Source organism: Austwickia sp. (assembly GCA_016699675.1).
In the GTDB taxonomy this organism is placed as follows: Bacteria; Actinomycetota; Actinomycetes; order Actinomycetales; family Dermatophilaceae; genus Austwickia.
Genome location: CP064985.1, coordinates 2,360,673 through 2,418,343, shown reverse-complemented (window position 1 = coordinate 2,418,343; position 57,671 = coordinate 2,360,673). Strand labels below are relative to the sequence as shown.

48 protein-coding genes, 4 tRNA genes and 6 pseudogenes (2 of these 58 cut by a window edge) are annotated in these 57,671 nt (G+C 69.9%); 29 read left to right on the top strand and 29 right to left on the bottom strand.

The genetic code is table 11. The annotated features are described in order from the left end of the window. Positions 1-925: the 5' portion of a DUF3516 domain-containing protein gene (locus IPK37_11090; protein ID QQR99568.1), read on the bottom strand. It extends 1,682 nt beyond the left edge of the window; only the first 925 of its 2,607 coding nucleotides appear in the window; its start codon is at positions 923-925; its stop codon lies off the left edge, out of view. A gap of 325 nt (positions 926-1,250) precedes the next feature. On the opposite strand from IPK37_11090, the gene IPK37_11085 reads away from it, so the two are divergent. Further along, entirely contained in the window at positions 1,251-2,354 is a 1,104-nt protein-coding gene (locus tag IPK37_11085; GenBank protein ID QQR99567.1) for an LPXTG cell wall anchor domain-containing protein, read from the top strand. A 136-nt stretch (positions 2,355-2,490) separates the two neighbouring features. Here IPK37_11085 and purU read toward each other — a convergent pair whose 3' ends face one another. The 3 genes from purU to IPK37_11070 all read right to left on the bottom strand — a co-directional run bounded on the left by purU (position 2,491) and on the right by IPK37_11070 (position 5,458). Beyond that, positions 2,491-3,423, bottom strand: coding sequence for a formyltetrahydrofolate deformylase (gene purU, locus IPK37_11080; protein ID QQR99566.1), 933 nt, complete (start codon positions 3,421-3,423; stop codon positions 2,491-2,493). A 13-nt stretch (positions 3,424-3,436) separates the two neighbouring features. Continuing rightward, entirely contained in the window at positions 3,437-4,705 is a 1,269-nt protein-coding gene (gene ilvA, locus IPK37_11075) for a threonine ammonia-lyase IlvA (protein QQR99565.1), read from the bottom strand. 99 nt (positions 4,706-4,804) lie between these two features. Further along, positions 4,805-5,458: a M15 family metallopeptidase gene (locus IPK37_11070; protein ID QQR99564.1), complete on the bottom strand. Its 654-nt coding sequence runs from the start codon at positions 5,456-5,458 to the stop codon at positions 4,805-4,807. 343 nt (positions 5,459-5,801) lie between these two features. On the opposite strand from IPK37_11070, the gene IPK37_11065 reads away from it, so the two are divergent. From IPK37_11065 to IPK37_11055, 3 genes are all read left to right on the top strand, one after another. Then, a tRNA-Lys gene (locus tag IPK37_11065) sits at positions 5,802-5,874 on the top strand. Between the two features lie 310 nt (positions 5,875-6,184). Continuing rightward, on the top strand, positions 6,185-7,018 hold the full coding sequence (locus IPK37_11060) for a VOC family protein (GenBank protein ID QQR99563.1): 834 nt from the start codon (positions 6,185-6,187) through the stop codon (positions 7,016-7,018). Positions 7,019-7,138: 120 nt separating this feature from the next. Further along, entirely contained in the window at positions 7,139-7,879 is a 741-nt protein-coding gene (locus IPK37_11055) for a carbon-nitrogen hydrolase family protein (protein ID QQR99562.1), read from the top strand. A 3-nt stretch (positions 7,880-7,882) separates the two neighbouring features. Here IPK37_11055 and IPK37_11050 read toward each other — a convergent pair whose 3' ends face one another. The 10 genes and pseudogenes from IPK37_11050 to IPK37_11005 all read right to left on the bottom strand — a co-directional run bounded on the left by IPK37_11050 (position 7,883) and on the right by IPK37_11005 (position 20,068). Beyond that, positions 7,883-9,046 (bottom strand): aminotransferase class I/II-fold pyridoxal phosphate-dependent enzyme, encoded by a 1,164-nt coding sequence (locus tag IPK37_11050; protein QQR99561.1) that lies wholly within the window; start codon positions 9,044-9,046, stop codon positions 7,883-7,885. A gap of 12 nt (positions 9,047-9,058) precedes the next feature. Further along, positions 9,059-10,662, bottom strand: a pseudogene (locus IPK37_11045) (sodium:solute symporter). Between the two features lie 141 nt (positions 10,663-10,803). Further along, positions 10,804-12,126 (bottom strand): citrate transporter, encoded by a 1,323-nt coding sequence (locus IPK37_11040; GenBank protein QQR99560.1) that lies wholly within the window; start codon positions 12,124-12,126, stop codon positions 10,804-10,806. 147 nt (positions 12,127-12,273) lie between these two features. Beyond that, complete coding sequence (locus IPK37_11035) at positions 12,274-12,942, bottom strand: histidine phosphatase family protein (GenBank protein ID QQR99559.1); 669 nt, start codon at positions 12,940-12,942, stop codon at positions 12,274-12,276. Positions 12,943-13,055: 113 nt separating this feature from the next. Further along, the gene (locus IPK37_11030; GenBank protein QQS02822.1) at positions 13,056-13,697 is read right to left on the bottom strand and encodes a TrkA family potassium uptake protein; all 642 of its coding nucleotides are present in this window, start codon (positions 13,695-13,697) and stop codon (positions 13,056-13,058) included. A 25-nt stretch (positions 13,698-13,722) separates the two neighbouring features. Continuing rightward, on the bottom strand, positions 13,723-14,982 hold the full coding sequence (locus IPK37_11025; protein ID QQS02821.1) for a TrkH family potassium uptake protein: 1,260 nt from the start codon (positions 14,980-14,982) through the stop codon (positions 13,723-13,725). Positions 14,983-15,168: 186 nt separating this feature from the next. Further along, a complete protein-coding gene (locus IPK37_11020; GenBank protein QQR99558.1) occupies positions 15,169-16,761 on the bottom strand; it encodes a phospholipase in 1,593 nt (530 codons plus the stop codon). A 3-nt stretch (positions 16,762-16,764) separates the two neighbouring features. Further along, positions 16,765-17,799, bottom strand: a complete 1,035-nt coding sequence (gene mgrA / locus IPK37_11015) for an L-glyceraldehyde 3-phosphate reductase (GenBank protein QQR99557.1) — start codon at positions 17,797-17,799, stop codon at positions 16,765-16,767. Positions 17,800-17,861: 62 nt separating this feature from the next. Beyond that, positions 17,862-18,677, bottom strand: coding sequence for a hypothetical protein (locus tag IPK37_11010; protein ID QQR99556.1), 816 nt, complete (start codon positions 18,675-18,677; stop codon positions 17,862-17,864). 116 nt (positions 18,678-18,793) lie between these two features. After that, the gene (locus tag IPK37_11005) at positions 18,794-20,068 is read right to left on the bottom strand and encodes a serine hydroxymethyltransferase (protein QQR99555.1); all 1,275 of its coding nucleotides are present in this window, start codon (positions 20,066-20,068) and stop codon (positions 18,794-18,796) included. Between the two features lie 47 nt (positions 20,069-20,115). On the opposite strand from IPK37_11005, the gene IPK37_11000 reads away from it, so the two are divergent. The 4 genes from IPK37_11000 to IPK37_10985 all read left to right on the top strand — a co-directional run bounded on the left by IPK37_11000 (position 20,116) and on the right by IPK37_10985 (position 21,584). After that, on the top strand, positions 20,116-21,168 hold the full coding sequence (locus tag IPK37_11000) for a PHP domain-containing protein (GenBank protein ID QQR99554.1): 1,053 nt from the start codon (positions 20,116-20,118) through the stop codon (positions 21,166-21,168). 161 nt (positions 21,169-21,329) lie between these two features. Continuing rightward, positions 21,330-21,402: transfer RNA gene (locus IPK37_10995), tRNA-Glu, on the top strand. 18 nt (positions 21,403-21,420) lie between these two features. Beyond that, positions 21,421-21,494: transfer RNA gene (locus IPK37_10990), tRNA-Asp, on the top strand. 13 nt (positions 21,495-21,507) lie between these two features. Beyond that, positions 21,508-21,584, top strand: a tRNA-Phe gene (locus IPK37_10985). Between the two features lie 508 nt (positions 21,585-22,092). On the opposite strand, the pseudogene IPK37_10980 reads toward IPK37_10985, so the two are convergent. From IPK37_10980 to IPK37_10970, 3 genes and pseudogenes are all read right to left on the bottom strand, one after another. Continuing rightward, positions 22,093-22,985 (bottom strand): annotated as a pseudogene (locus tag IPK37_10980) (dihydrodipicolinate synthase family protein). After that, entirely contained in the window at positions 22,985-23,998 is a 1,014-nt protein-coding gene (gene pdxA / locus IPK37_10975) for a 4-hydroxythreonine-4-phosphate dehydrogenase PdxA (protein ID QQR99553.1), read from the bottom strand. Before pdxA ends, IPK37_10980 begins: the two are co-directional and overlap by 1 nt. Beyond that, complete coding sequence (locus IPK37_10970) at positions 23,995-25,275, bottom strand: 4-hydroxythreonine-4-phosphate dehydrogenase (GenBank protein QQR99552.1); 1,281 nt, start codon at positions 25,273-25,275, stop codon at positions 23,995-23,997. The genes pdxA and IPK37_10970 overlap by 4 nt, the downstream gene beginning before the upstream one ends. A 155-nt stretch (positions 25,276-25,430) precedes the next feature. Here IPK37_10970 and IPK37_10965 point away from each other — a divergent pair, with 155 nt between their 5' ends. The 6 genes and pseudogenes from IPK37_10965 (at position 25,431) to IPK37_10940 (ending at position 32,769) form a co-directional block, all read left to right on the top strand. Further along, on the top strand, positions 25,431-26,450 hold the full coding sequence (locus IPK37_10965; GenBank protein ID QQR99551.1) for an aldo/keto reductase: 1,020 nt from the start codon (positions 25,431-25,433) through the stop codon (positions 26,448-26,450). Between the two features lie 15 nt (positions 26,451-26,465). Then, positions 26,466-27,724, top strand: a pseudogene (locus IPK37_10960) (exo-alpha-sialidase). Then, the gene (locus IPK37_10955) at positions 27,721-29,001 is read left to right on the top strand and encodes an anion permease (GenBank protein QQR99550.1); all 1,281 of its coding nucleotides are present in this window, start codon (positions 27,721-27,723) and stop codon (positions 28,999-29,001) included. The pseudogene IPK37_10960 and the gene IPK37_10955 overlap by 4 nt, the downstream one beginning before the upstream one ends. A 93-nt stretch (positions 29,002-29,094) precedes the next feature. After that, entirely contained in the window at positions 29,095-30,954 is a 1,860-nt protein-coding gene (locus tag IPK37_10950; protein ID QQR99549.1) for a hypothetical protein, read from the top strand. Between the two features lie 55 nt (positions 30,955-31,009). Beyond that, positions 31,010-31,780: a DeoR/GlpR transcriptional regulator gene (locus IPK37_10945; protein QQR99548.1), complete on the top strand. Its 771-nt coding sequence runs from the start codon at positions 31,010-31,012 to the stop codon at positions 31,778-31,780. A gap of 209 nt (positions 31,781-31,989) precedes the next feature. Further along, a complete protein-coding gene (locus tag IPK37_10940; protein ID QQR99547.1) occupies positions 31,990-32,769 on the top strand; it encodes an alpha/beta fold hydrolase in 780 nt (259 codons plus the stop codon). Between the two features lie 118 nt (positions 32,770-32,887). On the opposite strand, the gene IPK37_10935 is transcribed toward IPK37_10940, so the two are convergent. Continuing rightward, the gene (locus IPK37_10935) at positions 32,888-33,667 is read right to left on the bottom strand and encodes an alpha/beta hydrolase (GenBank protein ID QQR99546.1); all 780 of its coding nucleotides are present in this window, start codon (positions 33,665-33,667) and stop codon (positions 32,888-32,890) included. Here IPK37_10935 and IPK37_10930 point away from each other — a divergent pair. Next, entirely contained in the window at positions 33,666-35,189 is a 1,524-nt protein-coding gene (locus IPK37_10930; protein ID QQR99545.1) for a bifunctional enoyl-CoA hydratase/phosphate acetyltransferase, read from the top strand. The genes IPK37_10935 and IPK37_10930 overlap by 2 nt on opposite strands. 218 nt (positions 35,190-35,407) lie before the next feature. Further along, positions 35,408-36,061: a GntR family transcriptional regulator gene (locus IPK37_10925; protein QQR99544.1), complete on the top strand. Its 654-nt coding sequence runs from the start codon at positions 35,408-35,410 to the stop codon at positions 36,059-36,061. A gap of 98 nt (positions 36,062-36,159) precedes the next feature. Here the strand turns inward: IPK37_10925 and IPK37_10920 are convergent, their stop codons facing one another. From IPK37_10920 to IPK37_10870, 11 genes and pseudogenes are all read right to left on the bottom strand, one after another. After that, positions 36,160-36,672: a hypothetical protein gene (locus tag IPK37_10920; protein QQR99543.1), complete on the bottom strand. Its 513-nt coding sequence runs from the start codon at positions 36,670-36,672 to the stop codon at positions 36,160-36,162. Beyond that, the gene (flhA, locus tag IPK37_10915) at positions 36,647-38,695 is read right to left on the bottom strand and encodes a flagellar biosynthesis protein FlhA (GenBank protein ID QQR99542.1); all 2,049 of its coding nucleotides are present in this window, start codon (positions 38,693-38,695) and stop codon (positions 36,647-36,649) included. The genes IPK37_10920 and flhA overlap by 26 nt, the downstream gene beginning before the upstream one ends. Positions 38,696-38,986: 291 nt before the next feature. Beyond that, positions 38,987-40,123, bottom strand: a pseudogene (locus IPK37_10910) (EscU/YscU/HrcU family type III secretion system export apparatus switch protein). Between the two features lie 6 nt (positions 40,124-40,129). Then, positions 40,130-40,933 carry a flagellar biosynthetic protein FliR gene (locus tag IPK37_10905; protein QQR99541.1) on the bottom strand — a complete coding sequence of 268 codons (804 nt, stop codon included), beginning with the start codon at positions 40,931-40,933 and terminating at the stop codon, positions 40,130-40,132. Continuing rightward, positions 40,930-41,202, bottom strand: a complete 273-nt coding sequence (gene fliQ, locus IPK37_10900) for a flagellar biosynthesis protein FliQ (protein ID QQR99540.1) — start codon at positions 41,200-41,202, stop codon at positions 40,930-40,932. The genes IPK37_10905 and fliQ overlap by 4 nt, the downstream gene beginning before the upstream one ends. Before the next feature lie 15 nt (positions 41,203-41,217). Then, on the bottom strand, positions 41,218-41,976 hold the full coding sequence (fliP, locus tag IPK37_10895) for a flagellar type III secretion system pore protein FliP (protein QQS02820.1): 759 nt from the start codon (positions 41,974-41,976) through the stop codon (positions 41,218-41,220). Positions 41,977-42,358: 382 nt separating this feature from the next. Further along, positions 42,359-42,856: a flagellar biosynthetic protein FliO gene (gene fliO, locus IPK37_10890; GenBank protein QQR99539.1), complete on the bottom strand. Its 498-nt coding sequence runs from the start codon at positions 42,854-42,856 to the stop codon at positions 42,359-42,361. Further along, positions 42,853-43,947 carry a flagellar motor switch protein FliN gene (gene fliN / locus IPK37_10885; GenBank protein ID QQR99538.1) on the bottom strand — a complete coding sequence of 365 codons (1,095 nt, stop codon included), beginning with the start codon at positions 43,945-43,947 and terminating at the stop codon, positions 42,853-42,855. Before fliN ends, fliO begins: the two co-directional genes overlap by 4 nt. A 34-nt stretch (positions 43,948-43,981) precedes the next feature. Next, positions 43,982-44,848, bottom strand: coding sequence for a flagellar motor switch protein FliM (gene fliM, locus IPK37_10880; protein QQR99537.1), 867 nt, complete (start codon positions 44,846-44,848; stop codon positions 43,982-43,984). 72 nt (positions 44,849-44,920) lie between these two features. Further along, entirely contained in the window at positions 44,921-45,409 is a 489-nt protein-coding gene (locus IPK37_10875) for a flagellar basal body-associated FliL family protein (protein QQR99536.1), read from the bottom strand. A 189-nt stretch (positions 45,410-45,598) separates the two neighbouring features. Further along, positions 45,599-47,000, bottom strand: a pseudogene (locus IPK37_10870) (IS1380 family transposase). Between the two features lie 142 nt (positions 47,001-47,142). On the opposite strand from IPK37_10870, the pseudogene IPK37_10865 reads away from it, so the two are divergent. The 13 genes and pseudogenes from IPK37_10865 to IPK37_10805 form a co-directional block, all read left to right on the top strand. Further along, a pseudogene (locus IPK37_10865) lies at positions 47,143-47,469 on the top strand (Hpt domain-containing protein). Positions 47,470-49,418: 1,949 nt separating this feature from the next. Then, positions 49,419-49,760, top strand: coding sequence for a chemotaxis protein CheW (locus IPK37_10860; GenBank protein QQR99535.1), 342 nt, complete (start codon positions 49,419-49,421; stop codon positions 49,758-49,760). After that, complete coding sequence (locus IPK37_10855) at positions 49,757-50,200, top strand: chemotaxis protein CheW (protein QQR99534.1); 444 nt, start codon at positions 49,757-49,759, stop codon at positions 50,198-50,200. Before IPK37_10860 ends, IPK37_10855 begins: the two co-directional genes overlap by 4 nt. Positions 50,201-50,478: 278 nt before the next feature. Beyond that, positions 50,479-50,919, top strand: coding sequence for a purine-binding chemotaxis protein CheW (locus tag IPK37_10850; GenBank protein ID QQR99533.1), 441 nt, complete (start codon positions 50,479-50,481; stop codon positions 50,917-50,919). 107 nt (positions 50,920-51,026) lie between these two features. Beyond that, the gene (locus IPK37_10845) at positions 51,027-51,392 is read left to right on the top strand and encodes a response regulator (GenBank protein ID QQR99532.1); all 366 of its coding nucleotides are present in this window, start codon (positions 51,027-51,029) and stop codon (positions 51,390-51,392) included. After that, on the top strand, positions 51,392-52,567 hold the full coding sequence (locus tag IPK37_10840; GenBank protein QQR99531.1) for a chemotaxis response regulator protein-glutamate methylesterase: 1,176 nt from the start codon (positions 51,392-51,394) through the stop codon (positions 52,565-52,567). The genes IPK37_10845 and IPK37_10840 overlap by 1 nt, the downstream gene beginning before the upstream one ends. Then, entirely contained in the window at positions 52,564-53,385 is an 822-nt protein-coding gene (locus tag IPK37_10835; protein QQR99530.1) for a protein-glutamate O-methyltransferase CheR, read from the top strand. The genes IPK37_10840 and IPK37_10835 overlap by 4 nt, the downstream gene beginning before the upstream one ends. Positions 53,386-53,768: 383 nt before the next feature. Then, complete coding sequence (locus IPK37_10830; GenBank protein ID QQR99529.1) at positions 53,769-54,125, top strand: flagellar biosynthesis protein FlgB; 357 nt, start codon at positions 53,769-53,771, stop codon at positions 54,123-54,125. A 66-nt stretch (positions 54,126-54,191) separates the two neighbouring features. Beyond that, entirely contained in the window at positions 54,192-54,590 is a 399-nt protein-coding gene (locus IPK37_10825; protein ID QQR99528.1) for a flagellar basal-body rod protein FlgC, read from the top strand. 83 nt (positions 54,591-54,673) lie between these two features. Further along, on the top strand, positions 54,674-54,922 hold the full coding sequence (locus tag IPK37_10820; protein QQS02819.1) for a flagellar hook-basal body complex protein FliE: 249 nt from the start codon (positions 54,674-54,676) through the stop codon (positions 54,920-54,922). Then, positions 54,919-56,526 carry a flagellar M-ring protein FliF gene (gene fliF, locus IPK37_10815; GenBank protein ID QQR99527.1) on the top strand — a complete coding sequence of 536 codons (1,608 nt, stop codon included), beginning with the start codon at positions 54,919-54,921 and terminating at the stop codon, positions 56,524-56,526. Before IPK37_10820 ends, fliF begins: the two co-directional genes overlap by 4 nt. Positions 56,527-56,529: 3 nt before the next feature. Beyond that, the gene (gene fliG / locus IPK37_10810) at positions 56,530-57,543 is read left to right on the top strand and encodes a flagellar motor switch protein FliG (GenBank protein QQR99526.1); all 1,014 of its coding nucleotides are present in this window, start codon (positions 56,530-56,532) and stop codon (positions 57,541-57,543) included. A gap of 70 nt (positions 57,544-57,613) precedes the next feature. Next, positions 57,614-57,671, top strand: partial view of a flagellar assembly protein FliH gene (locus tag IPK37_10805; protein QQR99525.1) — the start only. It continues 590 nt past the right edge of the window; 58 of the gene's 648 nt are visible here — the first part of the coding sequence; it begins with the start codon at positions 57,614-57,616; its stop codon lies beyond the right edge, outside the window.

The following is a 57,671-nucleotide window of genomic DNA, read 5'->3' as shown; positions in this document are numbered from 1 at the left end:
GCATCCCCGCGTGGTGCACCCCGATGCCGTGGCGCACCAGCCGCGCGAGCACCTGCCCGAAGCCCTTGCCGAACCGGAAGCCGCCGATCGTGGCCGCGATGGCGTCCTTCTCCGCGCGGGTGGTGACGTTGAGGGACATCAACGCCTGCGCGCGCTCGAGCGCGGCGGCCTGGGTGAAATGCACGACGTACGCCGGGGTCTCGCGCGCGGTCACGAGGTCCTCGATGGTCTCGTGCAGCGGGGTCATGGCCCAGCGGAAGTGCAGCGGCACGGGTCGCGGGGCATCCGCGACCACGGCGGTGGGGCGGCCCGTGCGTCGGGTGAGATCGTCGCGGAACATCGTGACGTCGCCGAGGGTCGCGCTCATCAGCAGGAACTGGGCGTGCGGCAGCTCCAGCAGCGGCACCTGCCAGGCCCAGCCGCGGTCGGGTTCGGCGTAGAAGTGGAACTCGTCCATGACCACCGAGTCGACGGCCAGGTCGCGACCCTCGCGCAGCGCGAGGTTCGCGAGGATCTCCGCGGTGCAGCAGATGATGGGCGCGTCGGCGTTGACGGAGGCGTCGCCGGTGACCATGCCGACCTGCTCGGCTCCGAAGGTCTCGCACAGGTCGAAGAACTTCTCGCTGACCAGAGCCTTGATCGGCGCCGTATAGAAGGTGCGGCGCCCCGTCGCGGCGTACCGGCTCAGGCTGAAGAAGGCCAACCCCGCGGCGACGAGCGACTTCCCGGACCCGGTCGGCGTCGCGAGGATGACGTTGCTGCCCGTGACGAGCTCCAGGAGCGCCTCCTCCTGATGCGGGTACGGCGTCAGTCCCGCTCCGCTCACCCACTCGGCGTACGTCGCGAAGAGCTCGTCGGGATCGTCGGCGAGCCGCTGGGGCTGGCCGGTGAGGGTGCTGGTGAGGCGGTCGCTGAGGGTGGGCATGGTGGCTCCATCCTCGCAGGTACGCCGTGCGTGGGCGCCGAGGCGTCTTGACAGCCAGTCAGTTGGCTTTCCTGACAAGCGAATTACAGGATTTCGATTTGCTGTGATCTATATCACCATAGATACAACTCAGTAGACGGTTAACAACAAGTACGCAGCTCGCGATGATCGAGACGTGCGTTCAGTACGGATGTCCGTGCTGAGGGTGGGCGCCATGGGAGGCGCAATTCACCGGTGACTGGGGAGTCATCCGCACTTGGGGAATTCGAATACTGGGGGAAGTTCTTTCATGTCGCTTCGTCGTTTCACCATGCCCAAATCCGCCATGTCCACGACCGCCGGGCTCGCCATGGCCGTCGTGGGCCTTGCCGGGGCTTCCGCACCCGCCTTCGCGGGAGAGGTCGCCCCGATCGCCGTGCCGCCCGCCAGCGCCGCGACGAACCACGCACCGATCACCCGGTCCACCACCAGCTTCGCGCCGGTGGCCGACGCTGCCGCGAAGGGGGCGGCGGCCAAGGCCACCGTCGCCGTCAAGGCCAACGACACCAAGCCGGCCGACACCAAGGCCGTCGTCACGAAGGCTGCCGACACCAAGCCCGTCGAGACCCCGAAGAACGTCCCGGGGAACGGCCAGCCGACCACCCAGACCGCGCCGAGCAACGAGCAGTCGGACGGCTGCGACCACGGCAACACCGGCAAGCCCTGCAAGGACGACCCGCAGGCTGACAAGGGCAAGGACTGCGACCTGCACGGCAACAGCGGTGGCGTCAACGAGGACCACTGCAAGGGCACCACGCCGGCGCCGGTACCGACCACGGAGGCACCGAAGCCCACCACCGAGACGCCCAAGCCCGGCACGGAGACGCCGAAGTCCGGCACGGAGACGCCGAAGCCCGGCACCGAGACACCCAAGCCCACGACCGGCCACGGCGAGGAGTCCGACGGCTGCGACCACGGCAACAGCGGCAAGCCCTGCAAGGACGACCCGCAGCCCGACAAGGGCAAGGACTGCGACGTGCACGGCAACCACGGTGGCGTCAACGAGGACCACTGCACGCCGGTGACCTCGCCCGCTCCGCCCGTGGAGACCCCGTGCCCCGAGGACGAGGCGACGGACCCGGAGTGCGAGGAGCCCACGGACCCGGAGTGCGAGGAGCCGACCGAGCCCAGCACGCCGCCCACCAAGCCCACCACTCCGGTCAAGCCGACCACTCCGGTCAAGCCGGTCAAGCCGGCTCCGGTCGCCCCGGTCAAGCCCGTGGTGACCCCTGCCGCGCCGGCTCCCGTCGCGGCCCACACCCCCGCGCAGTCGCCCAACCAGCTGCCGTACACCGGCGCGAACGCCGAGGCGACCGTCCTCCTCGGCGGCGCGCTGCTCGCCGGTGGCGCGACCCTGCTCCTGGTGGCCCGCCGCCGCGAGCAGAACTGAGCCGAGCCGGCCACCCGCCGGCCTGACTCGGGTGTATGACTCCCGCGCCGCCGTTTGCACGCCTCGCGCGTGCGGGCGGCGGCGCAGGTGCTCGAGCGGCGTCCCCGGAGCGCCCCGCAGAGACCGACGCAGCGGCTCAGGCCGGGAAGACGATCGTGGTCGCGCCGCGCATCATGACCCGGTCCTCGATGTGGGCCCGCACCGCGGAGGCGAGCACGCGGCGTTCGATGTCGCGGCCCTTGCGGACCAGGGTCTCCGGGCCGTCGCGGTGCGTGACCGGCTCGACGTCCTGGGCGATGATCGGTCCCTCGTCGAGGTCCGCGGTGACGTAATGGGCGGTGGCGCCGATGAGCTTGACGCCGCGCTCGTACGCCTGGTGGTAGGGCTTGGCCCCCTTGAACCCCGGCAGGAAGCTGTGGTGGATGTTGATGCAACGCCCGGCGAGCGCGGCGGTCATCTCCGGGGACAGGATCTGCATGTACCGCGCCAGCACCACCAGATCGACCCGCTCCTCCTCGACGAGCCGCAGGATCGCCTGCTCCTGGTCGGGCTTGGTCTGCGGGGTCACCGGCAGGTGATGGAAGGGGACGTCACCCAGGTCGCCGTACGTTTCCCGCGGGTGGTTGCTCACGATCGCCACCACGTCCATGGCGATCTCGCCGATGCGCACGCGGTAGAGCAGGTCCGCGAGGCAGTGGTCCTCCTTCGAGGACAGCAGGAGGGCGCGGGCGCGAGTCCCCGCCTCGCGCACCTTCCAATCGGCGCCGAGAGAGGTCATGACAGGATCCAGCGCCGTACGGAATCCCTTGTCCCCCAAGTCCGCCCGCACCGGACTGAACGTCATCCGCGCGAAGAACCGCCCCGAGCGGCGGTCGTCGAACTGCTGGCCGTCGGTGATGTCGCAGCCGAGTTGGGTGAGCGTGGTGGTCACCGCGGCGACGATGCCCGGGTGGTTCTCGCAGGAAAAGGCAAGGATGTACGTCGAGTGCACGGCAGGCCCTTGGGACGCGGGGACGGGTGAGAGGACGGGTGACGCGGGGACGGGTGACGACGGGACCGATGCGGGCATTCGCTGCTGCCGATCAGACGAGGAAGCGGTAGAAGGGACTGTCGGCGGGGATCCGCTCGACGACCATCCGTGAGGAGGCCATCCGCTCCAGGAGTCCGTCGAGGTCGCGCGGGTCGCCGAGCTCGATCCCGACGAGCGCCGGGCCGGTCTCCCGGTTGGAGCGCTTGACGTATTCGAACAAGGCGATGTCGTCGTCCGGGCCGAGGACGTCCTCGACGAAGCGGCGTAACGCGCCCGGTTCCTGCGGGAAGTTGACGAGGAAGTAGTGCTTGCGGCCCTCGCTGATGAGGGAGCGTTCCAGGACCTCGGCGTACCGGCTCACGTCGTTGTTCCCGCCGGAGAGGACCACGACCACGTCACTGCCGGGCGCGAGATTGAGCTCGCCGACCCGGTCGAGGAGCGCGGCCGAGGCGAGCGCGCCGGCGGGTTCGGCGATGACCCCGTCGGTCTGGTAGAGCTCCAGCATCTCGGTGCAGACCCGGCCCTCGTCGACGGCCACCAGATCTAGACCGAGGTCGCGGACGACGGCGTACGGCAGCTCCCCCACCCGGCGTACCGCCGCGCCGTCGACGAACGTCTCCAGCTCGGCGAGGGTGATGGGGCCGCCCGCGACCATGGCCGCCGCCATCGAGGCCGCACCCGCCGGCTCGGCCCCGACCACGCGGGTGTGCGGGTGACGGGCGGCGAGCCAGGTGGCGCAGCCGGCGATCATGCCGCCGCCGCCCACCGGGATCACCAGCAGATCAGGGTCGCGGCCGAGCTGCTGGAAGACCTCGATGGCCAGGGTGCCCTGCCCGGCGATCGTGTCGACGTGGTCGAACGCCGGCACGATGACCGCGCCCGTCGTGTCGGCATCGGAGCGCGCGGCGGCGTACGCGTCGTCGTACGTATCCCCCGTCACGATGAGGTCGGCGCGCCCCTGCCCCAGGGCCGCGATGCGGTCGCGCTTCTGGCGCGGCGTCGTGCGCGGCACGTAGATCCGGCCGCGCAGGCCGAGCCGGGCGCAGGCGAAGGCGACGCCCTGGGCGTGGTTGCCCGCACTGGCGCAGACCACGCCCCGGGCGGCGGCCTCCGGGCCGAGCTGAGCGATGAGGTTGTAGGCGCCGCGGAGCTTGTAGCTGCGCACCGGCTGCAGGTCCTCGCGCTTGACCCACACGTTGACCCCGGTGCGCTGGCTGAGGCGGTCGCTGCGCATCAGCGGCGTCTCGGCCACGATGCCCCGCAGCCGCACGTACGCCGCCTCGACATCGAGGGCGGTCGGTACGGCGGGGGAGGGCGTCACGCAGGCATTATCGCGCGTTCTGCTCAGCCTGCGGGACGGCGGTCTCGTGGGCCGAACCGGCCCGATGGCCTGCTCGTCGGCTCGGCGGCGAGCCTAGGCTCAGCCGCGATAGGTCTTGAGCCGGTTGAGGAAGAACGGGACCGACTCGATGGGCGCGACGTACTCGAAGTGCATCGTGTCCTTCTTGTTCGTGTAGTGCCCGCCCCAGTAGAAGCCGTGGTCGATCCACAGCTTGACGACGGCGGGCGGGATGTCGGACTGGAAGTAGGACGCCATCGGGTTCTCGTCCCAGTTCATGTCGATGGCGCGGCCGTAGGCGTGGTTGGAGACGTTGGCCGACCCGTCGATCATGCGGCAGCTGAACGCGCCGGTGAGGCCGCGGCGCAGGTCGTAGCCGTAGCGCTGCTCGGTGGCCCGCATCAGCGCCTGGAACAGCGGCGCCAGCTCCGTGCGGACCAGGATGCGGACGTCGCCGGAGGTGGCGGCCGCCAGCGGCACGTTCTCGCAGTGCGGGATGAGCTGGCCGTTGCGCTTGGTGACGTAGACGGTCGCCGCGTCATCGAAGCCGCCGGGATGCCAGACGTAGGGGCGGACGGGGCGCGGGTACGCCGACTGGGGGGCGGCCTGCGCGGCGGTCGAGGCCCCGATCGCCCCGGTTACGGCGAGGCCGGCGGTGAGGACGGTCGCGCCGAGGCGGGCGCCGATGCGCCGGGCGGGACGCGTGCGGGCATGACGAGATGAACTCTTGAACACAGCGGTGACTCCACTTCGGTGGGGTTGGCCAGGGATGACGCGCTCATGGTAAGCACCTGAATTCGCGTGCCTGACATCGACATTCGCTGTGCGTTCGTTCACCAGGTCTGGATTGGGCGGGTTCGGTACGGCGCCGTGTGTGGCTCCTGGTCGGTCCGCTGCGGTGCCCGGCCGGTCCCGGAACGTGCCCACGGGCGCGGTACGCCGGGCCGGGCGCCGCGTGGCCTAGGCTGGTCCGTGCTGCCGCGACGGGCGTCGCTCGGCGTCGGGGCAGCGGTACGTCGAGTGCACGCGCTGGCCGGATCCGTTCTCCGGCAGGGCTGATGGCCTGCAGCCGACGTACGGGGCCTTAGCTCAGTTGGCAGAGCAGCGGACTTTTAATCCGAAGCGCGTGGGTTCGAGCCCCACAGGCCCCACGGCGTTCGGCGTCCGGACTCGAGTTAAGTGACGCCCGTGGCGGACGATAGCATCACTTAAGTGCTTAAGTGATGCTATCTCAATTGCGATGAGCCAGTTTTGTGGGGTTACGGCCACTTGCGCATCTGGCACGCCGGCGGGGTCATCGAGCTGGACCTGGTGCCCCACGTAGCCGAGGTGACCGACCGCCTCGCAGCGCTGCTTGCGGCGGTCGACGGCGGCCGCTCGCGGTCCCACCCGGCGTACCCCTAGGCTCGGCGGGACCAGGCGTCACCGCACGCGAACTCCGCAACTGCGCAGGAGCCGTCCATGACCGAGGCAGAAGCCGCCAACTCGCCACAGGGCCGCCCCATCTGGCTTGACCTCATGACCCACGACGTCGAGGGCGCGAAGGCGTTCTACGGCGAGCTCTTCGGTTGGCGGTTCGCCGACCAGGGCGAGGACTTCGGGCACTACCACCTGATCAGCTGCGGGGATGGTCTGGTGGGCGGCCTGATGACGTCGTACATGAGCCCCGATGGCCCGACAACCGAGCCCTCCGGGCCGACCCTGTGGACCGTCTACCTGGAGACCGGCGACATGGACGCGGCCCTGGCGGCCGTTCCGGGCGCCGGCGGTCAGGTCGTGTTCGGCCCCATGGACATCCCCGGCCAGGGGCGGCAGGCCATGATCGTCGACGCCGCCGGCGCGCACGTGGGGCTCTGGCAGCCGCAGGGCATGGACGGTTTCGCCACGCCGCTGACGCCGGGCACCCCCGTCTGGTTCGAGCAGCTCAGCACCGACCTCGACGCGGCCATCCCGTTCTACCGCGACGTCCTCGGCTGGGAGATCTCCTGGATGGCAGGCTCGGCGGAGGAGCCCGGGCAGGGCTTCCGCTATGCCACCAACGGCGAGGGTCAGCACGCGGTCGCCGGCCTGTGCGACGCCTCGCAGATCCTGCCTCCCGGCGTACCGTCCTTCTGGCGGGCGTACGTCGGGGTGGCCGACGCCGATGCCACGGCGGCAAGAATTCGCGAACTCGGGGGTCAGGTGCACGATCAGCCGGCGGACTCGCCGTTCGGCCGGTTTGCCCAGGTCGCCGACCCGCAGGGCGCGATCTTCATGATCAACGAGGAGCCCAAGGTCGGCGGCGACGCCAGCTGATCCACGGCTGATCGACTGCTGAACCCCCGGCCGGGGTCGGGGGTTCAGCCGCGCCCGGGTCCGGCGCTGGTGCTTGCCCAACGAGCGCGGCTCGGGAGCGGTGAGAGTAGCGTCTCTGTCGTGACCACCGCACCGGCGCAGCGGTCCTTTCGGAGCCCCCTCCGCGTGGCCGTCGCCCAGCCCATCACCCGCCTGCGCGACCTGGCCGGCAACGTCGCGGCCCATGCCTCGACGGTCATCGGCGCCGCCGCCCGACTCGTCGTCTTCCCGGAGCTGTCGCTGACCGGATACAGCTACGACGCCCCGATCGTCGACCCGCGGTCCCCCGCGCTGGCGCCGCTGGTCGAAGCGTGCGCCGAGACCGGCTCGACCGCCCTGGCCGGGGCGCCGATCCGAGTGGGCAACCGGGACAGCGGGATCCGCGGCATCGGGGTGCTCGAAATCGACGGGCACGGCGTCCGCCCGGCGTACGTCAAGATGCACCTCGGCCGTCGCGAGTCCAAGCGGTTCGCCCCGGGGCGCTCCCCCGCGGCGATCCACGTGGACGGGTGGCGCGTCGGGGTCGGCGTCTGCAAGGACACCCGGACGAGTTCGCATCTCGCGGAGACGGCCGCGCTGGGCATCGACCTGTACGTCGCGGGCCATGTCCACGCACCCCACGAGGTGGACGAGGTCGCCTCGCGGGCGGCCCGCATCAGGGACCGCTACGCCGTACCGGTCGCCTTCGCGGACTTCGCCGGGCCGACGGGCGGTGGGTACGCCACCACCAGCGGGCGCTCCGCCATCTGGGACGTCGACGGGCGCATGCTGGCCAGCTGCACCCAGCAACCCGGCGACGTCGCCGTGGCCGTCCTCACCTAGGCCTCAGCCGCCGAACAGCGCCGTCCGACCGATGCGGTCGAAGGCCTCGTCGATGCGCTCCTGCGAGACGGTCATGGCCAGGCGCAGGTAGCCGTCGCAGCCCGCCCCCAACGCCACCCCCGGCAGCGTCAGCACGTGCGTCTCGTCGAAGATCCGGTCCGCCACCGCGACCGATCCCAGCCCGGTCGCCCGCACGTCCACCCACAGGTAGATCGACCCCTGCGGCTCCAGGCAGGTCATCCCCGGCGTCGCGATCACCCGCTCGTAGGCCCGCATGAGCCGAGACCGATACAGCTCCCGGATCGGCGGCTGAATCTCGTGCCGATGCCGCAACGCGTGCAGCGCCGCGCGCTGACTCACCGACGGGGCCGTGAAGACGTTGTTCTCGTTGACGTCCTTCATCGCCCGGATGACGGCCGGCGGCCCGAGCACGTACCCGATCCGCCACCCCGTCATCACGAAGTCCTTGGACAACGAGTTGATCGTGATGGTCCGCTCGGCCATGCCGGGGAGCGTGACGAAAGGTACGAACGGCTCGGCATAGCTGAACAGCGGATAGATCTCGTCCGCGATCACGATCAGGTCGTGCGCGACGGCCAGCTCCGCGATGGCCTGCTCGGTCCGGCGGGACAGGCAGGCGCCGGTGGGATTGGCGGGGGTGTTGAGGGTGATCGCGCGGGTCCGGTCCGTCAGCAGCGTCGCCAGGCGGGTCGGGTCGGGTTGGAAGCCGTCCTGCGCGTACGTCGGGAGCACGACGGGCACCCCACGGGCGAGCCGGATCTGATGCGGGTACGGCGTGAAGTACGGCTCGCAGATCACCACCTCGTCGCCGTCGTCGAGGATCGACTCCAGCACCAGCCACATGGCGTGGCACCCCGAGGTGGTGACCATGAGTCCGCCGGGCTCGGGGACGTAGCCGTACTCCGCCGCGTAGTAGGCGAGGATCTCGGCCCGCAGCTCCGGGTCGCCGTACGTGTCCGTGTAGTGGGTGTGCCCGGCGTGGGCGTCGGCCGCTGCGGCATCGATGATGCGGGCGTCCGTGGTGAGCTCGGGGTCGCCCAGGCTGAAGTTGATCGTGTCCGGGAAGCTGCGGGCCCTATCCACCGAGCTGGACATGGGCGTGCTGGCCATCCCGCGATAGCGGGACGACACGAGCCGGTCGCTCACGGCGCCGCGCCCTCAGCCCTGCGCCGGCAGCTCGGCCAGCTCCGCCTCGTCGACCCGCAGGTTGGGCACGATCTTGTGTCGGTCGGTGAGCGTGAACCCGACGTACGTGATCAGCCCGATGACCATCCCGACCATGATCGGGTAGTTGCCGCCGATGACCCACTTGGCGCCCTCGGCCGCGCCGAACTGCGCCGCGGCCGCGCCGGACTCGCCGAACCACATGGCCCCCGCCACGCCCAGGAAGCTCAGCGCCAGGGCCCACAGGCCGGCCCACGGGCTGACCCTGCGCAGGAAGAACGCCGCGATGACCGGGATGAACACGCAACCCGACAGGAAGCCGTAGGCGAGGTCCAGCGCCTTGAAGATGTCCTCGATGATCATGGCCAGGCCGATGACGACGATGCCGATGACGAAGGCGATGCCGCGGTTGATCCAGACGTCGCGGTCGGTCCCATGGCGCCGCTCGGCGCCACGGCGCCGGTCGGCGGCCAGGTCGCGCTCGACAGCCGAGGCGCTGAGCGCCGCCCGGTCGTCGGCGGCAGCGACCACGTCGGAGTCGCGCTGGCGCCGCACGAACCGCACGTAGAGGTCGTTGTAGACGACGGTGGAGCAGGCCAGGATCGTCCCGGAGGCCACGGACATCGCCGCCGCCATGGCGGCCGCGAGGAGGAGCCCGGCGAGTCCCTGGGGGAGGAACATCGTCACGCCCTCGTAGAAGGCCTGTCCGGTCTGCTTCTTGCCGAGCTGTACGCCGGCGGCGAGCACCGCCATTCCGAGGAGCACGGCCGCCAACCCGTAGACAATCGAGTAGACGCCCGCGAGGATCGTGCCGGTGCGGGCGACCTTCTCGTTGCGCGCGGTGAACATCCGCTGCCAGATGTCCTGCCCGATGACCAGCCCGGGGACGTAGAGCAGGATCCAATACAGGGTGCCGTCGAAGCCGTACGCGAACGGATCCCAGTGCCCGGCGGGCACGTGGTCGACGAGCCCGGACAGGCCGCCGATCTTGGGGCTGGCCAGCGCAAAGATCGGCACCAGGATGATGATGCCGAGCGTCTTGATGACGAACTGCACGATGTCGGTCAGGGTGACGGCCCACATGCCGCCCAGGAACGTGTACAGAACCACGACGGACCCGCCGACGAGCATCGCCAGCTTGACGTCCCAGCCGAAGACGCCCGCGAGGATGTCGCCGATAGCGATGACCTGCACGACCGTCAGTGCCACCGTGTAGATGATCGTGAGCACCGCACCCAGCACGCGGGCCGCGACCCCGTAATTGCGCTCGATGACCTCGTTGATCGACAGCGCCCGGAGCTTGGCCAGCTTGGAGCTGATCAGGACGCCGAGCAGGATGAGGCCCAGGCCCAGGCTGCCGCCGACCCAGAGGCCCGCGATCCCGTCGGCGTACCCCTTCTTGGCCCCACCGACGGTGACCGCACCACCGACACGGCCATCGCCGCCATGCAACCGAAGAACAACGGGAACCGCAGCCTGCGGCCGGCCAGGAGGTAGTCGTCGCGACCGCGCGCGAAGGTGACGGAGTAGACCCCGATGCCGATCATGACGAGGAAGTACAGCCCGATGATGCCGTAGTCCAGGGCGGAGAGCTTCATGCGGCCCAGAATCGCATACAGGATGTGCACAATACTGGCGAGTTAGCGAGCTCGGCTCGTCCGGTCGTTAAGTCGCGCCGGCCAAAGTTCGGGTTCACGTCCCGGGGGGACGCGACTCCCGCGTCCCCCCGGTCGACGGACTCAGAGTCGCACGCCCCCGAACGTCGCCGCGCAGATCAGGAAGATGACGAACGTGCCGATCGCCCATTTGGCCGAGGCCCGTTGCCAGGCACCCATGTCGACGCCCGTCAGGTGCAGCAGCAGGTAGATGAACCCGACCAACGGGCTGAGCAGGTGGAACGCCTGGCCCGTGGTGGAGGCCACGGCGATGTCCATCGTCGAGAAGCCGTAGCCCTCGCCGGTCTTGGCGAGGATCGGCAGGACCCCCAGATAGAAGGCGTCGTTCGACAGGGCGAACGTGCCCGGCACGGACGCCAGCGCCGTCACCAAACCCCAGTGGCTGCCCATCGAGGAGGGCACGGTGGTGGCCAACGCCTGCCCCATCGCCTCGGACATCTTCGACTCGTTGAGGATGCCCATGAAGATGCCGGCGGCCAGCACCATGATGATGACGTGCATGGCGTTGGCGCCGTGGATCTCGATGATCTCCCGCTGGTCGGACAGCTTGCGGTAGTTGGCCAGGAGGGCGATGGCGAAGCCGATCTCGAACAGGATGGCCGAGGACAGCTTCGGGATGATCCACATGCCGCCGAAGATCAGGAAGATCATCAGGATCGCCGTGAGCGCCAGGTTGAACCAGATGAGCTTCGGCCGCTTGAGCGCGTCGTGCTCGTTGTCACCCGAGGCCGGGGAGAGCTCGTGGATGTCGGCCTCGCTCAGGTGCACGATGCCCAGACGCTTGCGCTCGGCCAGCCCCCGCAGCACGGCCACGACGATCACCCACACGATGGCGAGCAGCATGCCGGGGAGGATGCGGCGCAGCAGTTCGCCCTCGTCGACCTTGAGGGCGGCGATGATGCGCGCCGTGGGGCCACCCCAGGGCAGCAGGTTCATGATCGAGTTGGCCAGGATGACGAGCACCGCGAGGTCCATCATCTTCATGCCCAGCTTGCGGTAGACGGGGATCATCGCCGAACACACGATCATCGTGGTCGTCGACCCGTCCCCGTCCACGGACACCGCGGCCGCGAGGATCGCCGTGCCGACGAGCACCTTCAGCGGATCGCCCTTGACGATGCGCAGGATGAAGTGCACCAACGGGTCGAAGAGGCCCACCGTGATCATCAGCCCGAAGTAGAGGATCGCGAAGAGCAACAAGAAGACCGTCGTCGCCACACCCTGCACGCCGGCCAGCGAGAACTTGCCGATGCTGTTCCCGAAGCCTGCCAACAAGGCGACCACGATCGGGGTGAGCACCAGGGCGGTGAACGGGGTCGTGCGCTTGGTCATGATCAACGCCAAGAAGGCGACGACGATGATCAGGCCCCACCAGGCGAGAGACATGGGGGCTCCTTATCCGTGACCCGGGCCGCTCTTGGAGACGAGCGGGTGGCCGGTGCCGAATCCGACGAGTACGGCTGGACAGTAGACCTGATCGGGGGGCGCGCAACAGGGGTAAGCGCCGATCCGCCGTCGCGTCGGGTCAGAGCGTTAGTGCTTCGTCTCGTACTCCGGGGCGCCGGTCGGGTCCTCGATCAACTCACCGTTCAGGTGTTCGCCGCCGACCGGGTGCTCGACCCAGCGGGTCATCTCCCAGCCGCCCGTCGGGTCGCCCTCGAGCACCACCATCCCGGTGTTGCGCAGCCAGTGCTTGGCCGCGTACTCCCAGTCGACGTTATGCGCCCGGGCTGCGGCGTACGCGCGGATCACCGCGCCGTGCGCGAGGATCACCACGTCGTTGTGGCCGGCCGCGGCGGCCTCGGCGACGACGCCGTCACACCTGGCCATCACCTCGCGGCCCGACTCCCCGCCCGGCATCCGGCGGTCGAGCTGCTCCGGCCAGGAGAAGACCACGTCGACGTAGGTGCGCATGGCGTCCTCGTCCGTGCGCATCTCCAGGTCGCCCGCGGCGATCTCCCGGAAACCCGGTCGCACGATCAGCTGCAGGCCGCGGGCCGACGCCAGCGGCTCGGCGGTCTGCTGGGTCCGCACCAGGGTGCTGGCGACGATGGCGTCGATGGACTCGCCGGCCAGCGCGTCCGGCAAGGCGGCGGCCTGGGCGCGGCCAAGGTCCGTCAGGTCGGCCCCGGGGACCGCGGTGTCGAGGGCGTGCAGGACGTTCGAGGGGGTCTGGCCGTGGCGGATCATCAGCAGACGCATGGCCTCATTGTCCCATGTCACGAGCGGTGTTCGAGGCCGCTGCTCGGCCGCCTCGGCGTCGCCACTGCCCATCGTGAACGGCGCGTGAGCGGCCTGCGAACTCGGCCCGTCCGTCAGGTGGCGGAGAGCTGGCTGAAGAGCTCCACGTCCGAGACCGAGCCGGTGACCAACAGCTCGTCGCCGCGATGGACGACCGTGTCGTGGTCTGCGTAGGTGTAGGGCTGCCCGGGCGCCTTCACCCCGACGATGGTCACCCGGTGCTTCTGGCGCACTCCCGAATCCCCGAGCGGTATGTCCCAGGTCAACGCGGGGGACGGGATGCGAGCCAGGGCGTACCCGTCGAACTCGATGTAGTCCCGCACCGAGGAGACGATCATGTGCGCGACCCGCTCACCCATCTCTCGGTCGGGATAGATCACGTGGTGAGCGCCGACCCGTTCAAGGATGGAGCCGTGCTTGGCGGTGATCGCCTTGGCCCAGATGTCCTTGACGCCCAGCTCGGCCAGCGCAAGGACGGTGAGCACGCTGGCCTCGATGTCGCTGCCGATCGCGACCACGGCCCGGTCGAAGTCCCGGACCCCGAGCTGGCGCAGGGCGTCCTCGTTGGTCGTGTCCGCCTGGACGACGTGGGTCAGCTCCGCCGCCCAGCGCTGCACCAGGTCATGGCTCTCGTCGACGGCGAGCACCTCCTTGCCCATCGCGACCAAGGCGAGGGCGACGGCCGAGCCGAATCTGCCCAAGCCGATGACGAGGATGCTCTGCGGGGTGCGCCGCTGGACCTTAGCCGACAATGGGGTGCGTCTCCGGATAGTGGTGGTACCGCTTGCGGGTGCGCAACGCGAGGGCGGACGCCAGCGTAATCGTGCCAACCCGGCCCACGAACATCAACGCCATGATGACGAGTTGAGCGGGCACCGAAAGGTGGGGCGTGATCCCCGTGGACAACCCGACCGTGGCAAACGCCGAGACCGCCTCGAAGACGACGGCGTCCAGCGGCAGGCCGGTCAGAACCACCACCGCGATCGTGCCCATCGTCACCGACCCCACGCCCAGCAGCGCTACCGAGACCGCCTGTCGCTGGGCTTGCGCGTCGATGCGGCGGTGTCCGACCACAACGTCGTCCTCGCCGCGGGCCTCAGCCAAGATGAGGAACCCGAGCAGGAAGAACGTCGTCACCTTGATCCCGCCCGCCGTACCGGCGCTGCCGCCGCCGACAAACATCAGCACCAAGGTGATGACCAGGGTCGCGCTCGTGATGGCGCCGTAGTCGATGGAGTTGAACCCGGCAGTCCGGGCCACGACCGACCCGGTGGTGGCAGCCAGCAGCTTGTCGCCCACCCCCAAGCCGGCCATCGTGCGCGGGTTACCCCACTCGAACGCGAGATAGGCCAGCGTGCCCAGCACGAGCAACAACGCGGTCCCGCCGATCGTGATGCGGGTGTGCACGGTCCACTCGCTGGGCCGGCGCCAGCGTTTGAGCAGCTCGAAGTACACCGGGTAGCCGATCCCGCCGGCGACGATGGCCGCGCAGATCGGCAGGCAGATGTAGGGATCGCCGACGAAGCCGACGAGATTCGTGCTGTACAGCGCGAATCCCGCGTTGTTGAACGCCGACACCGCATGGAACACGCCGTGCCAGAGGGCGGTGCCCACGTCGTCGTCGTAGGCCAGCCGAAACCGGACGGTCAGCGCCAACGCCACGACCCCCTCGGCGAGGAGCATCCGGACGGCGATGCGCTGGATCAGTCGCGTGACGCTGCCGCCCACGTCGAAAGCGTGCGTCTCGGCCCGCGCGCGCAGCGCTCCGGCGACCCCGAGTCGACCCCGGATCAGCAGGGAGAGCAGCGTGGCCAGGGTCATGATCCCGAAGCCCCCTACCTGGATGAGGAGCAGGATGACGACCTGGCCGAACGGCGTCCAGTAGGTCGAGGTGTCCACCGTCGACAGACCCGTGACGCACACGGCGGAGACCGTAGTGAAGGTCGCCACCATCAGGTCTGCCGACCTGTCGGCATGCGAGATCGGCAACAGCAGCAGCATGCTCCCGATGACGATGGCGCCCAGGAACGACAGCGGCACAAGGCGCACCGGGTGCAGCAGCGCCTCCGAGACGCGGCGGTCTGCCGTGTCCCGGTGGCCCCTGAGATCCTTGGCCACCCCGCTTCCTCCCGTCGAGATCCGCCGTTCAGGCCACCCCCAGCATGTCCTCTCGACCGGCGCTCAAGGTCAGAAGGTGCGGGCCTTCTTCAACGCGCGGGGCCGGCCGTCGGGGTCGTAGATGTTCTCGTAGAGGGGCGTCGCCCAGGCCCGTTGGGCCCGGGTCAGCTCCGGTACGACGAGGTGGCGCAGCCGCCCGCGCGGTCGCGGCCCGACTCGGCCGCCGGCATGCCAGGCGTCCAGCGCGTCGGCGCAGGCGGCCATGACCCCGAAGACCTCACGCGGGTCGTTCAGGTCCGGGTCGCCCTCGGCCGCTGTCGTCGGTTCGGCCGCCGGATCGAGTCCCAGGTGCTCGCGCACGAGGCGGGTGCGCAGTCGTACGGCGTACTGCTGTGTCTCGTCGAAGACCGCGGCGGTGAGCTCCGAATCGTGGGTCCAACTGCGGCGGTTGAAGTTGTCGGAGCCGATCGTGGCCCACGCGTCGTCGGCGATGCACACCTTGGCGTGGACGTAGATGGGAATGCCGGCCTCGTTCTCGATGCCGTAGATCGCCACCCGATCCGGCGCCGCCTCGCGGATCTTGGTGATGGCGCGTTCCCGGCCCACCACATTGGGCGGCAGGCCGGTGGCGCTGTCATCGTCGGGGATGAGCGGGACGACGGCGACGACGTGCAGCTGTGGGTTCTCCTGCAGCATCGTGACGAAGTCGGCGGCGACCTCGTGGCTCCACAGGTACTGGTCCCCGATATAGATCAGCCGTTCCGCGCGGCGCAGCGCCTTGGCGTAGCCCCGCGCCACGCTCCGCTCCCCGTCGCGGGCGAAGTCGTAGCCCGACCATAGGTCCGGATAGGTACGCAGCAGCTGCACGACGTGGGCGCCGCACGCCGGCGGCGGCGGGGCCTGCGCGGGAAGGGGATCCGGCGTCTGGTCCTCGTGCGCGACCTTGCTCTCCAGCCAGCGGACCGGGTGGCGGGTCAGCGGGTTGGAGTCCTCCCAGCGCTCGCGGAAGACGGTCTCGACGTCATGCACGATGGGGCCGCGCAGCCGGACCTGCACGTCGTGCCACGGCGGCGTCGGGCCGAAGCTGGCCGACATCTGCTGCGGCTGCGGGTCGCCCAGGTGCCGCTCGTCGTCGCGGCGGCTGTGGCACAGGTCGATCCCGCCGACGTAGGCGACGTCCCGCTCGGGGGCGCCGGGGTGGCGCAGCACCACGAACTTCTGGTGGTGGCTGCCCATCGTGCGCACCCGCATGTCCCGCAGGCATTCCCCGCCGGCCTCCTCGATCTCCTCGCCGAGGTGGCGGGCCTCGTCCCCGGTGTAGCCGAACCGGTCCCAGTGGCTGCGCCAGATCAACCCCCGTACGTCGACGCCGCGGCGGGCCGCGTCCTCGAGGACCGTGGAGACCTCTGAGCCCGGCACGCCGAGCAGCCTCTCGTCGGGGTCGCCCCGCCAGTCGGTGAAGAACAGGTAGTCCCCCGGCCCCATCGCGCGGATTCCGGGCACGAGGTCGGCGAAGTACGTCGCGCCGTGGATCAGCGGGGTGGCCTCGTTGCCCTCGGCCCACGCGGCGTCCCCGCCGTGCACCCGACGTACCCGCTCGTCCAGCCGCGTGTCCGGGTTGCCGCGCTCGCTCGCGCTCAGGAACCAGTCCGCGGCCCCCACCGCTCAGGCCTCCGTCTGCTTGGCCCAGAGATTGACGCCGGCGTCGACCGCGTACCGGTCGATCTCGGCGAGCTCGTCGTCGGCGAAGGCGAGGTTGGCCAGGGCGTCGAGGTTGGCGTCGAGTTGCTCGACGCGGCTGGCGCCGATCACCAGGCTGGTCATGCGCGGGTCGCGCAGCGCCCAGGCCAGCGCCATCTGGGCCAGGCTCTGGCCGCGCTTCTTGGCGAGCTTGTCGAGGGCACGCAGGTTCTTCAGGGTGGCCTCGGTCAGCTGCGTCTTGTCGATCGTGGAGCCCGCCTGGGCCGCGCGCGAGCCCTCGGGGATGCCGTTGAGGTAGCGGTCGGTGAGCAGGCCCTGCGCGAGCGCGGTGAACGCGATGCAACCCATCCCCTGCTCCTCGAGCTCGTCGAGGAGGTGCTGGTCCTCGGTCCAGCGGTTGAGCATCGAGTAGCTGGGCTGATGGACGAGCAGCGGCGTGCCGAGCTCGCGCGCGATGGTGGCGGCCTCGCGGGTCTTGGCGGTCGAGTAGGACGAGATTCCGACGTACAGGGCCTTGCCCGCGCGGACCGCCGCGTCGAGCGCGCGCATCGTCTCCTCGATGGGGGTGTCCGGGTCGAAGCGGTGGCTGTAGAAGATGTCGACGTAGTCCAGACCCATGCGGCGCAGCGACTGGTCGAGGCTCGCCAGGACGTACTTGCGGCTGCCGCCACCCTGGCCGTACGGCCCCGGCCACATGTCCCAGCCCGCCTTGGTCGAGATGATGAGCTCGTCGCGGTACGGCGCGAGGTCCTGGCGCAGCATCTGGCCGAAGTTGATCTCGGCCTGACCGTACGGCGGGCCGTAGTTGTTCGCCAGGTCGAAGTGCGTGACGCCGCGGTCGAAGGCGCGGCGCACGATGGTCCGCTGCACCTCGTGGGGCTTGTCGTCGCCGAAGTTCTGCCACAGTCCGAGCGACAGCAGCGGCAGCTGCAGTCCGCTGCGTCCGCAGAAGCGGTAGGTCATGGAGTCGTAGCGATCGTCCGCGGCATGGTAGGTCATGCGTGCATTCTGCCCACGCGATGCGGCCGGCGCAGTCCGGCCCCGGATCCACGGGGGCTCAGTCAGCCCGGACTTCGCTCCAGCTGCGCGGGCGACGGCGCCGCGAAGGGCGGCACCTGGTTCCACCGGGCGAAGGTCAGCGTCCCCATCTTCGCAGTCGTGAGGCGCAAGAGCTCCGCCGAGCCGTCGGCGGCAATCGCCAGCTCTGCCTCCGGGGAGGTCCGCCGCAACAGCCACGCGGGGCGGCCTTGCTCGGTCACGTCGACGCAGCTCAGCCCGCGGGGTTCCAGCGGCCCATGGGACGAGACCAGGTCTTTGACCTGCCCGGGGAGGAACAATGCGGTATCGGGGGACACCGGCCGATATGGCTCCGCCGATGCGGAGGCGCCGCCGGGCGGCAGCTCCCGCCCCCACGATGAAGGGCCGACCGTGAGCAGTTCGAGCGCGCCGTCCGACAGGTGCACCACCTGCCGATAGTTGTCATTCGTCGTCGCGCCGGCCACGTCCAGGTGGACGGTCCCCTCCTTCGTGTGGATCTCACCGGTGACCTGCACCGAGGTCGCGGTGGTGGCGCGCGCTGCCGCGGCGGCGTACAAGTCCGGCAACGGGGGACGCGCCACCCGGCCGCGGTCGACCGAGCCGGCCGCCCCGGCGGTCGCGGAGGTCGTGGGAGTCGCGGAGGTCATGGGGGTCGCGGCAGCGGCGGTTGAGCCGGGCCGCGCCGGCGGCAGCCACGCCTCCCCCGGCTGGCCGGACTGCGTGGGCGTCCCCGAGGGATCGGGCGCAGGCGCGCGCTGGTCCCCGAGGACCACGTCCCGGGCCCCGAACACCGCCACCGCAGACAAACCGATGATGGCGACAACGCGACGTACCCGCATGGCTTTCCCCCCTGGTCGACGATGGTCGCCAAGGTACGGCGACGCGCGCCCCCACCGTCGCGGGAGAGCCGCCGGCTGGGGATAACCCGCGCCTGCCTAGCGGGTGGGGATAACCGCTAGGACTTGAGCGAGGGGTACAGCGGGTACTTCTTCGCGATCTCCTCGACGCGGCGGCGCAGGAGCTCGGCCTCGTCGTCGGTCAGGCCGGCGTGCAGCGCACCGGCGATGATGTCGGCGACCTCGCGGAAGTCGTCCTCCTGCAGGCCCCGGGTAGCCAACGCGGGGGTGCCGATCCGCAGCCCCGAGGTGACCATCGGCGGCCGCGGGTCGTTGGGAATCGCGTTGCGGTTCACTGTTATCCCGATGCGGTGCAGCTGGTCCTCGCCCTGCTTGCCGTCGAGCTCGCTGTCCCGCAGGTCGACGAGGACCAGGTGGACGTCGGTGCCGCCGGTCAGGACGCGCACGCCGATCTGCGCCATGTCCGGCTGGGAAAGCCTCTCGGCGAGAATCCGCGCCCCGGCCAGCGTCCGCTCCTGGCGCTCCTTGAAGTCCGGCGTCGCGGCGACCTTGAAGGCGACCGCCTTCGCGGCGATGACGTGCTCCAGCGGGCCGCCCTGCATGCCGGGGAAGACCGCGGAGTTGATCTTCTTGGCCAGGTCGGCGTCGTTGGTGAGGATGACGCCGCCGCGGGGGCCGCAGAGGGTCTTGTGCGTCGTCGAGGTGACGATGTGCGCGTGGGGCATGGGGTTCGGGTGCAGCCGGGCGGCCACCAGGCCCGCGAAGTGGGCCATGTCGACCATCAGGTAGGCGCCGACCTCGTCGGCGATGCGGCGGAACTCGGCGAAGTCGAGCTGGCGGGGGTACGCCGACCAGCCCGCGATGATCATCTGCGGCTTGGTCTCCTTGGCGAGGCGCTCGACCTCGCCCATGTCGACCCGGCCGTCGTCGCCGACGTGGTACGCCGCGACGTTGAACATCTTGCCGCTGTAGTTGATCCGCATCCCGTGGGTGAGGTGTCCACCGTGCGCGAGGTCCATGCCGAGGATGGTGTCGCCCGGCTTGAGCAGGGCGAAGTAGACGGCCGTGTTGGCCTGCGCACCGGAGTGCGGCTGCACGTTGGCGAAGCCCGCGTCGAACAGGGCCTTGAGCCGGTCGATGGCGAGCTGCTCGACGACGTCGACGTGCTCACACCCGCCGTAATAGCGGCGTCCCGGGTAGCCCTCGGCGTACTTGTTCGTCGCCACGGAGCCCTGCGCCTGCATGACCGCGACGGGCGCGAAGTTCTCCGACGCGATCATCTCCAGCGTCGTCTCCTGGCGGTCGCGCTCGGCGTCCAGCGCGGCGGCGATCTCGGGGTCCAGCTCGGCCAGCGGCGTGTTCAGGAGCTCCATGCCGGTCATCCTTTCACGGCGCGCTCACCCGCCGTACGGTTTGCCGCATGAACCAGCCCGCGGCCATGGCGCCGATCGAGCCCGTCGACGCGCTGCGCCGGATCGCCTTTCTGCTGGAGCGGCGGCTGGCCGACAGCCACCGGGTCAAGGCGTTTCGCGGGGCGGCGACCACGGCGTTGCGGGTGGGGCGCGACGAGCTGGAGTTCCGGCATCGGGCGGGCACGCTGACCGAGCTGCCCGGCGTGGGGCCCAAGACGGCCGCGGTGATCGCGGAGGCGCTGGACGGCGGTACGCCGGCGTACCTGGCGGACCTGGAGCGCGAGGCCGGCCCGCTGGCCACCGGTGGCGAGGAGGTGCTGGCCGCGACGCACGGGGATCTGCATTCGCATTCGGACTGGTCCGACGGCGGCTCGCCGATCGAGGAGATGGTCGCAACCGCGATGGAGCTGGGGCACTCCTATCTGGCGCTGACGGATCACTCGCCCCGGCTCAAGGTCGCCCAGGGGCTGACCGCGGAGCGGCTCGCCCGGCAGCTGGAGGTCGTCGACGCCGTGAACGGGGCCGTCGGCGACGGCTTTCGGCTGCTGTCCGGCATCGAGGTGGACATCCTCGACGACGGCTCGCTCGACCAGACCGAGGAGATGCTGGGGCGGGTCGACGTCGTGGTGGCGTCCTTGCACAGCAAGCTCGCCATGGAGCCCGAGGCGATGACGCGACGGATGCTCGGCGCGGTTCGTCATCCGCGCGTCGCCGTCCTGGGGCACTGCACGGGCCGGTACGTCGTACGCCGCGCGGGCCAGAAGGCCAGGGCGCAGAGCCAGTTCGACGCCGAGGCGGTCTTCGCCGCCTGCGCCGCGGAGGGCGTCGCGGTGGAGATCAACTCCCGACCGGAGCGGGTGGACCCCCCGGACGAGCTGATCGAGCTGGCGCTGGGGACCGGGTGCCTGATCTCGATCGACAGCGACGCGCACGCGCCGGGGCAGCTCGACTTCGTGCAGTACGGCTGCGAGCGCGCGGCCCGGCTCGGCGTGCCTGCGCAGCGCATCGTGACCACATGGCCGCGCGAGCGGGTGCTGTCGTGGGCGGCCAAGGGCCGGTGACCGCGTCGCTGTCCCTGGCGGCGGCGGCTCAGCCGCAGGTCGGGACGCATGTCCATCTCGCTTTGGTGATTGGCGGGCTCGTCCCCTATGCTTTCGGAAGTCCTCGACGGATCCGAGCGCGGCTCGCTGGCGGCGACGGACCTGCACGGGTGACTCCGCAGGTCCCCATCGTCTAGCGGCCAAGGACCCCGCCCTTTCACGGCGGTAGCACGGGTTCGAATCCCGTTGGGGATACGCAGTACCTCTTCACGAGGCCCCGTAGCGCAGTTGGTTAGCGCGCCGCCCTGTCACGGCGGAGGTCGCCGGTTCGAGCCCGGTCGGGGTCGCTCAGTTTGTCCGGGCCAGGTAGCTCAGTTGGTACGAGCGTCCGACTGAAAATCGGAAGGTCGGCGGTTCGACCCCGCCCCTGGCCACCACGAAAACCCCAGACCAACTCCGGTTGGCGCTGGGGCTTTCTTCATTCGGGGGCACTCTGCTCACGCTCTTGCTCACCCGCTCCGCCACGCGATCGCCGCGCTGACGCTGTCATCCGCCCGTTGGTACTGTTCTCGTGTCAGGGCCCATGTCTACTGGGCTCATGGACTTCGCGAGATTCGTCGATCGCCGATTTACTACGCCACCGCGATCGGATGGCTCACCTTCGGGCTCATCTGGATTTTCCTCGCCACGCGTGGCTGGCCGCCAGACAACGCGTGGGTGTCGGCCGTTGCCGGAGCTCTCGGGATCGTGTCGTCTGCACTCGCGTTCTTCACCGCGCGCAAGACCCCGCGCTCCCGGCGGTGATGAAGACCTCACGCCAGCCGGAATCCAGCGCGGCGCCTGCGGCGTACGGCATTGCTCACGTGCCGCAGGTTCCCCGCAACCCACCCGGGCCGCCACCGCGTCGCGCATGCCGGTGGCAATGAGCGTCTCAGCGCGATTGCGCTAGAAGATCCCTTGCGCGTGGGTGCGGTCGAGCACCTCCCGGATCTCCGCGAGGGCTGCCTCCGGCACCTCGTTGAACGGAGCCCGGCACGGGCCGAGATCGCAACCGGCCAGGTTCGCGGCAGTCTTGGTGATCGTGTTCGGGTTGCCATGCCGTTGCGTCGCCCGGATGGGCCGGATGGCGTCCTGGGCCGCGCGCGCGGCCTCCAGGTTGCCCGCCTTCCACTCCTGATAGATGGCGACCATGGTCTTCGGGTAGACGTTGCTGATCGCGGTGATGCCGCCGCGGCCGCCGGCGAGCAGGTTCCACAGGATCAGCCCGTCGTTCCCCGAGAGCACGGCGAAGTCGTCCGGCGTCCGCGCGATGTACTGCAGCATGTTCTCGAAGTTGCCCGAGGAGTCCTTGACCCCGGCGATGTTCGGGATCTGCGCGAGCCGCTCGATGAGCGCCGGCGTCATGTTCACCCGGTGCGCATGGGGATGTTGTAGGCGACGATCGGGACATCGACCGCGTCGGCGACGGTCGCGAAATGCGTGTAGAGCTCGTCCTGCGACGCGGCCGCGAAGTACGGCGTGATGAGGCTGAGCACGTCGACGCCTGCCTCGACCGCCTTCTTCGACAGTTCGACGGTGGCTTTCGTGCCCACGCAGCCGGTGCCCGCGTAGACGGGTACGGCGCCCGCGACCTCGTCGACGACGATGCGCATGACCTCGAGCTTCTCGGCCTCGCTCATGATGAAGAACTCGCCGTTGGTGCCCAGGCAGAACATCCCGTCCACGCCGGCGTCCAGGAGCCGGCGCACGTGCGCGCGGATGCCCTGCTCGTTGAGGGATTCGTCGTCGTTCAGGGACGTGATGAGGGCGGCAATGATCCCGCGGATGTCGATGCTCATCACTTCGCCTCCACCGGACGCGTCGCGAGTGCCGCCGCCTGACGCATGGCTTCGAGCATGCTCTCGACCTTGACGATCCCCTTGCCCGCGATGTCGAAGGCGGTGCCGTGGTCGACGGAGGTGCGGATGACGGGCAGGCCGACCGTGATGTTCACGCCGTCCTCGATGCCGAGCACCTTCAGGGGGCCGTGGCCCTGGTCGTGGTACATCGCGACGATCAGGTCGTAGTCGCCGCGACCCGCCAGATAGAAGGCCGTGTCGGCGGGCATCGGGCCGACGGCGTCCACCCCGTCGGCGCGGAGAACCTCCAGGGCCGGGATGATCTTCTCCTCCTCTTCGCCGTAGCCGAACAGACCCCCCTCCCCCGCGTGCGGGTTGATCGCGCACACCCCGATGTGCGGGTTGTCGATACCCGCGCGGCGCAGCGCCTCCCAGCCACGACGTACGGTGCGCTCCACGAGGCCGGCGTCGATCTTGCGGACGGCATCGATCAGCCCGATGTGGGTCGTGACGTGAATGACGCGCAGCTTGGGCGCGCTGAGCAGCATCGAGACCTCAGGGGTGTCGGTCAGCGCGGCCAGCATCTCCGTGTGGCCCGGGTACTTGTGGCCGCCGAGATGCAGGGCTTCCTTATTCAGGGGGGCCGTGCAGATCGCCTGTACGGCGCCCTCGGTGGCCAGCTGCGCGGCCTTGGCGATGTACTGGTAGGCGGCGTCGCCGGCCACAGCGGACAGCTGACCCCACGCCAGGTCCGGCGGGAGCAGCCCCAGGTCGATGACGTTGATGCGGCCGGGCGCCTCCTGGGCTTGCTCGACGCTTTCGATCGCCTGCACGTCCACCCGCAGGTTCATGATCTGCGCGGCCTGCTCAAGCCGGGCCTTGTCGCCGATCACGATCGGTCGGCACAGGGCGGTGATCTCGGGGTCGACGACGGCCGCGACGGTCACTTCGGGACCGACGCCGGCTCCGTCACCCATGGTGACGGCGATCACGGGGCGGGTGTCTTCACTCATTGGGGATCTCCTGAGGTGGGGGCGCGATGAGGGGTCGGGTACGGGTCGGTGCTGAGGGCTTGATGGATGGCTTGGAGCGAGTCGGGCTGCCCGTGGCTTCCGGGACGGGTCGCCACGAGCCAACCGGTTTCGGTGGTCAGGAGCACGGCTCCGGGGTGAATTTCGCGGAGGAGACTCAGCCGTCGGCAGCCGAGTTCGTCGAGGACGGCGCGCGCGGTCTGGCCCCCGGTCAGCATGAGCCGCACGGGCCAGTCCGCCGCGGTGGCGAGCGTCGCGGCGACGAGTCGGGCGAGTCCGGCCACGATCGCCTCGCCCGTCACCATGGGGTCGGCCAGCCCGTTGACCTGGACGACGACGCTTCGATCGCGAAGCTGCGCAGCCAACCGACGCCCGAGCTCGCCGGCTGTGCCCGCGTCGAGATCGGCGATCGCGCGGGGTCCGAGCGGAACCCGGAAGGTGTCGGTGTGAGCGCCCAGGATCTCCGCCTGGGCCACGGCTGCCTCGGAACCGGTGCCCAGCACGTACAACACCCCGGCCTGCGGCAGAACCCCGCCGTGCGGCAGAACCCCGCCGAGCGGCGGGACCGTCGGGTGATCCGGTCCGGCACTCGGGGCCGAGGTCAGGTGCGGTCCCAGTGCCCGGGCTAGGGCGCTGGACCCCACGAAACGCACGTTCGCGTCGGCCCGCAGCCCGGCGCCGACGATGGCGGTCAGGTCTGCTGAATCCTGCGCGTCGCAGACGGCGATGGTTCCCGCGGCCTCGGCGAGGCGGCGATCCAGCCCGGCCGACCGCACGACGTCCAGCCCGATCGTGGTGATCGGCAGCCCGGGCAGTGCCGCGGCCACGCTGGCCGGTGAGGGAGTGGACTCCAAGGCCCACAGGCGCGTCTGCGCCAGCGGCAGGCCGTTGTCCAGGAGCACCCCGTCGACGACCGTGCGCCCCTGTTCCGGAAGGGCCGGTGTGAGGACCACGAGTGCGCTCCCCACCAAGGCCGAAACCTCGCCCGCGACGTTCCCACGCAGGAGCGAGTCGATCTTCTTGAAAAGCGGAGCAGGGGTCGGGGATGCGGCCAGCGCGGCGCGCAGCCGCTCGGCCGCCACCGTCGGGCTCAGGTGCCGCGAGTCCAGGTCGATGACGACGGGCCGGTCGGGCGGCAGGTCCCGAGGAGCCGGAGCCTCCGGCCATAGGTACAGGTCCGCATGGAGTTCGACTCCGAGAGCCGCAGCGGTCTCGGCCGCGCCGCTGAGGTCGTCAGCCAGCACCAGAGGGTTGCCCACCGTGTCGTCACCACCTTCGGGATCGCTCGTCAACTTCGAACGGTCGCAGTCTGCCGGATCTGCGCGGTTCGCACAAGGGTCTTGCGCAGACCGCGCAAGTGGCGGCGGGATGTGCCCCAGCCGCACCGCACGAATCGATGCCTCGGAGGCAGCCAATGGAGACTCAGACCTTCGCTACGCAGCGCGCGGGTGACCAGCACGTAGAGATCGCCGTCGCCGAATTGCGCGAAGTGCGCATTCCGATGAGCCGGGTGGTGTTGGGCACCATGAGCTTCGGCGACACGGCCGACGAGGCCGGATCCGAGGCCATGTTCGAGGCCGCCCTGGCGGCCGGCATCAACGGCATCGACACGGCCAACGGCTATGCACGGGGCACCACGGAAGGCCTCATCGCCCCGCTGATCAAGCGCCACCGCGACCGGATCGTTCTCGCGACAAAGGCCGGGATGCCGCACGCCGACGCGGGTGAGCACGCCCCGCTCTCAGCCGCGGGCCTGCGCGCGAGCGTCGAGGGCTCGCTGCGCCGCCTCGACGTGGACCGCGTGGACCTCTTCTACCTGCACCAGCCCGACCGGGCCACCCCGATCGGCGAAACGCTCGAGACGATTGCGGCGCTGCGTTCCGAGGGCAAGATCGGCGCCCTGGGCATCTCCAACTACTCGGCTTGGCAGGCCCTGGAGATCGTCCACGAGGCGAAGCGGATCGGCATGCCCGGCCCCGTCGTCGCGCAGAACGTCTACAACCTGGTCGCCCGCCGCATGGAGGACGAGTGGTTCGAGTTCGCCGACCGCTACGGCGTCCTCACCATGTGCTACAACCCGCTGGCGGGTGGCCTGCTGGTCCGTCGCCCCGATGAGGAGGCGCCCAGCCGGTTCAGCGGATCGGTCCTGGCCGAGATGTATCGCAAGCGGTACTGGACGCCCGGGGTGCTCGACGCCGTCCGGACTCTGGCCGACCTCGCCGACGAGGCGGGCATCTCCCTAGTGGAGCTGGCGCTGCGGTGGATGGTCAGCGTGCCCGGGCCGGGTGCGCTGCTGCTCGGCGGAGGCAAGGTCGACCAGCTCCAGGCCAACCTCGCGGCCTTGGCCAAGGGGCCCCTCGACGCTGACCTCACCGCTCGCTGCAGCGCCCCCACCGACCTGATCAAGGGCTCGATGCCCGCCTACAACCGATGACCCTTCGCACAACCAATGACGTTTGAGGAGAGATCGCCCATGCCCACATTCGACGGAATCCTTCGGCCCCGCCCCGACGGCGGCACCGAGGCGTATCTGCCAACGCCCACCGTGCAGTGTCACGCCGCCAACCTGGCCTTCCTGCCCCAGGGAGACCTCGCCTGCGTCTGGTTCGGTGGCACCCAAGAAGGCGTCGCCGACATCTCGGTGCACCTGTCCCGGCTCCCGCAGGGCAGCGACCGGTGGCTCGCTCCCGTGCAGCTGAGCTTCGACTCGACGCGCTCGGAACAGAACCCCATCCTGTTCACCGCACCCAACGGGGACGTCTGGCTGCTCTACACCGGCCAGCTCGCCGGCAACCAGGACACCTCCGAGGTGCGCCGCCGCATCTCCCGCGACGGCGGTCAGACCTGGGACGAACCGACCGCGCTGCTCGGTGGCAAGGCCCCCAAGGGGGTCTTTGTCCGGCAGGTGCCCGTAGCCCTCGACAGCGGCCGCATCCTGCTCCCCGCCTTCAACTGCGTGGCCATGCCCGGCGAGAAGTGGGTGGGCAACTACGACACCGCCTCCGTGTGGTACTCCGACGACGAGGGCCAGACATGGACCGAGGTCGCGGTGCCCGAGTCCGACGGCTGCGTGCACATGAACATCGTGCCCCGCACCGATGGCACGTTGTGGGCCTGTTTCCGGTCCCGCTGGGCCGACAACGTCTACGAATCGACGTCGGCGGACGGCGGCATGACCTGGACCCCCTGCCGACCCATCGACCTGCCCAACAACAACTCCTCCATCCAGGCGCGTGCGTTCGGTGGCGGGCAGATGGGCATGATCATGAACTACTCCAGCCAGGCGGATGCGACCGGTCGGCGCGCCTCGCTGTACGACGAGATCGACGACGAAGGCGTCAAGGACACCGACGGTCCGGTCCTGGCCGAGCCCAGTTTCGATGCCGACAAGCGGACAGCCTTCTGGGGAGCCCCCGCGCCCCGATGACCCTGGCGCTCTCCGACGACGACGGACGCAGCTGGCCCGTCGCCTATGACGTCGAGAACGGGGACGGCTACTGCATGTCCAACAACAGCCGCGAAAGCCTCAACCGCGAACTGTCCTATCCCTCGGTCCTCGGCGCCCCGGACGGCAGCGTGCACATCGCCTACACCTGGCACCGCAAGACCATCAAGCACGTGCACCTGGACGCCGACACGCTGGCCCGCATCCGCGCCGAGCGCCCGACGTCCGAGGGCCCGGACCTCAGTGAAGGAGCCCTCCGATGACGCTGGCCATGGTGTTAGCGCTGGCCGCGCTCGTCATCATGATCGTCCTGATCATGACCGACGCACTCCCGTTCGGAGCGCCGCCGCTGCTGGCCTGTCTGCTGCTCGTCGTCTTCGGACTGTCCACGGTGCCGGAGGCCTTTGCGGGCTTCGTGAACTCCAGCGTGCTCATGATCGCGTTCTTCATGGTGCCCTTGGCGGCCCTCCAGAAGACCAGGCTCATCGAACGCGTCAAGACGTCGATGGTCCGTCTCGTCGAGAAGGGCGGCTACCGCAGCTACGCCCTCCTGCTCGTGGTCGTCATGGCCGGGGCCAGCCTGCCCGGCGCGGGCGCCACCGGCTACTACGTGCTCATCCTTGCGTTGGTCGCCACGATCCCCTACACGAAGAAGCTGCCCACCTCCAAGCTCATGATGCCGCTGGGGTTCGCGACGAACCACCCGCTCGCCCCCATCAATGTCGCCCTCGTCTACGGCATCATGCTGACGGTCCTGCAGGCCTCCGGCTACACGCAGTCGGTGTCGATGGTCACCTTCGCGCTGGTCAACCTCGTCATGGCGCTGGCCTTCCTGGCCTGGGCGCTCGTGGCGTACCGGCTGCTGCCCGAGCACCCCATCGCCGAGCCCGCCGTCAACGAGGACCAACTGCCCTCGCACGGGGCGCACATTCCGGCGTGGAAGGAGAACGTCACGATCGCGATGTTCCTCATCAGCGTCGTCGCGATGATGCTGATGAGCCAGCTCGGCAACCTGGCCTACGTCATCCCCGGCCTCGCCGCATTCGTCGTGCTGTTCATCAAGATGGTCGACTTCCAGGAGTTTCGCGACAACCTCTTCGCCCCCGTCATCCTGATGATGGCCGGCGTCATCGGCGTCGCGGACGCCCTGGCCAAGACCGGATTCACCGCCCTGGTGGGCAAGACCGTGGCCAACGCCGTGGGCACCAACGTGCCGGTGTTCGTGCTCGTGCTCGTCTTCGCCCTGCTCACGAGCACCGCGGCCACCTTCACCGGCTCCAACATCGGCTCGGTGATGATCTTCGCGCCGATCGCCATCGCCACCTGCATGAGCATGGGGATCAGCCCGGTCGCCGCCGCGGTCGCGACGACCGTGGCCGGTTGGCAGGGCGCCTACATGCCCATCGACGGCATGCCCGCGCTGATCTACGGCATGGGCAGATACAAGTTGCCGGAGTTCTGGAAGTTCACGGTTCCCATGTATTTCATCCGCATCATCGCCCTCAGCGGCGCCGCGGTGCTGTTCTTCCCCGCCTCATAACACCTCCGCCCGTGCGGGGGCAGCCGCCGGATCGACCGGCGGCTGCCCCCGCTGCGTGATCGCGAACAGCCTCCTCGAAGAAGGGATCTCGCCGTGCGGGACACTGTCAGCCCCATGGTGCAGTTCTCGCCGTACGGCGGTGAACTCAGACTGGAGACGGTTCCCGGATCGGCTCCCCAGCAGCCGAATCCCGAGAACGAGATCGAGGCCCGAGCCGGCCGCGACCGGACCATGTACGCCTACGTGCCGGCGAGCGGCTGCCCCCACGAAAAGCAGACCGCGGTGCTCATGGTGCTGCGCGACGACGCCGAGCGCGCCAGCGCGGAGCGTCTCCTCCACACGTTGCGGCTCGACGCCCTCGCCGAGGACCGCCATCTCGTCGTCCTCTTCCCCGATCCGGAGCCGGGCGGCTGGAATCACGCCGGCGATCCCGCGCGGGAGGACGACACCGCCTTCCTCGTGCGCTGTTTCGCCGCCCTCCCGGCCTCGCGCGGCGGGGTCGCCGGCTTCAACGGGCTGATGTTCTACCTCGCCTGCTCGCCCCGCGCATCGGCCCTGGTCATGTCCCTGGCCGCGGCCAGTCCGGTGGATGCGGCAGGGGTGATGGTCGGTCGGCTCCCCGAAGGTTGCGAGCCGAAGGGCGAGGCACCGCAGGTCGCCTGGCTCTGCGAGCCAGACGAGGCGCTCGAGGCTCACCTGGCGCGAGTGAACCGCACCGGCGCTCCCCTCCGGTCGGCGTACGGCAGCCGCCACGTCTCCCCGGTCAACCCGGCCGTGCAGCACGTCGTACGGCGTACGGGGCTGACTGCCGAGGAGGTGACGCGCGCCTGGGAGGAGCTGTTCTCCACGACGCGCCGCTGGCGCAACCACACCCACGGCACCTACCGCCCCCGGATCGACTTCTCGCAGCGCGGCTTCGTCGCGCGCGTGCGTGACACGACGCTCGCCCCCCGCAACGCCTCGACCCACACGTGGTTCACGTACGCGCCGCCTCGGGTGCTCGCATCCCAGGCGCCCGTGCCGCTGGTCATCTACCTGCACGGCGGCAACTGCTGCGGCCTCTACGGCGCGGAGCAGAGCGGCTGGGCCGACCTCGCCGACCGCGACGGCATGGTCGTCGTGTTCCCGGACGCCCCGTGCGAGGAGCGCTGGAACGTCTGGGACGATCCGCGCCTGCCGAGCGACGCCGCCTTCGTGCTCGCCCTCATTGACCGGATGCGGGCGACGTACCCGGTTGACCCCACCAGGGTGTACCTGTCCGGGTTCTCGATGGGATCGATGTTCGCCTCGGCCCTGGCCTGCTCCTATCCGCAGGTCTTTGCTGGTGTCGTGGCCCTGAACGGGCCGCACCTCGGCTACCTCCGCACCCTCGACGAAAGCCGGGCAATGATGCGGGCGCTGCGGCGGACGTCGATCATCGACGAACTGCCGCAATCGGAGCGGGCCACGTCGGTGACGCGTGACCGGGCGGACGCCGCCGCCTCCGCCCGTCCCCTACGGATGCCGTTCGTCCAGTGCGTGGGCCTGCTGGGCCCGGTGGGCTTCGGCGCGGGCCGGACGTGGCCGGCCCGCGACGGCGACGAGGACGGCGACCTGTGGACCCCCACCGTGAGGTACTGGAAGCAGGTCAACGGCCTGCCCGCGGAACCACTGCACGACGCGGCCGCAGAGAACGGTTTCGCCGCCGATGTCACCACCACGACGGGGGACGACCGGATCGTCCACCAGAGCTGGGCTTCAGCGGACGGGACGGACGCCCCCTTCCACCTCCTCTCGGTGCGACGGCTGGCGCACGCCGTGGAACCCAGCGCGGTCGACCTGGGTTGGCAGATCGTCCGCCGATACGCGCGCGATGCCGACGGCAGGCTGCGAGTCTGCGCTGACATCCCCGGCACCACGGCCGGCGGGACCAGCGGGACTGGTGACGCGGTGGCCGCGTGTCATGATGACTGAGCAGGCCAGGGCGGTTAAGCGCCGGCCCTGCGGCCACAATGGTCAGGAGCAGGACATGGCGATGAAGGCGGCTCGACGCCGCGAGGAGATTGCGACGCTCGCCCATACGAATGGGTTGGCGAGCGTCGAGGAGCTCGCCGAGACGTTCGGGGTCTCTCAGTCGACCATCCGGCGCGACCTCGCCCTCCTGGAGGATTCCGAAAGCATCGCCCGCACCTATGGGGGCGTCATCCCGCTGTCGCGCCTGCACCCCGAGGCGGCACTGGCCGAGCGCGCATCACAGGGCACCGCGGCCAAGCAGAAGCTGGGCCGGTGGGCGGCCCAACAGGTGCAGCCTGGCGAGACGGTCCTCCTCGACGCGGGAACGACGGCCGCCCAGGTCGCCCTCAACCTCCGTGGCACCACCCCGCTGACGGTCGTAACCGCTGGGTTGACGCCGTTCTTCGAGCTCAGCGGCGCCGCCGGCATCGAACGCGTGCTGCTGGGCGGCACCTTTCGGGATCTGTCCCAGGGCTTCGTCGGCCCGCTCACCGAGGAGGCATTGGAGCGGTGGTCCTTCGACGCCGTCTTCCTCGGCGCCGACGCCGTGACGGCCGAGCGCGGCGTCTGCGAGGCGTCCGTCGCCCAGACCCGACTCAAGCAGCTCATGGCCCGCACGGGCGAGCGCGTCTACCTGCTCGTGCACGCCCAGAAGCTCGGCAGCCGACCCTTCAACTCGTGGGTGCACCTGCCAGGGCCCTGGACGCTCGTAACCGACTCCTCAGCGCAGCCCGACCAGCTGCAGCCCTTCCGCGATCGCGGCATCGACGTCGTCGTGGTGCCCTGACCCCAGACCTCGCGGTGATCAAGACCTCACTCGGCACGGGAAAACGCCGGCGGGGCTGCGGCGTACGGTCGTGCTCGGGTCCCGAGACTGCGGGAACCATCCCCGGCGGGACACCCGAGAATCGAGGACCGATGACGGCGACGGCGCAAGCACCGACGGCGAGCCCGCGCCGACCGCGAGCCCACAACCTCAGTTCCTTCACTCACCAGGTGGGCCCCCTCAAGTTGTTCGTGGACATCCGGGAGGGCAGTCCCGACCGCGTGCCGCTGTTGGTCTTCGGCGGGATCGGCGCGCCCCTGAGCCTGTTCGACCGCTTCGTCAAACACCTCGATCCCGACATCGAGGTCATCCGCGTGGATCCCCCCGGCATCGGCCGGTCCTACCGGGGCACCTACCCCTACCGGTACACGCTGCTGGCGATGGCTCTGGACCGGTTGCTGGACGACCTGGGCTACGAGGAGGTCGACGTCCTCGGCATCTCCTGGGGCGGCGGGTTGGCGCAGCAGCTCGCCTGGACGGCCCGCAAGAGGGTACGTCGAGTCGTGCTCATCGGCACCGGGCCCTCCTACCCGCTGCCAATCCCGTCGCTGAAATCCGCCGTCCGGCTGGCGAACCCGAAGATCTACCAAAAGGCCGGGGTGTTGGGCGCGCTGGGCGGGGAGGCGTACGGCGGAGCGGCGCGCGGCTACCACAAGGGCGCCGCGTACATGCTGCGCGTGCAGACCCTGTCGACCCGACCGCTGGGCTACATGTTCCAGATGTGGGCGGGCGTGGGTTGGACGAGCCTGCCGTACCTGCCCCTGCTCCCCCAACGGATCCTGGTCCTGGCCGGCCGGGACGACCCGATCGTGCGCCCCTACAACGGGCGGCTGCTCAAGCTGCTGACCCGGCACACCGAGCTGAGCTTCTACGACGGCGGGCACGTCGATCTGCTGATGCGCCCGCAGAACCTGCTGCCGCAGATCGAGGAGTTCCTAGCACGGGACTGATCTGACCGGACTGCGGAATCAGGCCCGGGTCGCATCGCGCGCGCCCTAGGAGAAGTTCACCGTCCGGTGCAGCTACTGAGCTGACCGAGCGATCCCACCCCGGCCGCCCCGCCGCTGGTCAGCGGGCGCGGCCCCACAACTCCCGCAGCGCGTCGGCCGTGTCGACCGCCGCCTCGAGCGGAAGCAGGTGGCCCCGGTCGGCGATCGTGGTGACCTCGACCCCCAGGGCCGACGCCATCGGCGCCTGGGTTTCGGCGGCCATCAGCGGGTCCTCCGCGCCGTGCAGCACCAGGCCCGGAACGCCGGCCGCCCCCAGGCGGGCCAGCACCTCGGTACGGTCCGGACGCACCGCCATCGCCCGTTGCGCCCAGGCGATGCCCGCGCCGGGCGCCTCGGCGAGCCACTCCTCGAGGGCCGCCACGGCCGGCTGGTCCGCGTGCCGGGTCGCCTCGGCGATGAGCTTGTCCCGCATCGGGCCGACCAGCTTCGCCGCGGGCGTGCCTGCGTCGGCGGCGGAGGCCAGGTCCAGCCGCCCAGCCTTCGCCTCGGGGGTGTCGGCCGTGGCCTTCGTGCCGATCAGGCCGATGCCCGCAATGGTCGAGGGATCCCGATCGGCCAGGGCCATCGCCACGTAACCGCCCATGGAGTTGCCCGCCACGACGTACCGTCCGATCCCCCGCGCGGCGAGCTCGGCGGCCACGGCGTCGGCGTACGCCTCCAGCGACGGCTCCCCGTCGGCCGCCGCGCCGCCAAAGCCCGGCGGCTCGACCGTGATGACGTCCCCGGGCAACAGCTCGAGCACGCGGGCCCACACCCGGGTGTCGCAAGGGAACGGCGCCAGCAGCACCAGGGGGAGGTCGGAGGATTCCCGGTCGCGGTGAAGGACAACGGAGGCCATGCGTCGACCCTGTCAGAGATCCGGCGCCGCACGACCCCTGCCTCCGGGCCATCGGCGGGGCCCACGCGGGCATGCTGGGACCGTGGCCGAAAACCCGCAGCCCAGCCCAGACCTGCCCGGAGACCTCACCGTCCTGCGCAACCGCACCTTCGACGAGCTCTCGGTGGGCGACACCGCGGGCATCCAACGAACCCTGTCCCAACAGGACATCCAGCTCTTCGCCATCCAGTCCGGCGACGTGAACCCCGCCCACCTCGACCCCCAGTTCGCGGCCTCGACCCGCTTCCACGGCGTGGTCGCGCACGGCATGTGGGGCGCGGCGCTCATCTCCGCGGTGCTCGGGACGAGGCTCCCCGGACCCGGCACGATCTATCTCAGCCAGAGCCTGAACTTCCGCGCGCCGGTGCGCATCGGGGACACCCTGCGCGTCACGGTGACCGTGCTCGCCAAGGACGCGCAGACCCACCACGTACGCCTCGACTGCCGCGCGACCAGGACCGACGACACCACCGTGATCGACGGCGAGGCGCTGGTCCTCGCCCCGACGGAACGCATCGAACGCCCCCGCACCTCCCTGCCCGGCCTGCACTTCGACGAAGACCCGCACGAGAGCCTCGGGCGACTGCTCGCCCAGGTGGAGCGCCTGGACGCGGTGCGCACGGCCGTCGTGCATCCCTGCGACGCGCTGTCCCTCGGGGGCGCACTGGACGCCCGGGACGTGGGCCTCATCGCGCCGATCATCGTGGCGCCGCGGGCCAAGGTCGAGGCGGTCGCCACGCAGGCGGGGCTGGACCTCGCCGGCGTCGAGATCGTCGACGTGCCGCACAGCCACGCGGCGGCGGCCCGGGCCGCCCAACTCGCCGCGGCCGGGGCCGCGGAGGCGCTGATGAAGGGGTCGCTGCAGACCGAGGAGCTGATGGCGGCGATCGTCGACCCGGGGGCCGGGCTGCGGACCGCGCGGCGGATCACGCACTGCTACCTCATGCAGACCGCGAGCTATCCGCGGCCGTTCCTCATCACCGACGCGGCCCTCAACGTGGAGCCGACGCTGGCGCAGAAGGCCGACATCATCCGCAACGCCATCGACCTGGCGCAGGCCATCGGCGTGGCGACCCCGCGTGTCGCGATCCTCGCCGCAGTCGAAACCGTCAACCCGCGGATGCGCGCGACCCTCGACGCGGCCGCGCTGTGCAAGATGGCGGACCGGGGTCAGATCAGCGGGGCGGTGCTCGATGGGCCGCTGGCCTTCGACAACGCCGTCTCGATGGCCGCGGCCGCCGTCAAGGGCATCCGCTCCGAGGTGGCCGGTCGGGCGGACGTTCTCGTCGTACCCGACCTCGAGAGCGGCGACATGCTGGTCAAGCAGCTGGAGTACCTGGGGGACGCCGCCGGCGCCGGCATCGTCATGGGGGCGCGCGTGCCGGTCGTCCTCACGAGTCGGGCCGACTCGCGCGAAGCTCGTACGGCGTCCTGCGCCATCGCCGCCATCCTGGCGCACCGGCGCCGTCAGGCGCGCGGCTGAGGCATGGAGGACGGACGCCCGTACCTGGATTATGACGCGAAAGCGGGGTTTTGGTCACACGTCTGTTTGCGGCGAAAACGCTCTCACCTGCGGCTTGTTCGTTGCTTAGCCGCCCCTGACCGGTTACCGTCATAACTGGACGGAGGGTCTTGCACGGCCGGGGGACCCGCCGGTCCACGGGGTTCCGCTCGATCGGCCGCACGCACGAAAGGAGCACTATGAACCGACAGCTGTCGGCGACCGATCGTGCTTATCAGGACACCCGGGCTCGGATCATTGACGGCCGTCTGGCGGGGGGCGACGTCATCACCGAGGGGCAGGTGTCGACGTCGCTGGGGGTCAGCCGTACGCCGGTGCGCGAGGCGTTCCTGAGGCTGCAGGCGGAGGGCTTCCTGGAGCTGTACCCCAAGCGCGGCGCGGTGGTCGTGCCGATTTCCCCCGACGAGGCGACGTCGCTGTCCGAGGCCCGGGAACTCATCGAGACCTTCGCGATCACGAAGCTGCTCACGGAGAACGATCGCGCCCCCAGCACCCTGGTCGACGAGCTGTGGGATCTCGTGACGGAACAGTCCAAGCACGCCCGGGCCCGGGACCTCGGCGCATTCACTGCGGCGGAGAGCAACTTCCACCTGGCCATCGTGGCGGCCGCGCAAAACAGTTTCCTCACCGGCCTGTTCGAGGCCCTGCGGGATCGGCAACAGCGCCTGACCTTGACCACCACCGGCCGGATCACGGTCGACCTCGACGACATCATCACCGAGCACCACAAGCTCGTGCGGCTCCTGGAGGAGGGCGAGTTGGACCCGGCCCTGTCCGCCGTACGGTCGCACGCTCGCGCCGCCCGTCGCGGCGCCCCGCGCGACCGCCGCTAGCGCCACCGCGACCCACGAGTCGCTCCGATCGGAGCGCTGTCGCCTCGGAACGCCCCGAAGTCACCGACCGGAGCGGGAGTGGGCGCCGCGAAGCCCTCTCAGGCCGCGGATTCCCCCCGCTCGGGGTCGACATCGAGCGGGTCGATCGAATCGGCCGCGGGCAGGGGGGCCACGGGGTCGATGGCGAACGGGTCCGGCTCGGGAGCCAGCGGATCCTCGACGATCGTTCCGGACAGCGCGCCGCGGGCGGCGACCGCGTCGTACGCCTGCTCTGGCGGCAGCTCGACCACGGCGGTGACCTCGGTGGGACGCATCGACTCGAACACCGCGTAGACCAGGCCGGCCAGCAGCCAGGACACGGCGAGCGCCGCGAGGGCGCGCACCATCAGCGCGTCGAACTCCAGTCCGCCGCCCATGTAGTTGGTCACGCTCGGCAGCGTCATGACGGCCGCCAGCAGCACGACGATCGGGAACGGCACGCCCTGCGGCCGCGATTCGACCACCAGCCGGCGCTGGGCCGCGTCGGCGTCGGCGCCCTTGCCCTTCTTGGCCTTCTTGCCCTTCTTATCGGCCTTGCCCGAACCCTCAGGCTGCCGTGACTTCTTGGACATTCACCACCCCTGCGGTCACCAGGGTGAGCTGGCCACCCAGCTCGGCGTACGAGAGGACCGGCAACCGGGGCGACGTGGCCTCCACCAGCCGCCGTACCGGCAGCCGCAACGGCTGCGCGCAGACCAGGACCGCGGGCTCGCCGGCGGCCTCGCTTTCCGCGGCCAGCCGGGCGGCCTCCATCGCGAGGTGCTCGGAGAGCACCGGGTCGAGCATGAGGAAGGTGCCGGTGTCGCCGGCCCGCAGGCACTCGAGCAAGCGCTGTTCCAGCATCGGATCGAACGTGATGACGGGCAGCCGCCCCTCCGCGGCGTGCGCCGTGGCGATGGCCGCGCCCAGCGCGCCGCGGGCGGCCTCCACCAGCCCGTCCGCGTCGAGACTGATCTTGGCGCGCATCGACATCGCCTCGAAGATGCGGACCAGGTCGCGGATGCAGACCCGCTCGTCGAGGAGGGCCTGCAGGGTGCGCTGGATCTCGCCGAGCGACAGGGGCTGGGGGGTGAGTTCCTCGATGACCACCGGGTGGTTCTGCTTGACCATGTCGACGAGCATCTTCACGTCCTCGCGGCCGAGGAGCTGTGCGGCGTAGGTCCGCACGACCTCAGCCATGTGCGTGGTCACGACCGAGGACCGGTCCACCACCGTGGCGTTCGCCAGGGCCACGTGTTCGCGCAGCTCGGCGGGCACCCACTTGGCGTCCAGCCCGAACACGGGCTCCTTAGTGACCATCCCGGGCAGGCCCTCGAGTTCGTCGCCGATGGCCAGCACCATCCCGGCGGGGGCCTGGCCCCGCGCCACCTCCACGCCATGCACGCGGATCGCGTAGTGCCGCGGCGGCAGGTCGAGGTTGTCGCGGGTGCGCACGAGCGGTACGACGATGCCGATCTCCTGGGCCAGCTTGCGGCGCAGCGCGCGGACGCGGTCCAACAGGTCACCGCCGGCGGACGCGTCGACAAGGTCGATGAGGTCGTAGGCGAGTTCCAGCTCCAACGGCTCCACGCGCATGTCCTGCGCGATGGCCATCGGGCTGTCCTTCTGCGGTTCTGCGGGCAGGTCGTCCACTTCCGGCGCGGCCTCGGGCTGCGTGCGCGGGTCGGGCAGGCGGGCGGCCACGAGCAACGCTGCGCCACCCAGGAGGAAGAAGGGCAGCTTCGGCAGGCCCGGTACGAGGCCGACCGCGATGATTGCCGCGCCCGCGAGCTGGATCGCCTGCCGCTGCCGCGCGAACTGGGCGAGCAGGTCGGTGCCCATGTCGTTCTCGGTCGTCGCGCGCGTCACGATGAGGCCGGTCGAGATCGACAGCAGGAGCGCCGGGATCTGGCTCACGAGGCCATCGCCGATGGACAACAACGAGTACGTCGTGACGGCCTCGCCGATGCCCATTCCGCGCTGGACCATCCCGACGATGAGACCGCCGATGAGGTTGACCAGGGTGATGACGATGGCGGCGATCGCGTCGCCCTTGACGAACTTGCTGGCACCGTCCATGGCCCCGTAGAAGTCGGCCTCGGAGGCGACCTCCTTGCGGCGCCGGCGCGCCTCGTTCTCGTCGATGAGGCCGGAGTTGAGGTCGGCGTCGACAGCCATCTGCTTGCCGGGCATCGCGTCCAGGGTGAATCGGGCGGCGACCTCGGCGACGCGCCCGGCGCCGTTCGTGATGACCACGAATTGGATGACCATGAGGATGATGAAGACGACCATGCCGACGACCAGCGAGCCGCCGACGACGAAGTGGCCGAACGCGTTGATGACGTCACCGGCATAGCCGTCCAACAGCACCAGTCGGGTGGCGGACAGGTTCATCGCGAGCCGGAAGAGCGTGGCGATGAGCAGCAGCGACGGGAAGACCGCGAAGTCGAGCGGCTTGGTGACGGCGAGGCTCACCAGCATGATGAGGATCGAGAACGTCATGTTGAACGCCAGCAGGATGTCGAGCAGCAGCGCCGGCATGGGCACGACCATCATCACGACGATGCCGATGATGACTCCCGGCACGCCGATCTGCGCTACGCGGTTCGACTTCACGTGACCTCACGAGGGGACGCGCCGTACGCCGTCGGCGTCCTGACCTGTTGCTATTCGGCACTGCGGGGACCGACCTGAGGGGCCGGGGCACCCCGCGAGACGGCCAGCCAGGCGTTATGCTCCGCGGCGCCGACCAGCAGCACGTTCCTGGCGCCGGCGCTCGGAACGGGTCAGCACGGGGCCGTCGGCGGCTGCGCCCGCCCCGACGTACGACGCGTCGTCCTCGCCCGCATCGGCGGCAACGGCTCCAGCTCCGGCACCGGCGAAGTCCGGGTCCGCGCCCGGGTGGGCCTTGAGGCCGAGGGCGTCGTCGGAGTACTCCTCCGGGATGTCCTGCGTGTCGTGCACCACCGGCGACTCGTGGGTGCCCTCGGCCTTGCCCAGCTGGTCGAGGTAGAAGACGAAGGCGAGCACCTGGGCGATCGCGTCGTAGAGGTCCGGCGGGATGTAGTGCCCGACCTCGCACATCTTGTAGAGCATGCGGGTCACCAGGGGATCACGCACGATCGGGACCTGGTTCTCCTCGGCCTTCTCGCGGATCCGCGCGGCGAGGTGGCCGGCGCCCTTAGCGACGACCTGCGGCGCCCCTCCCCCGGGCTCGTACTTCAGCGCCACCGCGACATGGGTGGGGTTGGCCAGAACGACGGTGGCGCCGGCCACGTCCGCCATCATGCGGCTGCGGGCCATCTCGCGCGCCCGGGACTTGACCGCCGCCTTGAGGTGGGGGTCGCCCTCCTGCATCTTGGCCTCGCGCTTGATCTCGTCCTTGCTCATGCGCAGCGACTTCTCCACCCGGCGGCGCTCCATGGCCCAGGCGGCGGCCGCGATGACGAGCCCGCTGATGGCGACGATCCGCATGATGTTCATCGCCGAGCTCGCGCCCACCGACACCATCGCCGACAGGCTCCAGCGGCCGGTGCCGGTGAGCTGGTTGACGACGCCGGAGGTCACCACGTACGCCACGAACCCGAAGACCACGAACTTGATCAGCGTCTTGACGAGGGTCCAGATCGCCTGGGCGCCCATCATGTTCTTGATCCCGGGAACGGGATTGAGCTTCTTCCACTTCGGCTTGAACCGCTTGCTGTAGACGTGCACGCCGCCCTGGACGACGTGCCCGAGCACACCGAGCACCATGGTGGCGAACACCATCGGCCCCACGATCTTGAAGAAGTCCACCACGACGGCCTCGAGGATGGGCCGGATCTGCATGGCGTCCGGGCGGGTGGCCATCCGCGGGATCTCGCTCATCAGCTGCACGAAGCTGGCGTGCAGGGCGTCCACCGTGTACGGGCCGAGGACCACGAACGCCAGGACCGTGAGCCAGGCCGACAAGTCGGGGGTCTTCGGGATGTTCCCCTCGTCCTTGGCCTCCTTGCGCCGCTTGGCGGTGGGCTTCTCGGTTTTGCTGTGCTTGTCCTCCGCCACGATCCCTCACCCCCCCAGCAGACGGGTGAGGACGCCCATGTCGAGGGCCACCCGGTCGACGAGCGCGGCGACGGCCCCGGGCAGCAGCGCCACGGCGATGCTGGCCAGGGAGACCGTCAGGACGGTCTTCACCGGGAAGGCGAGCTGGAAGATGTTCAGGCTCGGGACGGCCCGGCTGACCAGGCCGAGCGCGATGTCCGCCAGGACCAGCACCGCCACGATCGGGCCGCAGATCTCCAGGGCCGAGACCAGGTAGGTGCCGAGGTTGCGGACCAGTCGCTCGGCGGCCTCCCCCAGCGCCGGGGGCTGCAAGGGTGCCACGCGGAAGCCGCGCAGCAGCCCCTGGATCATGATGAGGTGGCCGCCCGAGGCGAAGAGCAGCGTGGTGCCGACCAGGTTCTGAATGCGGCCGAACACCCCGCTCTGCGTGTTCGACATGGGGTCGAGCAGCTGGCTCATCGTGAACATGCTGAACAGGTCCACCAGGTCGCCGGCGGTCTGGACCGCCGACATGAGCAGGAGCGCGAGGAAGCCCAACACCGCGCCGGTGCCCAGCTGGTAGACGACGGCCCACGCCAGCGTGAACATGTCGTCGAACCGCGCCGTCCCCGCGAGCCCCGGGCTCACGGCGAGCGCGACCGCTCCGGCGAGCGCCCCCTTGACGCGCATCGGCACGCCGCGGCCGTTGAACGGCGGCGCGATCACCAGGAAGGCCATGATCCGCGCCATGACCAGCAGAAAAGTGATCAGGAGGTCGTAGGAGCCGCTGAGCGTGACCCCCTCCGCCGGTGCCAGGGCCGGGACGGTCATTTCGCGAGCATCGCCGGGAGGTCGAGGAAGAGCTGGCGCGTGAACGACACCATCTCGCCCATCATCCAGTTTCCGGCGAGCAAGAGAATGAGCGCGACCACGATGACCTTGGGCACGAAGGTCAGCGTCATCTCCTGCACCTGCGTCACCGACTGCAGCAGGGAGATCGCGAAACCGATGACCAGGCTGACGACGAGGATCGGTCCGGCGACCTTGACGCCGACGATCATCGCCTGGACGGCCAGGTGCATCACTTGGTTGTCGGTCATGGCGCCTCCCCTCCGCTACCGATAGCTCGTGACCAGCGCGGTCGTGATGAGCGACCAGCCGTCGACCATCACGAAGAGCAGCAATTTGAACGGCAGCGAGATCATGACCGGCGGGAGCATCATCATGCCCATCGACATCAGGACCGAGCTCACGACCAAGTCGATGACGAGAAAGGGGATGAACACGACGAAGCCGATGATGAACGCGCTCTTGAGCTCGGAGAGGATGAACGCCGGGATCAGGGTCGTGAACGAGGTGTCCCGCTTGTTCTTCGGCTGCTCGGACTTGCTCATCTTGATCATCGTCTGCAGTTCCATGTCGCCGGTGTGGTCAGCCATGAACAGCCGCAGCGGCTCGCCGCCCTTCTCGAGGGCCTGTTGCTCGTTGATCTGGTTGTTCACGTAGGGCTGCACGCCCAGCTCGTTCATCTGGCTGATGACCGGCGACATGACGAACAGGCTGAGGAACAGCGCCAGGCCCGCCAGCACCTGGTTCGGCGGGATCGTCGGCGTTCCGAGGGCGTTGCGGGTCAGCGAGAGGACCACGGCGATCTTGGTGAACGAGGTGCACAGAAGCAGCAGCGACGGCGCGATCGAGAGCACCGTCATCAGAATGATGATCTGGATGACCTGGTTGCGGCCGGCGGTGCCGCTGTCCACGGTGACGCCGACGCCGCCCGGGCCGACGGTGGGGGTGGGTACCCCGGGTGCGGCGGGTGCGGCGGGTGCGGCCGGTACGGCGGGTCGGGCGGGCGCGGCGGGTTGCGCGGCCACCGCGACCGCGGCCGAGGTGGGAGCGCCGGACGGTACGGCGAGCGTGGCTGCTCCGCCGGCCGTCGGCGCGGCCAAGCCGGTCGGTGCCGCCGGGGCCGCGGGAGTCGTCGGTACGGCGGGGGCCGGTGCGGCTGGCGCCGCCTGGAGCGCCGGCGCGCCGCCGTACACGGGCCGCCCCGACGGACCCGCCGTGAGCGCGGGGGCCGCGCCCTCCGGCGCCGTCGACGAAGCGGCCGGCATCCCGAACACGAGCCGCACCGAGTCGATGGCCGGTCCGACGGAAACAGCGAAGGCCGCCACGAGCAGGGCAGCGAGGAGCAGGCGATGGCGGGCGCGGAGCGGCCGGCCGTCGCGGCCCTTGGGCAGGCGAGAGATCAGCCGGTCAGCCACGATGACGGCCTCCCCCGCGGTCGGTGTCCTGGGACACGCGCTCGGCGATGGCGCGAGCGCCCGCCCCCTGTCGCTTGACGTCGCGGCGGACGGTGAGGCCGGTGGCGTGGCGCAGGGCCGTGGCGAACGACGTACCGCTGGATAGCGGTCCGGCCACCGCCGGGGTGGCCGCGTCGTCGCGGTCCGGGCGCGCAAGGTCTTGCGGCGCCGGGTCGGGCAACGCGGCGGGATCCATCCGGCTCAGCAACGTCACCTCACCATCGGTGACGCCGAGCACGAGGATGTCCTCGCCCACCTGGACGACGGACAGCCCGGCGTGCCGGCCGAGGGCCTGGCGCGCGAGGACCGTGATCGGGACGCTCCGCTGCGGCCTGCCGGCCAGGCCATGGCGTCGGTTGACGACCCGGGCCGCCCAGATGACGAGGCCCAGGACGACCGCCAGGGAGACCGTCATGCGCACGAGCAGGACGACGGCCGAACCGTCGCTCACGCGCTGACCCGCCCCTCGCCTTCGGGGGAGCAGATCTCGGAGATCCGGACGGCGAACTCCTCGTCGACCACGACGACCTCGCCGTGCGCGATGAGCTTGCCGTTGACCATCACGTCGACGGGGGCGCCGGCCGCGCGGTCCAGCTCGATGATCGAGCCCGGGATCAGGCCGAGGATCTGCTGCACGGGCATCCGGGTCCGACCCAGCTCGACGCTGACGCCCATCATGACGTCGCGCAGGAGGTCGATGCGGCGGGGGTCGATCGAGTAGGTGAACTGCCCGGTCAACGGCGCCAACGTCATCGCGGCCGCGTCCGCCGGGCCGTGCGGATCACGCGGGGGCGGGGGCACGTACAGGGCCTGGCCGTTGGGGTCGCCACCAGCGCTGGCGGCGCCGCCTCCCCCGACCGGGGCAACCCCCGACATGGCGGGGTCGGCAGTCTGCGTTGGTCCAGCAGCACCCGCCGTACCGTCGCCCGTCCCGGCAGCGCCCGGCTCCCCGGCCGCGGCCGCGACGTCGCCGTCCGCGTCGCCCGCGTCGACAGCTGCCTCGGCCGCGTCGTCCGCGGAAGCCTCGCCCTCGGCAGCCTCGTTCTCGGCCGCCTCGATGGCGGCGGCGAGCTGGGCCGCCGCGCCCTGGCCGGTGGCCTTGGCCGGAAGGGTCATCAGCAGGGCCGCGAGCGTCTGACCCTTGAAGAGGCCGACGACATTGCACTCGTCGGCCTTGTCGAGGGCGTCGAAGGCGTCGGTCATGTGGATCTCGCCGGTCTTGAACTCGCCGAGCGGCCCCTGAAGCGCGGTCAGCGCCTCGGTGAGCGCGGCCGTCCACTTGTCGCGGGCCTCGGTGCGATCGAGGATCTCGCCGGTCGCGTGGTCGACCAGGCCGGTCACGATGAGGATGACCGAGCCGACGTTCCCGGCGTCCTTGACGACGCTCTCGATGCCGTAGGCGCCGCCCGGCAGAGACAGGGTGGTCGCCTGGATCGCGGAGAGCGGCTCGATCGTGAGCTCTTCGGAGTCCGCGAAGTGGCTCGGCAACGCCTCGGCGGCCGCGAGCAGTGCGGCGTCGAGTTCTTCGTTGAGGGAGGACATCAGCGGTTCCTTCGCGGCAGGGTGGGACAGGCGGTCAGAGGGTCACGATCTGGCAGGCGAGGCGACTGCCATGGCTGCCCGGTACGGCGGCGCCGACGGCGACCCCGTCGGCGGACAGCGTCAGCGGCTGGTTGGTGGGGTGCCGCAGGGGCAGGACGTCCCCGACCTGGAGGTCGAGCACCTCATGCGAGGTGAGTTGGATCGGTTCGAAGGCGACGGTCACGGTGACCGGCACCTCCTGCATGCGGTCCTTCAGGGCCTTGGCGGCCAGTGCCTGGGGCCCGGTCAGCTCCTGGGGCTTGGCCTTGAGGACCTCAAGGACCGGGGCCACGGTGGACACCGGGATGCACAACGACGCGTTGGAGACCAGGTCTCCGATCCGCAGCTCGAAGCTGGAGACCACCATGGGGTCCTGCGGCGGGGCCAGCTGGAGGAGCTGCACGTCCGATTCCAGGGACTGCACGGTGCACTTCACCGGGGCGAGCGTGTCGAAGGCGTAGGTCAGCTCGCGCACGATGCGCTGCACGACGCTGCGGATCAGGCCCGCCTCGATGTCGGACAGCGCACGACTCGGCTGCTCGTCGGTCCCGGGTCCGCCGAGGAGACGGTCGATGATGCTCATGACCACCTCCATCGGCATCTGGAAGACGCCGTCGCCGCCCATCGGGCTGAACTCGCAGATCGCGAGGAGCGAGGGATTGGGCAGGTTGCGGCTGTAGTCGTCGTAGGTGACCTGCTCGACGCCGGTCAGCCCGGCATGTCCCACGATCCGCAGGGTGGTCGACAGCACGGTCGCCATCTGGCGAGCGAAGGTCTCGTTCACCATCTGCAGGGCACGCAGCTGCTCGCGACTGAACCGGCTGGGACTCCGGAAGTCGTAGAGCGCAGGGGTGCCGTTCACGTTGCCTCGAATCGGCTGGAAACGCCTGCTTCTGAGGCGAATACGCGGGTGGAAGGGGCCTTCACAGCGGGCTCACTGCATGACGAAGTCGGTGAAGTAGACCTTGATGACCTTGCCCTCGTAACGCTCGTTCACTTCCTTGGTGAGCGTGGTCTGGGCCTTCTCTTTGTTCTCGGGCTTGAGGAGCTGGTCCATCGTGTAGTGGCCCAGCACGCCGATGGCGGCGTCGCGTGCCTTCGAACCGTCGAACGTGGCCAGCGCCTTCTCACCGCCCGCCTTGAGCGTGGCGTCCTCGGAGAGCTGGAGCGCGAGCCCCATCTTCAGGTACTTGCCGTCGGCGAGGTTCAGCGTCATCGCGTCCTTGAGGTTCACCACGGCGCCGGGCTCCTTGGTGAGGTCCTTGGGGGCCTCCTTGGGGCCGAGCACCATCTTGAACACCAGCCCGGCGGCGAGCAGCACGACGATCGCGGTGGCGGCGATGACGATGATCATCTTCTTGCCGCCGCCCTTCTTCTCTGCGGCTTCACCCTCGGCGGGCTTCTCGTCCTTGTCCTTAGCCATCTCGAACAGCTCCTAGCCCGGATGTTGCATGGGGGCTTGCTGGTGGGGGCCGGGCCGTCGTTGACGCCTCGGTGGGGCTGATTCTGGCCGGTGGGTATGACAATGTCCCGGGGCGGCGCTTCCGGTGGGCGTCGTCTTCCACGGACGAGGGCTGTGTTGCGGGTTGTCGGGGCGGGGTGGTGGCGTTGCTCAGGGCGGGGCCAGGATCGCGAGGCGGTCCCATCCGGTGGTGAAGAGTCCCGCCCAGGGCGCCGTGACCTTGACGTGGAGCAGGCGTTGCCTACCGGTGTGGGCCAGGGTGGCTGCGATGGTGAAGAGCCGCAGCCGTAGCGTCTTGGGTTCCCAGCGGCGGGCATCGGTGCTGGTGAAGGCCAGCATGCCCATCCACGCGATCAGGTCGTTCGCGAGTTGCACGATCAGGAGCCAGATTCGGTTCTGGGCGAAGCCCTGCAGGGGCAGGTTGGTCAGGCCGGTGTCTTTGGCGATGCGGATCCGGTCTTCGCAGCGGGCCCGGCGCCGGTGGCGTAGTTCCAGGTCGGCCAGTTGCCCACGGGTCGTGTTGGTGACGAAAGCGGTCAGCCGGTACCCCCGACGTCGGTGAAGCGGAGTTGGGCGCCGGGGTGGGGTCGTTCGCGTCGGACGATGACCCGCATCCCGGCCGGGTACCCCGTGAGGAGACCCTTAGCCGCGAGGAGGTCGGTGAGCTCGACGACGGCCGCGCCGTCCCGGACGCCGCCGTCGGCGTCGAGGGCGACCTGCCAGGCGGTCTCGGGGATCAGCGCGTACAGCTGGGGCGTGCTGGTGGGCAGGGTGTACCCGATGGAGTACGACAGGCCGCGCCGGTCCAGGAAGGTCAGGAACTCCCGGGTGCCACCGGCGCCGTCGGTGCGGATCAAGACTTTCTTGCCGGGCCGGGAGGGGTTGATCCCGGGCACCGCCGCCAGCGCCGTCTTGGTCACGGCGATGTGGTCAGCGGCCGTGTTCGACCCAGCGTTCCCCGCTCGCAGCAGCATGCCGAGCGGTTCGCCGGTGCCCGTCTTGCCGTGGTCGAGGAAGGCGCACAGCGGGTGGAAGCCGTAGCCATGTTTGAACGTGGCGGCGGCGTTCTCCTTCTCGGAGTGGGCCGTGATCAGCGTCGCGTCAAGGTCGATGACCAGCGGATCGGTTGCTGAGGCTGCGTGGTTCGGGGCATGGGTTCCGGCCCGATGCCACACGTGGGCGCGGGCCGCGGTTCGGGCCGCGGCCACGGCCTTCTCCACGGCGGCCACGTCGCCGGCCAGGGCCGCGATCGTGCGCGAGATCGTGGCATCAGAGGCCACCAGGCCATACAGGCCCGGCTCGGAGCGGATGAGCGCCACATCACGGCAGGCGTCCCCACCCAGGACCAGCGAGATCGCCAGATCGAGCAGCACCTTGGCCGGGTCATGCCGGGCCAGCGACTTACGCCACGGCGTCAGCGCCGCACTCAACGCCCCGACCAGCCCGGAGGTGGTCGCGGTCCGGGTCAGCAGCACACCCCCGCGTGCGCGACCGCGGGCACTGCCGCGGTGTCGACTCGGACAAGGGGATAGGGACCGCTACGCTTACTCACCTGGGAAGTGCCCTTCGAACCACGCGGATATCGGCCTAGACAATCGACATCCTCGCAGCTCAAGGGCACTTTTCACGTCACGGCACGCTCACCGCCGTGAAATCTCCGGGCTAGTCTCACGAGGAGTTTGCCGATGGAAGGCATGGAGGAGATCGTTCAGGAGTTCCTGATCGAGTCCCACGAGAACCTTGACCAGTTGGACCAGGATCTGCTCGCCCTCGAGCGCGACCCGAACTCCCGTGAACTGCTGTCGAGCATCTTCCGCACCCTGCACACGATCAAGGGCACCAGTGGCTTCCTCGCCCTGCACACCCTGGAGAGCGTGGCCCACGCCGGAGAGAGCCTGCTGAGCAAGCTCCGCGACGGCGAGATGGCCCTGAACAACGAGATCGCCACGACCATGCTCGAAATGGTCGACGCGGTCCGCGCCCTGCTCGGTCACATCGAGAACGACGGGAACGAGGGTACGGAGGCGTACACCGAGCTCGTCACCCACCTGCAGGACCTCCTGGAGGGCCGGTTCCGTGACGCGGCCGCCACCCCGGCGGCGCAGGCCGCGGAGGTGGCCGCGCAGGCCGCCGACGTCGCCGCGCAGGCCGCCGAGGTCGCCCAGATCGTCGACGCCGCCGAGAGCGCGCAATCGGCGCAGCTGGAGCACGCCGCCGAGGCGGCCCAGGCCGCCGACGTCGCCGCGCAGGCCGCCGAGGTCGCCCAGATCGTCGACGCCGCCGAGAGCGTGCAATCGGCGCAGCTGGAGCACGCCGCCGAGGCGGCCCAGGCCGCCGCCGAGAGCGGGGCCGCGCAGGCCGCCGCCACCGTCGCCCACGCCGCGGCCGAGGCCGCCGGCGGCGCCGCCGCACCCGCGGCCCCGGTCGCCGTCGCGGAGGGCCCGTCCGAGCCGCCCGCCGAGACAGCCGCACCCGCACCCGCCGTACCGACCGCCCCCGCCGAGGCCGCCACCGCGGCCGCGGCCGCCCAGGCGACCGCCGCGAAGGCCGCGTCCCAGCCCGCGGGCCAGGCCGCCTCCCAGCCGGCGAAGGCCAAGGGTGAGGGCGAGCGGCGCAGCGTCGCCGACTCCAGCATCCGCGTCGACGTCGACCTGCTCGACACGCTGATGAACCTGGTCGGCGAGCTGGTCCTGACCCGCAACCAGCTGATCCAGCGCGCCGCCGCGCGCCAGGACCAGGAGCTCATGCGGTCCATGCACCGACTCAACCTCGTCGCCGGCGAGCTGCAGGAGGGCGTCATGAAGACGCGCATGCAGCCCATCGACAACGTCTGGTCCAAGATCCCCCGCGTCGTGCGCGACCTGGCCAACCAGATGGGCCGCCAGATCCGCGTCGAGATGGAGGGCAAGGAGACCGAACTCGACAAGACGATCCTCGAGGCCATCAAGGACCCGCTGACCCACCTGGTCCGCAACTCCTGCGACCACGGCATCGAGCCGCCGGACGTGCGCGTCGCCAAGGGCAAGCCGGCCGAGGGCCGCCTGCTCATGCGCGCCTTCCACGAGGGCGGCCAGGTCAACATCGAGATCATCGATGACGGCGCCGGGATCGACCCCGACAAGCTCCGCGACAAGGCCGTCGAGAAGCAGCTCCTGTCCCGCGAAGAAGCGGACCGGATGAGCGACCGCGACGCCTTCCACCTGATCTTCCGCGCCGGATTCTCCACCGCCGCCGCCGTCACCAACGTCTCCGGCCGCGGCGTCGGCATGGACGTCGTCAAGACGAACATCGAGAAGATCGGTGGCGTCATCGACGTCAGCAGCGTCACCGGCGAAGGCACCACGGTCCGCATCAAGATCCCGCTGACCCTGGCGATCATCCCCGCCCTGTTGGTGCGCGGCGACGAGAACATGTTCGCGATCCCGCAGGTCAACCTGCTGGAGCTGGTGCGCCTCGACAAGGAGCAGGCGGCCGAGCGCCTGGAGAACATCCAGGGCACCCCGGTGTACCGGCTGCGCGGCGCGCTGCTCCCGCTCGTCGACCTGCGCAAGCAGATCGGCGCCGACGAGGTCGAGCACGAGACGACCTTCATCGCGGTCCTCAAGGCCGACGAGAAGCAGTTCGGGCTGGTCGTCGACGACATCGAGGACACCGAGGAGATCGTCGTCAAGCCGCTGGGCAAGCAGCTGCGCGGGATCAACCTCTACGCCGGCGCCACCCTCATGGGTGACGGCCGCGTCGCGCTGATCCTCGACGCCAACAGCCTGGCCGGCCGCGCCGGCATGATCAACGACTCGGGCGAGGCCGCCAAGCGGGCCGCCGAGGAGGCCGCGCGCCGCTCGAACACCGACGCCACCTCGCTGCTCGTGGTCAAGCTCGGCAACGGCCGCCGGGCGGCGCTGCCGCTCAAGGTCGTCGAGCGCCTCGAGGAGTTCCCGATGTCTCGCGTGGAGACGGTGGGGCGAACCAGGTGGTCCAGTACCGCGGCGTCATCCTCCCGCTGCTCCGGCTCGCGGACGACTACGGGAGCTACGAGGCGATGGAGGAGAACGCGCCGCTGCAGGTCGTCGTCTGCCAGCACCGCGGGCAGCTGTTCGGCTTCGTGGTCAGCCAGGTGCTCGACATCGTCGAGGACGAGCTGGCCATCCGCACGCACCTCGACACCGGCGGCAACCTCGGCTCCGCGGTCGTCAACGAGCACGTCACCGAGCTGCTCAACATCGACCACGCGCTGCTCGGCATGCTGCCGCCGGAGCTGGAGAACTACGGCCAGCAGTTCACGGACGACGACGAGTACGCCGGGCTGCGGTGAGCTTCGTGACCCATCAGTACTGCACCTTCAGGCTGGGCGGCCACCTCTTCGGCGTTCCCGTCGAGACCGTCCAGGAGGTCCTGCGCCAGCAGGATCTGACCAAGGTTCCGCTCGCGCCGGGCGCCGTGTCCGGGCTCATCAACCTGCGCGGCCAGATCGTCATCACGGTGGACCTGCGCCACCAGATGGGCCTGCCGCCGCGCGACAAGGACCAGCCCGCCACGAACGTGGTGGTCCGCACCAGCGAGGGCGCTACCAGCCTGCAGGTCGACGAGATCGGGGACGTGCTGGAGCCGGATCTCGACCGGTTCGAGGCGCCACCGGAGACGGTGCCGGCTCAGGTCCGCGACATGGTGGTCAAGGTCTGCAAGCTCGACCACGACCTGATGCTGGTGCTCGACACCGAGAAGGCCGCGTCGGTCGGCGCCGAGGCCGCCTGATCGCGACGCGCAACGACGTACGGCGTGGGCCGGCATCCCCAACGCGGGGGTGCCGGCCCACGGTCGTGGAAGGGCACCCCCACTGAGGAATCCCGACCACTCCGGGGTGGGGCCGAGAGTCCTTGAGAACGTTGCGCGTTCGCCGATGTGTTGAGTGTGCCGCCGGGCTCGCCCGGTGGGCGGGTCCAGCCGGGCCTCAGGAGCGCGCGCCAACTGCCGATCCTGGGAGAGGCACCGGTCGGTCCACGGTCCCGAGTCCCTCCTATGGAAGAGCACCCATGGCGAACCAGTTCTGTACCTTCCGCCTCGGCGGCCACCTCTTCGGGGTGCCGGTGGAGACCGTTCAGGAAGTCCTGCGTCAGCAGGACCTCACCAAGGTGCCGCTGAGCTCGCCGGAGGTGTGTGGCCTCATCAACCTGCGGGGCCAGATCGTCATCACCGTGGACCTGCGCCGCCGGATCGGCCTGCCCGACCGGGACGCCAGCACGCAGGCCACCAACGTCGTCGTCCGCACCAGCGAGGGCGCCACCAGCCTCCTCGTGGACGAGATCGGCGACGTCCTCGAACCCGACCTGGATCGCTTCGAGGCGCCCCCGGAGACCGTCCCGGCGCGCGTCCGCGACCTCGTCGTCAAGGTCTGCAAGCTCGATCACGACCTCATGCTCGTCCTCGACACGGACAAGGCCGTCGCCGTGGATGGCGCGGCGGCCGCCGCCTAGCGCGACCGCCGAGCCGGCCTGCGGCGCCATACCCGCCGTGCCCCTCCGCCCTTGCCAGGCGGACCCGCCCGAGCCCGACACGGGGCCCAGAACACCTAGAGGACGAAATGCGTGCACTGGTGATCGACGACTCGCGCGCGATGCGCACGATCCTGACGCGGACCATGGACAGCCTCGGTTTCGAGGTGGAGGCCGTGGGCGACGGGGCGCAGGCGCTCGAGGCGGTGCAGCGCGGCCCGCTGCCCGACGTCTGCCTCATTGACTGGAACATGCCGGTCATGAACGGGCTCGAGTTCATCGTCGAGGTCCGCAAGAACCGCGACTGGCGGGACATCACGCTGATGATGGTCACCACCGAGGCGGAGCAGGCCAACATCGTGCGCGCGCTCGCCGCGGGCGCGCACGAGTACGTCATCAAGCCCTTCACCACGGAGATCATCGAGGACAAGCTCGCGATGCTGGGGCTGCTCTGATGGCCGAGAAGATTCGCGCGATGGTCTGTGACGACTCGGTGGTCATCCGCCGGCTCGTCGCCGACGTCCTCGCGGCCGACCCCGAGATCGAGGTCGTGGGCACCGCCGTCAACGGCAAGAACGCCCTCGATAAGATCCCGATGCTGAAGCCCGACGTGCTCACGCTCGACGTCGAGATGCCGATCATGGACGGCCTGCAGACCCTCGTCGAGGTCCGCAAGACGTACAAGAAGCTGCCCATCATCATGTTCTCGACGCTGACCGAGCGGGGCGCCGGCGCCACGCTGGACGCGCTCGAGCGGGGCGCCTCCGACTACGTCTGCAAGCCCGCCAACGTCGGCTCGCTGTCCGAGTCGATGGAGGCCGTCCGCAGCCAACTGATCCCCAAGATCAAGTCGCTCACCGGGCGCGCGCCGATCGTCCCCGCCGGACGGGCCGCGCGGCCCGCCTTCGGGGCGCCCCCGCCGGGCGCCGGCGGCCGCCCCGGTGCGCCGGGTGCGGCCGGGTCGCTCGCCGCGCCGCCGGCTCCAGGGGCCAGCGGTCCGCTCAAGGCCGCGGCCCCGGGCAACCGGGTCGACGTCGTCGCCATCGGCGTCTCGACCGGCGGTCCCGACGCGCTGACCACGGTCGTCACCGCCCTGCCCGCGAACTTCCCGGTGCCGGTCGTCGTCACCCAGCACATGCCGCCGGTGTTCACCCAGCTGTTCGCGCAGCGGCTCAACGCCAAGTCCAAGGTCGAGGTCAAAGAGGCCGCCGCCGGCGACCCGCTCAAGCCCGGCCACGTCTACATCGCCCCCGGCGATTGGCACATGCGGTTCAAGCAGGCGGCCAACGGTCCCGTGGTGGTCCTCGATCAGGGCCCCCAGGAGAACTACTGCCGCCCCGCGGTGGACCCGATGTTCCGCTCGATCTGCGAGATGTACGGGTCGCACATCCTCTCGGTGATCATGACCGGGATGGGCAGCGACGGCCACCGCGGCGCCGAGCACATCATCCGCGGCGGCGGCACGCTGCTCGTGCAGGACGAGGCGACCTCGGTCGTCTGGGGCATGCCGGGCGCCGCCGTACAGGCCGGACTGCCCTGCGAGGTCCTGCCGCTCGGCAAACTCGCCGACACCATCACCCAACGCGTCAACGCGGGCCGCGGCGGCTCGGCACCGAGGAGGACGCTATGACCATCTCCGGTCCGGATATCGACTTCGTCAGCCAGGTGGTCCGGGCGCGCTCGGCCATCGTGCTCGACCGCAGCAAGGAATACCTGATCGAGTCGCGGCTGCAGACGCTGGCCCGCGAGCGCGGCGACGCGTCCATCGGTGAGCTGGTCAGCAAGCTGCGGCAGGCCCCGAACGGGCCGCTGCGGGACCAGGTCGTCGAGGCGATGACCACGAATGAGACCAGCTTCTTCCGGGACATCCACCCGTTCCGGGCGCTGTCCGACCAGATCCTGCCCGACCTGCTGGTGCAGCGCGGCCGGGAGCGGTCGCTCAACATCTGGTGCGCGGCGTGCAGCTCCGGCCAGGAGCCCTACACGATCGCGATGTCGATCCAGGAGCTCATCGGCGCGGACCCGAGCTGGCGGATTCGCCTGCTCGCCACCGACATCGACACGCAGATGCTCACCCGCACCAAGGAGGGCATCTACAACCAGTTCGAGGTCAACCGGGGTCTGCCGGCGCAGCTGCTGGTCCGGTACTTCGCCCGGCACGGCATGAACTATCAGATCGACTCCCGCCTGCGGAACATGGTCGAGACGAAGTTCATGAACCTGTCGGAGCCGTTCCCGCCGATGCCGCAGATGGACGTGGTGTTCCTGCGCAACGTGCTGATCTACTTCGACGTCGAGACGAAGAAGCAGATCCTCGCGCAGGTCAAGAAGATCATCCGGCCCGACGGCTACCTGTTCCTCGGGGGCGCGGAGACCACGATGAACGTCGACGATCAGTGGATCCGCGAGACGATCGGGCGCGCCACCGTCTACAAGCTGCGGGCCTGACCCGCCGGTCGCGTCCTGTCGCGGGCAACCCCGCGCGCAAAACGCAAGGGCCCACGATACACGCCGTACGCCGAGAGCGGCGGCTCCCCGACCGGGAGCCGCCGCTCGACCGCTCGAGCGGGCCGATATCTGTGCCGGTCAGCCCCCGTTTCCGTTGAGACGCAAGCGGGTTCGGTCGACCGCCCGGATCGGCTCAGGGGCCGCGCGGCCTGGCCGAAGAGAAGGGTGGCCACGGATGGCGAACCCGCACGAAGCAGTCCCGCACCAGGCACCGATGCCAGCGCCTTGACGGCGCGGAGGGACTGCCGCCGCACGACCCTCGCTCCAGGGCCCGTCCCCACCCGGACCCCGCACTTCGCCCATCACGTCCGGGGGGACCCCACATGACCAGCCTCATCGGTGACACCACGATGTCGGCGCTGCACCACGCCCTGACCGGGCTGTCGCTGCGGCAGCGCACGATCGCGGACAACATCTCGAACATCGAGACCCCGGGGTTCATGGCCGGAAAGGTCGACTTCGAGACGAGCCTGAAGCGCGCCTACGCGAACGGCGACCCGAGTTCGGCCCCGTTCAGCCGGGCCCACTCTCTCGAGCCCACGCGGACCAACGGCAGCAATGTCAACCTCGACGAGGAGTCGCTGGCGAGCGCGCAGACCCTGCTCACCACGCAGCTCGCTACGGCCGCGATGACGATGAAGTTCCAGCGCCTGCGCGTCGCGATCACCGGCCAGGCCTGATCGGGCGACCCGGACATCACGGACAGCACGGAACGCCGGACGCACGCGCGGTAGGGGAGGAAAGACATGAGCATCTTCGGGGCGATGAACATCGCGTACTCGGGCCTGGTCGTCGACCGTAAGTGGCTCGACGCGGTCTCGGACAACATCGCGAACATGAACAACGTCAGCCGGACCGACGAGAAGGCCTTCCAGGCCCGCTACATCCTCGCGCGGGCGAACCAGTACGGGAACAACGGCGGCTCCTACGTCGCCGGGAACCTGTGGGGCGACCCCAACGGCCGCGTCGTGTCGGACCCGACGAACCCGCTGGCCGATGCGGACGGCAACGTCCGCATCCCCGACATCAACCTGTCGGACCAGATGGCGCACCTGATGATCGCGCAGCGCGCGTACCAGGCCAACCTCGCGGTGGTCGACCGCAGCAAGTCCATGTACGAAGCGGCGATTGGAATCGGCAAGTGACCTTCACCATTCCGGGCATCAACACGATTCCCGCCTTCGGCGTGCAGCCCGTTCGCGACCTCACCGGGGCGGACAAGCTCACGATGCCGTCGTCGGTCGGCTCGCCGAGCCGCGGCGAGTTCGGCTCGATCCTCGCCACGAAGATCGGCGAGCTCGACGCGCTGCACAAGACCAGCGACACGCTCGCCGTCAAGGCCGTCACCGGCGACCTCAGCGACATCCACGACTACACGATCGCGGCCAACGAGGCCACGGCCGCCACCCAGCTCGTCGTCCAGGTCCGTAACAAGGCCGTCGAAGCCTTCAACGAGATCATGAGAATGCCGCTGTGAAGAACGTCAAGATCCAAGCCGTCCTCGGGCGCGCGCGCGGCGCGTTCAACGGCTTCACCACCGGCCAGCGCGCCGTCACGATCATCGCGGTCGTGGTGGCGCTGGTCGGTGCGCTCGTGTTTGCCCTGTGGGCGGGGCGGCCGACGATGACGCCGCTCTTCACCAACCTGTCCCCGGCGGACGCCGCGGCCGTCACCACGAAGCTGCGCGAGTCCGGGGTGCAGTACGAGCTCACCGACAGCAGCAAGACCGTGCTCGTGCCGGCGGAGAAGCTCGACCAGGCGCGCCTCGACATCGCCGCCGCGAACGTCGTGCAGAACAGCCCCGACGCCGGCGGCTACGCCCTCCTCGAAAAGAACAGCCTGACGAGCAGCGACTACCAGCAGAAGCTCACGGCCAAGCGGGCGTTTGAGGGCGAACTCGCCAAGACGATCCGCAAGATCGACCGCGTCCGCGACGCCAACGTGATCCTGGCCCTCGGCGAGAACTCGCCGTACCAGGACGAGCAGACCAAGCCCACCGCCTCCGTCCAGGTGACCATGCAGGAGGGCGCCAAGCTGGCGTCCGGCCAGGTCGACGCGATCACCCACCTGGTGGCCTCCGCGATCCCCAAGCTCGATTCGGGCGCCGTGACCGTCACCGACGCCAAGGGCGTGCGCTACACCGACGAGGGCGGCGGCGTGGGCGGCACCGCCGACGCCAAGACCGAACAGGTCCGGGCCATCTCGGCGCAGAAGACGAGCCAGGTGCAGCGCTTCCTCGACACGATCGTCGGCCCCGGTAACTCGACCTCGTCGGTGCAGACCGACCTGGACTTCGACAACACGAAGGTGACGCGCCAGGAGTACATCCCGGTGCCCGCCGGCGCCGTACCCGTCGTCGAGCAGCACAGCACCGAGAAGATGACCGGCTCCACCGGTCAGGTGGTCGGCGGCGTCCTCGGGCCGGACAACATCACCGTCCCCGGGCTCGACCAGGGCAACAGCAAGAACGACTACGCCAAGGACGACTTCACCAAGCAGAACCCGTACGGCGTGCAGACCACGACCAAGGACCTGTCCAAGGGCGCCGTGAAGAAGATCAGCGTGGCTGTGGCGGTCGACGCGACGAAGGCGGGCACCTACAGCCAGGCCGAGCTGAGCAAGCTCATCGGCGCCGCCGTCGGGCTCGACCCGGCGCGCGACACCATCGTCGTCTCCAAGCTGCCGTTCGACACCAAGGCCGCCGAGGCCGCCAAGGCCAAGTCCGACGCCGACGCCGCTGCGGCCCGCCAGGCCCAGCTCATCGACCTCGCCAAGAACGCCGGCCTGGTGTTGTTGCTGCTGCTCGCCCTGCTCATCGGGTTCCGCCGCAGCCGCAAGCGCACCGAGGTCGTCGACCTCGGCGAACTCCCCTCGGCCGAGGAGCAGCACGCCCTGCCGGCCATCGAACCCCCGGTCGAGTACATGCTCGACAACGAACCCCTCCCCGTGATCGAGGCGACTCCCGTCGACCCGCAGAGCCAGGCCCGCGTCCTGGCCCGCGAGGAGATCGGCAGTCTCGTGGAGGAGGACCCGGACGAGGTCGCGCGCCTGCTGCGCGGCTGGATCTCAGATCGGAGCTGACCCATGAGCGCGGTTGCCCAGATGACCGGCCTGCGCAAGGCCGCCATGCTCCTCGTCCAGCTCGGTACCGAGCACTCGGCGCAGATCATGAAGACGCTGCGCCCGGCCGAGGTGGAGGCGCTCTCCGCGGAGATCGCGCGGCTCGACTCGGTCGACGTCGACACCCTCGACGAGGTGCTGGAGGAGTTCCGCCAGCTGGCCCAGGCCCGGCAGTACTACGTGCAGGGCGGCGTCAACTTCGCCGAGGAGGTCCTGGTCGCCACGATGGGCCAGGACAAGGCCCACGAGGTGATGCAGCGGCTCACGGCCAGCCTGGTCGAGATGCCGTTCGAGTTCCTGCGCCGGGTCGACGCGAAGCTGATCCTGTCGTACCTGCAGGACGAGCACCCGCAGACCATCGCTCTGGTGCTCGCGCACATGCAGCCGGACGCCGCGGCGATCATCCTGTCCGGGCTGGCCCCCGAGATCCAGGCCGAGGTCGCGCACCGGCTCGCCATCATGGATCGGACCAGCCCCGAGATCGTCAAGCAGGTCGAGGCTCACCTGGAGCGCCGGCTCTCCACGCTGGTGCAGGCCAGCGACTACAGCAACGTCGGCGGCCTGACCGCGCTGGTCGACGTCATCAACCAGAGCGACCGTACGACGGAGCGGCTCATCCTCGAGGGCCTGGAGAAGCGGGACCTGGAGCTGGCCGAAGAGGTTCGGGCCCACATGTTCATGTTCGAGGACATCGTCGGGCTCGACGACCGCGCCATCCAGGTGGTGCTGCGCAAGGTCGACTCCAAGGACCTGGCCGTGGCCCTCAAGGGCGTGCGCGAGGACGTCCGCGAGAAGATCACCCGCAACATGTCCGAGCGCGCCGCGCTGTCCCTGGCCGACGAGATCTCGATCCTCGGCCCGGTGCGTCTCAAGCAGGTCGAAGAGGCGCAGGCCGTCGTCATCCGGCACATCCGGATGCTGGAGGAGGCCGGCGAGATCGTCGTGAGCCGCAGCGGAAGCGACGAGTTCGTTGCCTAACTCGGGCCGGTCGACGCGCGGGTACGTGCTGCGCGGCGGCGAGCATTCCTCGCCGGTGCGCCCTGCGCGCATGTCGGCGAACCTGGAGACCAGCGCGTACGTCGCGCCCGGCGTGGCGGACCCGCGCC

What these genes read in the sequence shown, in the direction of transcription:
- IPK37_11085 (QQR99567.1), top strand. Translation starts at nt 1,251, where the DNA reads ATGTCCACGACCGCCGGGCTCGCCATGGCCGTCGTGGGCCTTGCCGGG.
- purU (QQR99566.1), bottom strand. Translation starts at nt 3,423, where the DNA reads ATGCCCGCATCGGTCCCGTCGTCACCCGTCCCCGCGTCACCCGTCCTC.
- IPK37_11060 (QQR99563.1), top strand. Translation starts at nt 6,185, where the DNA reads ATGACCGAGGCAGAAGCCGCCAACTCGCCACAGGGCCGCCCCATCTGG.
- IPK37_11040 (QQR99560.1), bottom strand. Translation starts at nt 12,126, where the DNA reads ATGTCTCTCGCCTGGTGGGGCCTGATCATCGTCGTCGCCTTCTTGGCG.
- IPK37_11035 (QQR99559.1), bottom strand. Translation starts at nt 12,942, where the DNA reads ATGCGTCTGCTGATGATCCGCCACGGCCAGACCCCCTCGAACGTCCTG.
- IPK37_11025 (QQS02821.1), bottom strand. Translation starts at nt 14,982, where the DNA reads ATGCTGCTGCTGTTGCCGATCTCGCATGCCGACAGGTCGGCAGACCTG.
- mgrA (QQR99557.1), bottom strand. Translation starts at nt 17,799, where the DNA reads ATGACCTACCATGCCGCGGACGATCGCTACGACTCCATGACCTACCGC.
- IPK37_11010 (QQR99556.1), bottom strand. Translation starts at nt 18,677, where the DNA reads ATGCGGGTACGTCGCGTTGTCGCCATCATCGGTTTGTCTGCGGTGGCG.
- IPK37_11005 (QQR99555.1), bottom strand. Translation starts at nt 20,068, where the DNA reads ATGGAGCTCCTGAACACGCCGCTGGCCGAGCTGGACCCCGAGATCGCC.
- IPK37_11000 (QQR99554.1), top strand. Translation starts at nt 20,116, where the DNA reads ATGAACCAGCCCGCGGCCATGGCGCCGATCGAGCCCGTCGACGCGCTG.
- pdxA (QQR99553.1), bottom strand. Translation starts at nt 23,998, where the DNA reads ATGAGTGAAGACACCCGCCCCGTGATCGCCGTCACCATGGGTGACGGA.
- IPK37_10965 (QQR99551.1), top strand. Translation starts at nt 25,431, where the DNA reads ATGGAGACTCAGACCTTCGCTACGCAGCGCGCGGGTGACCAGCACGTA.
- IPK37_10955 (QQR99550.1), top strand. Translation starts at nt 27,721, where the DNA reads ATGACGCTGGCCATGGTGTTAGCGCTGGCCGCGCTCGTCATCATGATC.
- IPK37_10945 (QQR99548.1), top strand. Translation starts at nt 31,010, where the DNA reads ATGGCGATGAAGGCGGCTCGACGCCGCGAGGAGATTGCGACGCTCGCC.
- IPK37_10930 (QQR99545.1), top strand. Translation starts at nt 33,666, where the DNA reads ATGCGTCGACCCTGTCAGAGATCCGGCGCCGCACGACCCCTGCCTCCG.
- IPK37_10935 (QQR99546.1), bottom strand. Translation starts at nt 33,667, where the DNA reads ATGGCCTCCGTTGTCCTTCACCGCGACCGGGAATCCTCCGACCTCCCC.
- IPK37_10925 (QQR99544.1), top strand. Translation starts at nt 35,408, where the DNA reads ATGAACCGACAGCTGTCGGCGACCGATCGTGCTTATCAGGACACCCGG.
- IPK37_10920 (QQR99543.1), bottom strand. Translation starts at nt 36,672, where the DNA reads ATGTCCAAGAAGTCACGGCAGCCTGAGGGTTCGGGCAAGGCCGATAAG.
- IPK37_10905 (QQR99541.1), bottom strand. Translation starts at nt 40,933, where the DNA reads ATGACCGTCCCGGCCCTGGCACCGGCGGAGGGGGTCACGCTCAGCGGC.
- fliQ (QQR99540.1), bottom strand. Translation starts at nt 41,202, where the DNA reads ATGACCGACAACCAAGTGATGCACCTGGCCGTCCAGGCGATGATCGTC.
- fliN (QQR99538.1), bottom strand. Translation starts at nt 43,947, where the DNA reads ATGTCCTCCCTCAACGAAGAACTCGACGCCGCACTGCTCGCGGCCGCC.
- IPK37_10875 (QQR99536.1), bottom strand. Translation starts at nt 45,409, where the DNA reads ATGGCTAAGGACAAGGACGAGAAGCCCGCCGAGGGTGAAGCCGCAGAG.
- IPK37_10850 (QQR99533.1), top strand. Translation starts at nt 50,479, where the DNA reads ATGGCGAACCAGTTCTGTACCTTCCGCCTCGGCGGCCACCTCTTCGGG.
- IPK37_10845 (QQR99532.1), top strand. Translation starts at nt 51,027, where the DNA reads ATGCGTGCACTGGTGATCGACGACTCGCGCGCGATGCGCACGATCCTG.
- IPK37_10840 (QQR99531.1), top strand. Translation starts at nt 51,392, where the DNA reads ATGGCCGAGAAGATTCGCGCGATGGTCTGTGACGACTCGGTGGTCATC.
- IPK37_10835 (QQR99530.1), top strand. Translation starts at nt 52,564, where the DNA reads ATGACCATCTCCGGTCCGGATATCGACTTCGTCAGCCAGGTGGTCCGG.
- IPK37_10830 (QQR99529.1), top strand. Translation starts at nt 53,769, where the DNA reads ATGACCAGCCTCATCGGTGACACCACGATGTCGGCGCTGCACCACGCC.
- IPK37_10825 (QQR99528.1), top strand. Translation starts at nt 54,192, where the DNA reads ATGAGCATCTTCGGGGCGATGAACATCGCGTACTCGGGCCTGGTCGTC.
- IPK37_10820 (QQS02819.1), top strand. Translation starts at nt 54,674, where the DNA reads ATGCCGTCGTCGGTCGGCTCGCCGAGCCGCGGCGAGTTCGGCTCGATC.
- fliG (QQR99526.1), top strand. Translation starts at nt 56,530, where the DNA reads ATGAGCGCGGTTGCCCAGATGACCGGCCTGCGCAAGGCCGCCATGCTC.